The following is a 56,866-nucleotide window of genomic DNA, read 5'->3' as shown; positions in this document are numbered from 1 at the left end:
CCAGTCGGCACCGGCGTCGCGATAGCGGCGTGCGAGCGACAGCGGATCGACATCGAATTCGCGCTGGCGGTCGAAATCACCGCGATGCAGGCGTACCACCTTGCCGTCGCGCAGGTCTATGGCGGGAATCAGTTTCACAGGTCGAGGAAATTGGCGAGCAGGCGGCGACCGGCCGCCGCGGATTTTTCCGGATGGAACTGGCAGCCGAACACGTTGCCGCGACCGGCCACGGCGGTGAACGCGATGCCGGATTCGCACTGCGCGAGCGTGTCGTTGCCGACCGGCAGCGCATAGCCATGGACGAAGTAGAACCATTCGCCGTCATCGATGCCGGCGAGCAGGGGCGAGTCGACGCTGCGCCGCAGTGTGTTCCAGCCCATGTGCGGCCAGGTCGGCGCCGGCGGCAGGCGGCGTGCCCGCCCTTCCAGCAGGCCGAGCGCTTCGCCTTCGCCTTCCTCGCTGCCTTCGAACAGCAGCTGCATGCCCAGGCAGATTCCGAGCAGCGGTTGCTCCAGGCGTCGCAGCACATCGACCAGGCCGCGCGCGTGCAAGGCGGCGATGGCCGGCGCGGCGGCGCCTACGCCCGGCAGCACGACATGGGTCGCGGCGCGGACGACGGCAGGATCGCTGCTGAATTCGATTGCCTGGCCGAGGCGCTCGAACGCGCGCCGGACGGACCCGAAATTGGCGCCACCAACCGGCACCGCGACGACGCGGCGCGTGCTCACAGGCTGCCCTTGCTGCTGGGAACGGCGCGGTCGCTGCCTCGCCGCATGGCATCGCGCAGGCAGCGGCCGACCGCCTTGAAGCAGGCCTCGACCATGTGGTGCGTGTTCTCGCCGCGCACCGACAGGTGCAGCGTCGCGGCCAGGGCACCAGCGAGGCTGCGGAAGAAATGCGGCACCATCTCGGTGGACAATCCGCCGATGCTGTCGCGGCCGAAGCGGCCCTCGAACACGAAGCCGGCGCGACCGGACAGGTCCAGCGCCACCTGCGCCAGCGCTTCGTCCATGGGCAGCAGGAAGCCGTAGCGCTGGATGCCGCGGCGGTCGCCCAGTGCTTCCCGCAGGGCCTGGCCCAGGGCCAGCGCGCAGTCCTCGACGGTATGGTGCTCATCGATATGCAGGTCGCCGTCGCAGGCCAGGCGCAAGGCGAAGCCGCCATGGACGCCGAGCTGCTCCAGCATGTGGTCGAAGAAGCCCAGGCCGGTGGCCACGACCGGCGTCGCCGTGGCATCCAGATCCACCTCGACTTCGATGCGCGTCTCGCGCGTCACGCGCTGCACACGTGCGCGGCGGGGCGCATCCAGCAGGTCGTGGATCAGGGCGGGCCAGTCCCAGTCGCTGCCCAGGCGGTAGCCGCGCAGGCCCATGTTGGCCGCCAGCTGGAGGTCGCTCTCGCGGTCGCCGATCACCGCGCTTCGTGCAACATCGATTGCGCCGGCGCGCAGGTATCGACGCACCATGCCGATACCCGGCTTGCGTGTGTCGGCACCCTCTTCCGTCCGTGTCGGATCGATCAGGACCTCGTCGAAGCGGATGCCCTCGCTGGCGAGGATATCCAGCAGCAGCGCTTGCGGCCCCTCGAACGACTCGTAGGGAAATGAGTCGGTGCCCAGGCCATCCTGGTTGCTCACCATCACCAGCCGGTAGCCGGCATCGACGGCGCGCCGCAGGGCGGAGATCGCCCCCGGCACCATGCGGAACTTCGTGTAGCAGTCGATCTGGAAATCGTCGGGTTCGCGGATCAGCGTGCCGTCGCGATCGACGAACAGGACCTTGGCGCTCATGCCGGCACCGCTTCGGCCATCGCCACCAGCACGTCGAGCACGCGCGCGTTCTCGTCCGGGCTGCCGATGGTCACGCGCAGGCATCCGTCCAGGCCCGGCTGCGCCGAGACGTCGCGAACGATGATGCCGGCGTCGAGCAGGCTCCGGTACGCGGCCTTCGCATCCACCAGCCGCAGCAGCAGGAAATTGCCCTGGCTCGGCCAGACCTTCCGCACCGCCCGGCAACGCGCCAGCTGCGCCTGCCAGTGATCGCGCTGCTGGCGAATGGCGGCAATGCGCTGCACGGTGACGAGCAGGCTCTGGGCTTCGAGCACGCGCAACGCGGCTTCGACGCAGGGCGCCGGCAACGGATACGGCGGCGCAATCGCGGCGATCAGACCGACCAGCTCCGGCGACGCCATCAGGCTGCCGACACGCGCACCGGCCAGCGCATGCGCCTTTGAAAGCGTGCGCAGCACGACCAGGTGCGGATACCGGTCAAGCATCGCGGCCGCACTGGCGGTGTCCGAGAACTCGATATAGGCCTCGTCCACGACCAGCAGTGCGCGACCATCCAGGGCCTGCAGCAGCTGTTCGACCAGATCGTGGTAACTGGTACCGGTGGGATTGTTCGGCGAACACAGGAAGACCAGGCGCGTGCCGGTATCGACCTGCGCCAGGATACGCGCGACCGACAGCGCGAAGCCGTCTTCGCCTTGCAGCGTCACTTCGCGGCAGCCGGCGCCCTGGATGCGCGCGGCAATGCGGTACATGCCGAATCCCGGCGCCAGCGCGACGATGTTGTCGATGCCGGCGCGGCAGAAAGCGCGGACAAGCAGGTCGATCGCCTCGTCGCTGCCGCGACCGACGAACAGCTGGTCATCGCGCACGCCGTACAGCTGCGCCAGCGCGGCGAGCAGCGCCGGCGGCTGCGGTGCCGGATAACGGTTCAGGTCGAGGGTGTCGCCACAGGGCGCCCACGGTGCTTCATTGGCATCGAGACGAACCGGCGCCGGCGCGCCGCTGCGTCGCGCCGACGCATAGGGCACGAAGCCGGCGAGGTCGGGCCGGACCAGGTCGAGCGGATTCATGCCGCGGCTCCATCACCACGGGCGGCGGACAGCCGCGCCAGACGCAGGTCCACGGCACGCGCATGCGCCTCCAACTGCTCGGCTCGCGCCAGCAGCGCCGCTTCCGGACCGATGCCGCGCAGGCCGTCGGCACTGAGTTCCTGCACGCTGATGCGGCGCAGGAAGCTGTCGACGCCGACGCCACCGCAGGATCGCGCCCAGCCCAGTGTCGGCAGCACATGGTTGGGACCGGCGCAGTAATCGCCGACGGTCTCCGGCGACCAGGGGCCCAGGAAGATGCTGCCGGCGTGGACGATGCGCGGCAGCAGTCGACGCGGCTCGCGCGTCTGGATGATCAGGTGTTCGGGGGCGTAGCGGTTCGAGACCTCGGCCGCCTGCACCAGGTCGCGCACAAGCAGCAGGCGTGCGTGGGCGAGCGCCGCGCCGGCAATCGCCGCACGCGGCAAGCGCACCGACTGCTCGCGGGTGCGGCGTTCAACCGCATCCAGCAGCGCCGCATCCGGACTGACCAGCACCACCTGCGAATCGGTACCGTGTTCGGCTTGTGCCAGCAGGTCGGCGCCGACGATGTCCGGATCGGCGCTGTCGTCGGCAATGACCAGCACCTCGGAGGGTCCGGCCGGCAGGTCGATGGCGGCACCGGCCGGATCACCGGCCACCTCCAACTTCGCCTGCGTGACCCAGGCGTTGCCTGGGCCGAACAGCTTGTCGCAGCGCGGAACGCTGTCGCTGCCGTAGGCCATGGCGGCGATCGCCTGCGCGCCGCCGAGCTTGAGGACGCGCTGCACGCCGCACAGTCGGGCGGCCACCAGAATCAGTGGATCGACGGTGCCGTCGCCTCGCGGCGGCGTCGCCAGCACGACTTCCGGGCAGCCGGCGATGCGCGCCGGCACCGCCAGCATCCAGACCGTCGAAGGCAGCGGCGCGCTGCCACCCGGTGCATACAGGCCGACGCGCTGGATGGGACGCAGCAGCGATTCGCAGACCACGCCGGGTGCCGTCTGCACGCGCAGGCGCGAAGGCATCTGCGCCTGGTGGAAGGTCTCGACGCGCGCGGCGGCGGCCGCCATCGCCGCCTGCACCGCCGCCGGCACCCGCGCCTGCGCGGCGGCGAACTCGTCGTCGGTGACTTCGAAGGCGTCGAGGTCGCAGCCGTCCAGCCGCGAGGTCAGGCGCCGCAACGCCTCGTCGCCGTCACGCCGCACGTCGTCGATGATGCCGCGCACCGAGGCGATCAATGCGCCGTCGCGGATCGGCTGCGGACGCGCCAGCGCGCCGTCGCGACCCGCCGTGTCGAGGGTGTTCCAGTCGATCCGTTTCATGCCAGCACCTGATCCACCGCCATCACCATCAATCCGCGTGCACCGACCTGGCGCAGCGCCTCCAGATGCGACCAGTCCAGGCTGCGATGGCACAGCGCCTGCACGGAGATCTGGTCGGGTTGGCCGTCAAGGCTCATGACACTGGGCGCCTGCCGCGATGGCAGCAGGCGGGTGATGTCGGCGAGTGCCGAACGCGGCGCCTGCAACATCAGCAGGCGCACCTGCGCGCCCGACAGGGCGCCGTCGATGCGTGCCTGCAGGCGTTCGGCCAGTTCCGCCAGCAGCGGCGACAGTGCGCGCGGCGTGCGCGCCAGCACGGCTTCGCTGTCCAGCACCGTCGCGACTTCGCGCAGCTGGTTGGCCTGCAGCGTCGCGCCGGTGGACACCAGGTCGCAGATCACGTCGGCCTTGCCCAGGCGCGGCGCGATCTCGACCGAACCGTTCAACGTGACGACTTCGGCGGCCACGCCTTCGCGCGCGAGCCACGCCGCCAGCAGCGCCGGATAGGAAGTGGCAATGCGCAGGCCTTCGAGGTCGGCCGGCGATCCCCAGGGCATCTCCTGCGGCACCGCGATGGCCAGGTGGCAGCGTCCGAAACCCAGCGTGCTCACCACTTTGGGGAACACCACTCCGGGCGTCGCCAGCGATTGTTCGTCGAGCACGTTGCGGCCGACCATGCCCAGTTCGCAGCTGCCTTCGCGCAACAGGCCCGGGATGTCGTCGTCGCGCACCAGCAGCACGTCGATCGGCAGGTTGTCGCCGAACAGGAACAGGCGGTCGCGGCTGGCGCGGAAGGACAGCCCGGCGCGACGCAGCAGGTCCAGCGAGGTTTCCGCCAGGCGGCCGGATTTCTGTACGGCGATGCGCAGGCGGTCACGGGGCGCGCTCATGCCTGTGCTCCACCGGTCGGCGCGGCGCGGCGTGTCCGGCCCAGGACGCGGCGCGCGGCCAGGCGATAGCCGCCGGCGCCCTGCTCCAGGCATCGGGCGACGCGCCCGATGGTGGTGATGCTGACCGCCGTGCGCTCATGGATCGACCGGTACGGCTCGCCTTCGAGCAGGTGCGGTACGACGCACCAGCGATCACGCATCGCCTCGCGTTCGGCAGGCGTGCACAGGTCATCGAGCAGGGCGCGCATCTCGTCCACGGTGCGCATCGCCAGCAGGGCCTCGCAGAGCATGCGCTCGGCGCGGTCGGGGTCCTGCACGGCGGTCTGGCGTCGCTTCATGGCTTATCCAATGTGTTAATGCGTTAATACGTTCGCGCACACTACAGACTGAACGCAGGGGCGTCAAGGCTCGAAGCGCCCTTGCTGCACCGCGACAGCGGCCGGATAATTGCTGCCGTTCATCCCACACGCGCCCACGACATCGCCGGCGCCAGGACCCCACGACATGAGCCATCAGCCTGACATGTCGCCGGCACCGCTGGCGGCCGCTTCCGGACAGCCCGAGGGCAACCCCGCCCTGCGCGGCTTCGCTGTGGAGAACGTCCTCGAGGTGCGTCACTGGAACGATGGCCTCTTCAGCTTCAAGACCACGCGCGATCCCGGCTTCCGCTTCCGCGCCGGCCAGTTCGTGATGATCGGGCTGGAAGTCGAAGGCAAGCCGTTGATGCGCGCCTACTCGATCGCCAGTCCAAGCTGGGAAGAACACCTGGAGTTCTTCAGCATCAAGGTGCCGGACGGGCCGCTGACCTCGCGCCTGCAGCACATCCAGGTCGGCGACCGCATCCTCATGAGCCGCAAGCCCACCGGCACGCTGGTGCTCGACGACCTCAATCCGGGCAAGCGGCTGTTCCTGCTCGCCACCGGAACGGGCCTGGCGCCGTTCGTCTGTCTGGCGATGGAGCCGGAAACCTACGAGCGCTTCGAACAGGTGATCGTCGTCCATGGCGTCCGTGAAGTGAACGACCTCGCCTATCGCGACCTGTTCGAGCGCGGCCTGTTCGAGCACGAATACCTGGGCGAGCTGGTGCGCGGCAAGCTGCTCTACCACCCGACGGTCACGCGCGAAGCGTTCCACAACACCGGCCGGGTCACCGACCTGATCGAGAGCGGTGAACTCACCGCGCGCCTGGGCCTGCCGCCGCTGGACCCGTCCACCGACCGCCTGATGCTGTGTGGCAGCCCGCAGATGCTGGCCGACACGGCCCGCCTGCTCGACGAGCGCGGTTTCCAGGTCTCGCCGCGCACGCGCGAGCCGGGCGACTACGTCATCGAACGCGCCTTCGTCGACAAGTAGGCACGGACATCGCCGGCGGATCCTTCCATGGATGTTTGCCGGCGCTACGCCAGCACCCACTCCCACCCGGCCACGCCCGCGGGCTTCAGCGCTCGCGGTAGTACATGCGCATGGCCAGCGGCGCGAAGACGGCGGTGACCACGAGCGAGGCGAGCAGCACCCAGATCACGTCGCCGGCATCGACGTTGCCGTGCATGAGGCCGCGTGATGCGCTGGCCAGATGGCTCACCGGATTCACCGACACCACCGTCTGCATCCAGCCCGGCATGGTGTCGGGGTTGACGAAGATGTTGCTGACGAAGGTGAGCGGAAACAGGAACAGGAAGCTGGTGGTCATCACCGATTCCGGTGAACGCACCAGCATGCCGACGATGATCCACGGCCACGACATCGCCGAGGCGAAGACCAGCATCAGCGCCACGGCAAGTACCACACCGACGATGCCGCCCTCCGGCCGGAAGCCCAGAATGAAGCCGACGGTCAGCACCACCAGCGCCGCCAGCGCATAACGGGCCAGATCGCCGAGCAACGCGCCGACGATCGGTGCCGGCTGCCAGATCGGCAGCGAGCGGAAGCGGTCGAACAGCCCCTTGTCGATGTCGGTGTTGATGCCGACGCCGGTGTAGACGGTGAGGAACACCATGGTCTGCACGACGATACCCGGCAGCAGGTATTGCAGGTACGCCCCGGTCGATCCCGCCAGCGCACCACCGAACAGGTAGGTGAACATCAGCGTCATCATGATCGGGAACACGGTGACGTCGAAGAGCTGGAAAGGCACATGCTTGATTTTCAGCATCGCCCGCCAGGCCAGCGTGACCGCCGCCGACCAGCCGCCGGGTGCGGCGGGCGCAGGCCCGGATGACAGTGCGCGTTCGAAAGCCTGGTTCATGCCGCCTCTTCCTCGCCTTTCGCCTCGGCCGACCGCCCGGTCAGGGCGAAGAACACCTCGTCGAGACTGGGTTGTGCCAACGCGAACTCAGTGAACGCCAGTCCGCTTCCCGCCAGCGCCGACAGCGCCGCCGGCACGCGCTCGTCGTCGTTGACCTTGGCCAGCAGGAGCCCGGGCTCATGGCCCGCATGCACGCCACCCAGCGCCGCCTGCAGCAGCGAACGCGCCTCCTCGGCCCGGGACGGATCGGCCAGGCGGACATGCAGCGTGCGACCGCCCAGCGACTGCTTGAGTTCGCGGCTGGTGCCCTCGGCGATCAACCGGCCGTGGTCGATGACGCCAAGCCGGTCGGCGAGACGGTCCGCTTCCTCGAGGTACTGGGTCGTCAGCAATACCGTCGTGCCCTGGCCGGCAATGGCGCGCACGATGTCCCACACCTGGTTGCGGCTGCGCGGATCCAGACCCGTCGTCGGCTCGTCGAGGAACAGCAGGTCGGCGGCGCGGACGAGGCTGGCGGCAATATCCAGTCGACGCCGCATGCCGCCGGAGAAATGGCGCACCTGGCGGACCGCCGCCCCGGCCAGATCGAAGGCTTCCAGCAAGGTCGTGGCGCGCTGCCGCGCGTCGCGCCACGAAAACCCCAGCAGCCGGGCGATGAGCACCAGGTTCTCCATGCCGGTCAGGTCTTCATCGACCGAAGCGAACTGGCCGGTCAGGCTGATCCGGTTGCGCACCTGTGCCGCTTTGGCGACCACGTCCTGCCCGAACACCAGCGCCTTGCCGCCATCCGGCCGCAACAGCGTCGCCAGCATGCGGATGGTCGTGGTCTTGCCGGCACCGTTGGGGCCAAGCAGGCCGTATACCGCGCCGCGCGCCACCTGCAGACTGATGCCATCGACGGCGTGCGTTTTCGCGAAGGTCTTGCGCAGATCAATGGTTTCGATCGCCAACGTCATGCCTGCCCTCCACCGGGCCTGGTTCGTCAAGGGTGAGTCGATTGCGACCGCGCCATTTCGACAGCCGGGACGCAGCGCACCGCAGCGCCCCCGGTCCGGTCAGCGCGGGACCAGCCGCAGGATGGCACCGTCGAGCATCAGCAGCAGGCGGTTGTCGACGCGATGGAAGTCGAAGCTGGCGTTGTCGCAGTCGATGCGCAGTGTCCTGACTTCCGGTCCGTCCAGACCGAGCGTTGCCGCGCGTTGTGCAAGCCGTGGATCGTCGCTGAGCGCGCCCTGGAACACGCCCTGGACGGCCATGTCGAACTCCCGGTAGCGCGCGCCCTTGCAGGCGAATGGATCGGGGCCACGCAGGCGTGTGCGTTCGAACACGACGGTTTCGCCAATCAGCTCGCGGATGCGCGGGTCGATCCCGGCATCGGCCTGCCACGGCGGCGGCGCGGCCTGGACGATCACCCAGGCACCATGGCCGCCGCGCATGACCATGACCACGACGGCGACGACGAACGGCACCAGCGCCACCAGCATCAGCCGCAGGTCGCGCCAGATCCGGTGTTTGCCGCCGGCGGACGGCGCCAGGCTGCGCGACAGCATGCCGGGCAGCGTGCGCAGTGCATCGCGCGAGCGCGACATCGAGGCTGCGAGACGGCGCATGTGCGGCGTGGGTTCGCGCGGGTCGGACGGCTCGGACATGGCGGCACGCTGCGATTCCGGTAAGGCGCCGCAAGCTTACTCCGGTTGTCCTGTCGCGCACGTGCCGGAGGTTGGGGCGGGGAAAGCCTTCTACGGGCAAGCGGGATCCGTGCCGTGCCTGGGGCCTTGTCCGCGACTGCAACCGATCGCGGACAAGGCCCCGCTCACTTGCCCTGCCAGGACAGCAGCCACTCGTGCAGCAGCCAGCTCGGCTTGAGCGGCGCGCGCAGGCGGCCGCGCAGTTTCATGGCCTCGGCCTGGCAGCGGCTGAGATGGTCGAGATCGGCCGGCGCCGTGATGCCCTGGGCGACGTCGTGGCCGGCGCTGGCCCAGCCCCACAGACGCAACCAGGCGATCGCAGCCTCGACATTGTCGTCCGCTGCCGCCGCCCAGCGACCGGCCACGGCCAGTGGCGACTGTCGGCCCTTGCGCACGGCGACCAGGTCCTCGCCGACGGCAGCGAGGCGCTTCGAAGCCTCCGGTTCACTCCAGGCCATCGCCGTTCCGGGATGGCCGGCCGCCAGCGCGACGGTCAACGCCAGTACGCTGCGACCCTGAGCAGCCAGCCACGCCTGCACGACCTGCGGCGAAGGCACCGTGACCACATAGTGCTGGCAACGGCTGCGCACCGTAGGCAGCAGATGCTCGGGCTCGTCCGCCACGAGGATCAGGTGCACGCCCGGCGGCGGTTCTTCCAGCGTCTTGAGCAGCGAGTTCTGCGCCTGGTTGGTCATCGCGTTTGCCGGTTCGACGATGGCGACGCGCACGGCGCTGGCCTGGCCGGTCAGCTGCACGCGGGCGATCAGGTCGCGGATCTGCGCGATCTTGATGCTGTCGCTGTCTTCTTCCGGCTGCACCTGCCGGAAATCCGGATGCGTACCGGCGGCCAGCCAGACGCAACTGCGGCAGTGGCCGCAGGCGCTGCCGTCGGCGGCGGGCGATTGACACAACAGGCGCGTCGCCATCGCCTGTGCCAGCGTCCGCTTGCCGAGCCCCTGCTCACCGGCGAGCAACACGGCATGACCAAGCCGACCGTTGCGCAGCGCGCATTCAAACTGCGTCCACGCCGGCTGCAGCCAGGGCGCCAGCGTTGTACTCATGACAGGACCACCCTGTTTCTGTTGCCCGCGACCAGCGCATCCAGCGCGGCTCGGGCCTGCGCGGCGACGTCATCGATCGCGGCGGCGGCGTCGATGCGACGGAATCGCGCGGGCTCTGCCGCGGCGCGCGCCGCGAAGGCGGCACGGACGCGCTCGAAGAAGGCCAGCGACTCGGCCTCGATGCGGTCGGCGTCGCCGCGGCCTTTCATCCGCGCCAGTCCATCGGCTACCGGCAGGTCAAGCCACAGCGTGAGGTCCGGACGCGTGTCCTCGACGGCGAAGTCCTCGAGCATGGCGATGACATCGACCGGAAGGCCGCGTCCGCCACCCTGGTAGGCGTAACTGGAATCGGTGAAGCGGTCCGACAGCACCCAGGCACCGCGCGCCAGGGCCGGGCGGATGGTTTCGCGCACATGCTGGGCACGCGCCGCGAAGACCAGCAGCAACTCGGTGTGCGCCGTCATGCCGGTGTGCGCGGCGTCCAGCATCAGTGCGCGGATGCGTTCGGCCAGCGCGGTGCCGCCGGGTTCGCGCGTGGCAACGACATCAATGCCGTGCGCTCGCAGATGGTCGAGACAGGCGGCGATCACCGAGCTCTTGCCGGCACCCTCGCCCCCTTCGATGCTGATGAAACGGCCGTTCATGGCGTCGACGCGTCGTCGTCGCCAGCGCCGGCGTCGCCGGCCGGGCCCGTCGATTCCGCCTGCAGGACCTGCCGGCGCGCGCCGAGCTGGTAGCGGCGCACGGCGTTGACGTGGTCGCGATAGTTCTCGGAGAACTGGTGGCTGCCATCACCGCGCGAAACGAAATACAGCGTCCTGCCATCGGCCGGCGAGATCGCCGCGGCGATGGAATCCCTGCCCGGCAGCGCGATCGGTGTCGGCGGCAGGCCTTCGCGCGTGTAGGTGTTGTAAGGCGTGTCGGCCTGCAGGTCACGCCGACGCAGGTTGCCGTCGAAGGCGCTGCCCAGGCCGTAGATCACCGTCGGATCCGTCTGCAACCGCATGCCCAGGCGCAGGCGCCGCGAGAACACGCCGGCGATCTCCGGCCGCTCGCTGGCCTTGCCGGTTTCCTTCTCGATGATCGACGCGAGGATCAGCGCCTGGTAAGGCGTCTCCACGGCGGTGGCCTCGCTGCGCTTCGCCCACGCGGCCTGCAGTTCCGCCTTCATCGCCAGGTGCGCGCGCTTGAGCAGCGCCAGGTCGGTGACGCCGCGGGTGAAGGCGTAGGTCTCCGGCAGGAACCAGCCTTCCGGGTGCTGGCCCTCGGCATCCAGCGCCGCCATGATCATCTCGTCGCTCTGGTCGGCGAGCGTGTGCGTGATGCCTTCGACGTCGGCCAGCGCGCGTCGCAGCTGGCCGAAGGTCCAGCCTTCGATGATGGTGAACTGGTGCTGGACCACGCGTCCACGCGCGAACTTGTCGAGCAGGCTGCGCGGCGTGACGCCATGGCCCAGCGCGTACTCGCCAACCTGCAGGCGCCGGATGACATCGGTTTCCACCGCCAGCGCCTGCCACCAGGGCTGGCGCCAGTTCTCGGTCAGGCCCATGCGCGCCAGGCGGCGCACGACGGTGCGCAGCGAGTCGCCCTTCTTGACCTCGAAGATCACTTCGTCATTGCCGATCGGCAGCGGTGTCGAAGCGAAGTGCTGGTAATCGCGCCAGGCGAATGCGGCAGCGACCGCAGTGAGCAGCAGCAGGACCAGCAGCACCTTGCCGATCCAGCCGTGCGCACGATGCCAGGTTGCGGAGGGAGACTCGGTCATCGTTCCGAAAGCGTTCCGGGTGGCTGGCCAATGCCCAGGGCCGCCAGAGTGTAACCGAGCCTTCGGGTTACCGGTCCGACGGGAAATCGGCGATCGCCGATGCGCGTGACCGGAACGATGCCGCGCACGGCGTTGCTGATGAAGACCTCGTCGGCGGCGAGCGCGGCTGCGCGGTCCAGATCGTCCTCGCGCACGGCCATCGCCCGGCGCGCACGACGCAGGATCCAGGCGCGCGCGACGCCGGCAACGCCGCAGCGGTCCAGCTTCGGTGTCAGGAGCACACCGCCACGCACGATGAAAACGTTTGCAGCGGTTGCCGAGATCACGTGTCCGTCGGCATCGAGCAGCAGGCCTTCATGGATGCGCGGGTCGCGCCATTCGCCCCGCGCGAGCACGTTTTCAAGGCGGTTGAGGTGTTTTAGGCCGGCCAGTGCCGGCTGGCTGGACAGCTGCAGGCGGCACCAGCGCAGGCGCGCGCCCTGGCCGTAGACGCTGGCGGGCATCCCGGGCAGGTCGTGGCGGCCGAGGATCCGCCTTGTCGTAGCGGCGTGATCCGGCCCATAGCCGCGGCCGTCGCCGCGGGTAAGCACCAGCTTGACGATGCAGTCGCCGCCACGGGCAAGACAACCCGCTTCACGCGCGAGCAGTGCGAGGTCGGGTTGCGGCAGTTGCAACCGTCGGCAACCGGCGCGCAGGCGCGCCATATGCAGTGGCCACAAGGGCGCGGCCCCGGCCACGAAGCGGATGGTTTCGAACAGGCCGTCGCCATAGGCCAGCCCGCGATCGAGCGCCGGAATGCTCGCGGACGGCTTGCCATCGACCAGTGCCTGGACGCGAGTGATGCCGGGGCGCTTTGCCGGGCCGGCCACGGTGCGCGAACGTTTCATTGTCCGAGCAGCGCCAACATGCCGCGCGCCTTGGCGCGTGTTTCGGCGAGTTCCCGCCCGGCGATCGAATCGGCGACGATGCCGGCGCCGGTGCGGAAGCCCATGCGGTCGACATCCAGCCAGGCACTGCGGATCAGGATGTTGAGATCCATGTCGCCGTGACAGTCCAGATAGCCGATGGCGCCGGTATAGGGACCGCGGCCGACCGCTTCCAGCCCGGCAATGATCTCCATGCAGCGCACCTTCGGACAGCCGGTGATCGTGCCACCGGGGAACAGCGCGCGCAGCACCTGCCCGGGCGTCACGTCCGCGCGCAGCTCGCCGCCGACGTTGGAAACGATGTGGTGGACATGGGCGTACGACTCCAGCGTCATCAGCTCGTCGACGCGGATGCTGCCCGGTATGCAGATGCGCCCGAGGTCATTGCGCTCCAGGTCGATGAGCATGACATGTTCGGCGCGCTCCTTGGGATGCGCGATCAGCTCGGCGAGCAGCGCCGCGTCCTCCGCTTCGTCACGCCCCCGCGGCCGCGTTCCGGCGATGGGACGGGTGTCGATGCGGCGACCACGCACGCGCAGCAGGCGTTCGGGCGAGGCGCTCAGCACGCTGGCGTCCTGCCACCGCAGCAGCGCCGAGAACGGCGCCGGACTGAGGCGCCGCAGGCGCCTGTACAGCGCCACCGGGTCCGGCGACGCCGCGAAACGCGCCCGCCAGCCGCGCGAAAGGTTCACCTGGAAGGTGTCACCGGCACGCAGGTGGTCGAGCACGCGCTGCACGCCATCGACAAAGCGTTGCGGCGGATCCTCGACCAGCGCATCGACCGGCGGCAGATCGTCGCCGTGCCCAGGAGATGCGCACTCGGCGGCGTCTTCGCAAAGGCGATCCAGCAGGTGTTCCCAGCCGGGCTCGGCAAAGACGCGGCTGCGACCGTCGGCATGTTCCCGCCACAGGGTGGCCGGCGTGCGCAGCGCAAGCGCGACCGGCAACGCCGCCTCGTTGAAGGCCGGCAGGCGCAAGGTCGGTTCGAACTGCGCGACCGCTTCATAGCCCAGGTAGAGGAGCCAGCCACCGCCGGCGACATCGTCGTCAGCGCTGTCGCGTTCGAGTCGCTCGCGGTCGAACGCGGCGTCGAGGCAACTGGCGAAATCGCTGCCGACCACCTGCCCGTCCTGGTCGCGTACCTGGCCGTCGCCGCCGAGCACGAGATGGCGACCGTCGCCGACCGCGAGAAGGTCGCGACGACCGGTGAGCGGATTGCCGGCGGAACTGTCGAGGAACGCGGGGTAGCGCTGCGGCCAGCGGGCCAGCAGCGCCAGCGGATCAATGCCCGCAAGCGTGTCGACGGTCGAGGTCATCGGTGGCCTGCCGGCGACATGGTTGCGGGACGCGGACTCGCCGGAAGGCGACCGCCAGCGCGGTCAGGCGCGCCGGAAGACGACCGTGCCGTTGGTGCCGCCGAAACCGAAGGAGTTCGACAGCGCGATGTCCACCTGCGCCTCGCGCGCCGTGTTCGGCACGAGGTCCAGTCCGGCCACGGCCGGATCGGGATTTTCCAGGTTGATGGTCGGCGGAATGACGCCGCGATGCAGGGCCAGGATGGCGAAGATCGCTTCGATGCCGCCGGCCGCACCGAGCAGGTGTCCGGTCATCGACTTGGTCGAGCTGACCATAACCTTGCCTGCGTGCTCGCCGAACACGCTGCGCACCGCCTGCGCCTCGGCGACGTCGCCGGCCGGCGTCGAGGTGCCGTGCGCATTGATGTAGCCGACTTCGGCGGCGTCGATGCCGGCGTCGCGCAGCGCGTTGACCATGCAGCGCGCGGCGCCGTCGCCGTTCTCGCTCGGCGCGGTCATGTGGTAGGCGTCGCCGCTCATGCCGAAACCGATCAGCTCGCAGTAGATGCGGGCACCGCGGGCGCGTGCGTGCTCGTATTCCTCCAGCATCACGATGCCGGCGCCATCGGAGAGCACGAAGCCGTCGCGATCGACGTCCCACGGACGGCTGGCACGCTCGGGTTCGTCGTTGCGGCTGGACAGTGCGCGGGCGGAAATGAAGCCGCCGACGGCAGTCGGCGTCGTCGAATACTCGGCGCCACCCGCCAGCATCGCATCGGCGTCGCCGTAGGCGATCATGCGCGCGGCCAGGCCGATGCAGTGGGTGGCGGTGGTGCAGGCCGTGACGGCCGCGAAGTTGGGGCCCTTCAGGCCTTTCATGATCGACAGGTGGCCCGAGATCATGTTGATGATCGCGCTCGGCACGAAGAACGGCGAGATCTTGCGCGGCCCACCGGTCATGTAGGCCTCGTGCGTCTTCTCGATGGTGCCGATGCCACCGATGCCGGCGCCGATCGCCGCGCCGACGCGCTCGGCGTTGGCATCGGTGATCTCAAGCCCGGAATCGGCCAGCGCATCCAGTCCGGCGGCGATGCCGTAGTGGATGAACGGGTCCATCTTCTTCACGTCCTTGGCGGCGATCCAGTGGGCTGGATCGAAGTTGCGGACCTCGCCGGCAATGCGCGTTGCAAACGCGCTGGCGTCGAAGTGGGTGATCGGGCCGATGCCGCTGCGCCCTTCTGTCACGGCCTCCCAGGCCGAATCGATGGTATTTCCGACGGGCGACAGGATGCCCAGGCCGGTGACGACGACGCGACGCTTGCTCATGGCGATATCACACTTCAACGGATGGACATGAATGCGCCCGGGCAGGATTGCCGGGCGCCGGATTCAACTGCATGCGCGTCCGCTCCGTCTGGACGGACGCGCCGGTCAAGGCTCAGGCCTTGACGTGGGCCTTGACGTAGTCGACGGCCTGCTGGACGGTGGTGATCTTCTCGGCATCTTCGTCCGGGATCTCGCACTCGAACTCTTCTTCGAGCGCCATCACCAGCTCGACGGTATCCAGGGAGTCTGCGCCGAGATCATCGACAAACGATGCGCTGGGGGTAACTTCCTCTTCCTTGACCCCGAGCTGCTCGACCACGATTTTCTTGACGCGATCTTCGATGCTGCTCATGTGTGTGACGACCTCTGCTGCGTGAGTGAAGCGGGGATTGTAGAGCATGACCGCCCGGCGGAGGGAAGCCCCCGACCGGGGCGGAAAAATAACGTGGAGGTGCCGGACGTTACGCGGATTCCTGCCGGCCAGGACGAAGAACACGACACAGGAACGGACACGATTGGCGCCCGTCCGTGAAGCGGTTTCCCGACCCAGCCGGCTGCAAGTCCGAGTGTCGCGAAGGTGGCATGCGCCTTGCCAGCCGCTAGCCTCAACTCATGTACATGCCGCCGTTGACATGCAGCGTTTCGCCGGTGATGTAGGCGCCGCCCGGTCCGGCCAGGAACAGGACCGCCTGCGCGATATCGTCCGGCGTGCCCAGGCGCCCGAGCGCGATCGAATCGGCCAGCGCCTGGCGCTGTGCCTCCGGCAGGTCGCGCGTCATGTCGGTCTCGATGAAACCCGGCGCGACCACGTTCACGGTGATGCCGCGGCTGCCGACTTCGCGCGCCATCGACTTGCTGAAGCCGACAATGCCGGCCTTGGCGGCCGCGTAGTTGGCCTGGCCGGCGTTGCCGATGGAACCGATCACCGAGGCGATGGAGATGATGCGGCCCTTGCGTGCCTTCATCATGCCGCGCAGGACCGCCTTGCCGAGGCGGAAGACCGAAGTCAGGTTGGTGTCGATGACCCCCTGCCAGTCGTCGTCCTTCATGCGCATCAACAACTGGTCGCGGGTGATGCCGGCGTTGTTGACGAGGATCGACACCGCGCCGATGTCCTTGCCGACCGCTTCGACCAGCGCCTCGCAGGCGCCCGGCGCGGTCACGTCCAGCACGCGGCCCTCGCCCTTGCCGGGCAGCGCCGCCAGTCGCTCGCTGATGGCATCGGCGCCGGACGGGCTGGTGGCGGTGCCGATCACGCGTGCGCCGGCCCGGGCCAGCGTGTCGGCAATGGCGGCGCCGATGCCGCGGCTGGCGCCGGTGACGAGGGCGATTTCGCCTTCAAGCACTGCGTTCATAAGGGTCTCCTTGTCGGTGCTCAGGCGCGCCAGGCGTCAAGCGCCGCGTTGAATTCGTCCGCGCCGCCGAGGGCGCGCATGTCCAGCGACTTGTCGATGCGCTTCACCAGGCCGGCGAGCACCTTGCCCGGACCGCATTCGGCGATCCGCGTCGCGCCAGCCGCGACCAGCGCCTGCACGCAGTCGGTCCAGCGCACCGGCTGGAACAGCTGCGCCGCCAGCGCATCGCGGATCGCCTCGACCGAATCGCGACGTCGGGCGTCGACGTTGTGCAGCACCGGAAGCGACGGCATCTGCCAGTCCAGCTGCGCCATCACGCCTGCCAGGCGCTCCGCCGCGGGACGCATCAGCGGCGTGTGCGAAGGCACGCTGACCGGCAGTTTCACCGCCTTGCGCACGCCACGCTCGGCGAGCAGCGAAATGGCGCGATCCACGGCGACGGCGTGGCCGCCGATGACGATCTGGCCGGGGGAGTTGTAGTTCGCCGGAACCACGACCTCGTCGCCGGACGCCGCGACGCAGACGTCGGCAACCAGCGCGTCGTCGGTGCCGAGCACCGCGGCCATGGCGCCGACACCGGCGGGCACCGCTTCCTGCATCAGGCGGCCGCGCTCGCGCACCAGGCGGGCACCGTCAGCCAGCGAAAGGGCGCCCGCTGCGACCAGCGCGGTGTATTCACCCAGGCTGTGGCCGGCCAGCTGCGCCGGGATGGCCCCGCCCTGCGCGCGCCAGAGCCGCCACACCGCGATGCCGCCGGCGAGCAGCGCCGGTTGCGTGAACTCGGTCTGGTTGAGGCGTTCGTCGCCGGACTGGCTGATCTCCCACAGATCCACGCCTGCCCCTTCGGAGGCCTCGGCGAAGGTGTCGGTCACCAGCGGAAACGCGGCCGCCAGGTCCGCCAGCATGCCCGGCGCCTGCGACCCCTGCCCCGGGAACACGAAGGCCAGATCGGCCATCGATTGGTTTTGTGCAGTCATCCAGAAAACTCCCAGTTCACTTGTTCGATACACCGGCGAGCGGACACTCCGTGTCTCGCCGGAGCCGACCCGATCAGTAGCGCAGCAGTGCCGAACCCCAGGTGATGCCGCCGCCGAAGGCTTCCATCAGCAGCAGCTGGCCGCGCTGGATGCGGCCGTCGCGGACCGCTTCGTCGAGCGCCAGCGGCACCGAACCCGACGACGTGTTGCCGTGGCGGTCGACGGTGACGATGACCTTTTCCATCGGCAGGCCGAGATGGCGCGCAGTGGCGCTGATGATGCGCAGGTTGGCCTGGTGCGGGACCAGCCAGTCCAGTTCTTCCTGGGCAATGCCGTTGGCTTCGAGCGCTTCCTCGGCGACCTTGGCCAGGGCGCGCACGGCGACCTTGAACAGCTCGTTGCCGATCATCACCACCTTGACGCCGTGGTTGTGCTCGTCGCGGAAACCGGACGACACGCCGACGGGATTGAACAGCAGTTCCTTGTGGCCGCCATCGGCATGCAGGTGCGTCGAGAGGATGCCGGTCTCTTCGGACGGCTTCAGCACGACGGCGCCGGCGCCATCACCGAACAGCACGCAGGTGCCGCGGTCCGTCCAGTCGATCATCCGGGTCAACGTCTCGGCGCCGATCACCAGCGCGCACTTCGACTGGCCGGAACGGATGAACTTGTCGGCCATCGACAGCGCGTAGATGAATCCGGAGCAGGCGGCGTTGACATCGAACGCGGCGCAACCGCCCGCACCCAGGCGCGCCTGCACCAGGCAGGCCGTGCTCGGGAAGATCAGGTCGGGGGTCGTGGTGCCCAGGGCGATCAGGTCGATGTCGTCGGCGGTGACGCCGGCCGCTTCCATCGCGCGTCGCGCGGCCTGCTCGGCAAGATCCGCCGTGGTCTGGCCCTCGGCGGCGATCCGGCGCTCGGAAATGCCCGTGCGCTCGCGGATCCACTCGTCGGTGGTCTCGACCATTTTCTCGAGGTCGGCGTTGGTCAACACACGCTCAGGCAGGTAGCTGCCCGTTCCGGCAATTCGCGAATAGATCACCTAGATATCCTCCCGAAAACCACGCGGTTGCCGTCCTGGCGGGCGACACGCGGGTAAGACAAAGGCGCGAGCCCGGCTCATCGCCGGCTCACGCCCCTGCCTGTCTTGCATTGATGGCCTTGCGCCGGTGCCTCCCGGCGCGATGTTGACGCGACGGTCGGCACGGGAGGAACTTAATCCTCGTCGTCCTCGGCCACTTCCACCTTGGACGCGATCACCTGGCGGCCACGGTAGTAGCCATCCTTGGTGACGTGGTGGCGACGATGGGTCTCGCCGCTGGTCGGGTCGGTCGAAAGCTGCGCCGCGGTGAGGGCATCGTGGGAACGGCGCATGCCGCGCGTCGACGGGGTCTTGCGGCTCTTCTGAACAGCCATGGTGGAAAACTCCAGTGATCTCTTGCCGTGTCATCCTGACGTGATTGCCGCCGTTCGTCCTTGAACGGAGGACTTGTTGTCCGGGTTGCCGCCTACTGCAAGCGCAGCGATTTCAAAACAGCGAAGGGGTTGGGCTTCGCATCTTCCTGCGCCTCTTCCGCGGCGCTTTCTTCCTGTCCGACCAGCGCGCTGTCCGGTCGCGCCGGCACCAGCGGCAGCGCCAGGATCAGCTCGTCCTCGATCAGGTCCGCCAGCGCCACCATGCCGTCGGCCGGCACCAGCAGCGGCTCGTATCCGGGCGGCAATGCCGCTTCCTCGTCCTCGCGCCGCATGAGGCCGAGACGAAGCCCGATCGAGACCGGCTGCCTGTACACCTCGAGCGTGCGCTGGCAGACGAGCGGAAGCTCGCTCTGGGCGCGCACTTCGACATAGGCCTGGTCGAACTCGTCCGTATCGAACTCGATCTCGCAGGTGACGACGCCTTCGGTGCTGCCAAGACTGTCGCGCAGGCGCGTCAGGCTGGCCAGATCGAGCTCGCCCGCAAAGCAGCGACGCCCGGTCACCATTCGCCAGACATCGACCTGATCGGGCAGCCCGCGAGACATAAGACGGCTATGCTAGCGCCCGTATAAAGAACCTGTCAATTCAAGGCGTTCCATGACTACTGTCGTACTGGCCTCGACCTCCGCCTACCGTCGCTCGCTGCTGGAACGGATCCTGACCGGATTTTCCCAGGCGGCACCGGCCGTCGACGAATCGGCGCGGCCCGGCGAAGCGCCGGACGCCCTCGCCCGCCGGCTGGCCATCGCCAAGGCGCGCGCCGTTGCCGCAGACCATCCGGGCCGCGTGGTGGTCGGCTCGGACCAGGTTGCCGCGCTGGGCGACCGCCTGCTGGGCAAGCCCGGCGACCACGCGCGTGCGCGCGAACAGCTGGCCGCCTGTTCGGGTCGTACCGTCCGGTTCCTGACGGCGGTCTGCGTCATCGACGCCACCGGCTGTGAACAGGTTCACCTCGACACGACCGCGGTGCGGTTCCGCCCGCTGGAGGAGCGTCAAATCGAATCCTACCTGCAGCGCGAGCAGCCCTACGACTGTGCCGGCAGCTTCAAGTGCGAAGGCCTGGGCATCGTCCTGTTCGAACATATCGACAGCCGCGATCCGACGGCGCTGGTCGGCCTTCCGCTCATCGCGCTGGCGAGGATGTTGCGCGATGCCGGCGTCGATCCGCTCGCCGGTTGATCAGCGATCGATGCGCAGCGCGCCGCTGCCGATGGGCCAGACAAGCCCGTCCGGACGACGCGCCTCGACCTGGTAGGTGTAGGTCCCGGCTGCCCAGTCGCGGGTGTCGATCACGACGCCGAAACCGAGGCGATCACCGGCGGGATCACCCAGCTCGCCCCAATGCTGGCGCGCCCAGGCCGCCTCGCGCGTCCGCGATACGCTGACCGGCGCCTGGCCTTCGATGCGGATGTCGACCGCTTCGATGCCCTGCCCCGCCTGCGTCACCCAGCCGGAAACCAGCACGGGCTCGCCACGGTGGCGCACCTGGCGGTCCTGGTCCACCCAGCCCAGCGGCGGCAACGCTGCAGTGTCGCAGTGCGGCTGCGTCGAGTAACCGTCATGGCGCCAGCGCACGAAGCGCTTGCGTCCGTCGAACAGGTCGAGCACGCCGTCGAGGCGCAGTCCCGCGAAACGCGTGCACAGGTTCCGGTACCAGTCCCAGCGGTCGCTGAAACGACGCGCGGTTTCCTCGACCAGCAGCCAGCCTGGTGCCGGTGGCTGCGAAGCCAGCGCCGCTTCGTCCAGCGACCAGATCGCCAGCTGGGCGGCGCGGCCATGACGGCTGTTGAGCGGGTCGTCGAGGACGCGCACGGCATCGCGACGTTCCGGCGCCATGTAGTAGGTCAATGCCGCCCCGAGCATGAAGTTGTCCACGATCACCGGGGTCGCGCCGGCATCCGCCTCGCGCTGCCACGCCGCGACTTCACGCCAGCCGCTGAAGTTCGCGGGGAAGCGCTTGCCATCGAACCAGCCGCCCTGCGCAGACGGCCAGATCCCGGCGGCGAAGTACGCCAGCACCAGCGCGATGACGAGGGCCGACACCGCCAGCGCGGCGGTCCGGATGCGTTGCGACCACGTCGACCACGACCCGGCCACCAGCGGCAGGGCGACCAGATAGGCCGGCAACTGCCAGTGCCAGCGGAAGCGCTCGTTGTCGGCGACAAATCCCAGTGCGAAGAACAGCAGCCACATTCCCGACGCCAGCACCGCCAGCGTCATCTCGTTGCCGGCCAGTGGCCGGCGTCGCCACAGCCGCCACATCGTCGCGACCATGATCCAGGCCAGAACGGGACCGACCACCAGCGCCTGCTCGGCCAGTTGCAGCCAGCCGTCGGACTGCCAGGCCCAGGGGTGGCGGTCCAGCAACTGGAAACGCAGGCCGGCGTAGTCATGGCCGGCGTTGAACCACCACAGCGGAAGCAATGTCGACGCCGCGACCAGCGCAGCCAGCCACGGCCAGGGCGTGCGCAGGGTGGCGCGTCCGTGCGGATGCATCAGGACGACCAGCGCGATCACCAGCGGCAATGCTGCAAACCGGTAATGGCAGAGCATGCCCAACCCGAGCACGACGCCGAGCAACAACCATGGCCGGGCCCGTGCCGGAGGTGCCAATGCGACGAGCAACTGGTGTGCGGCGGCGACGGACAGGCAGGCCATCACCACGTCGGGCACCGCCATCACGCCGATGGCGAAAGCCAGCGGCAGCACAAGCGCCAGGATGCCGGCCGTCCATGCGGCCGCCTCGCCATGGCTGCTGCGCGCCAGCCACGCCACCTGCCAGGGCAGCAGCAGTCCCAGCAACAGGAACGGCCAGCGCACCGCGATCTCGGCGCCCGGCATGGCCGATCCCAGGCCGATCAGCCAGGCGGTCAGCGGCGGCAGGTCGCTGTACGACCACGCCGGCCAGCGGCTTTCCCACCAGTAGAAGGCTTCGTCGCCGAAAAGCGGCAGGTGAACGGCCAGCGCCAGTTTCAGCGCGGCCAGCAGCAGCCACAGCACCATGAACACCCGTTGTGTCATCACCTTCCACACGTCTGCGTACAGAAAACCCGCCGAAGCGGGCTGCTACAATGCCGGCCCTCACGCAGGGCGGCATCCGGAAGTTTTGCAGGTGCACAATTCTCCGTGCCACCGCTTTCCGGGCCGGCCAATCATCCCACGCCGATAGCGGAGTAGTCCGACATGCTGTTCGAAAAAATCGCCACCTCGGGCCATGAGGAAGTCGTGTTCTGCCACAACCAGGACGCCGGCCTGAAGGCGATCATCGCCATCCACAACACCGTGCTGGGCCCGGCCCTGGGCGGTCTGCGCATGTGGCCGTACAAGACCGAGGAAGATGCGCTCAATGACGTGCTGCGTCTGTCCAAGGGCATGACCTACAAGGCCGCCGTGGCCGGCCTGAACCTGGGTGGCGGCAAGGGCGTCATCATCGGCGATCCCAACACCGACAAGAGCGAGGCGCTGTTCCGCGCGCTCGGACGGTTCGTCAATTCGCTCGGCGGCCGCTACATCACCGCCGAGGACGTCGGCATCGACGTCAACGACATGGAATACGTGCTCAAGGAAACCGAGTACGTCACCGGCGTGCACCAGGTCCATGGCGGCTCCGGCGATCCCTCGCCGTTCACCGCCTACGGCACGCTGCAGGGCCTGATGGCGTCGCTGAACCACGTCTACGGCAACGAGGATGTCGGCAAGTACAGCTACGCCGTGCAGGGCGTCGGCCACGTCGGCATGGAGTTCGTGAAGCTGCTGCGCGAACAGGGCGCCAAGGTGTTCGTCACCGACATCAACAAGGCGGCCGTGCAGCGTGCGGTGGACGAGCTGGGCTGCGAAGCGGTCGAGCTGGACGAGATCTACGACGTCGACTGCGACGTGTACTCGCCGACCGCGCTGGGCGGCACCATCAACCTCGACACCATTCCGCGCCTGAAGTGCAAGGTCGTCTGTGGCGCCGCCAACAACCAGCTGGCCACCGACGAGTGCGGCATCGAGCTGGAAAAGCGCGGCATCCTGTACGCACCGGACTATGCCGTGAACGCCGGCGGCCTGATGAACGTCTCGATCGAGTTCGATGGCTACAACCGCGAGCGCGCCATGCGCATGATGCGCACGATCTACTACAACCTCGGCAAGATCTTCGAGATCGCCAAGCGCGACGGCATTCCGACCTTCAAGGCCGCCGACCGCATGGCCGAGGAGCGCATCGCCCAGATCGGCAAGATCAAGCTGCCGCACATGGGCAACAATGCGCCGCGCTTCCAGGGCCGCATGCGCGGCAACTGAGCCGGCACGGCACACGACGCGCGCGTCGGGAGGCGCGCGCATCCCTGCTTCACCCACAAGACGGCATCGGATCATGCGCATACCTTCCCTCGGCGAAGAACTCGACCTGCTGCGCGAAAGCGTGCACGCCTTTGCACAGGCGGAAATCGCCCCGCGGGCGGAGGAGATCGACCGCGAGAACGCATTCCCGCAGGACCTGTGGCCGAAGCTGGGTGAAATGGGCCTGCTCGGCGTCACCGTTCCGGAAGAGTACGGCGGCGCCGGCATGGGTTATCTCGCGCACATGGTGGCGATGGAAGAAATCTCCCGCGCCTCCGGCAGCGTGGGCCTGAGCTACGGCGCGCATTCCAACCTGTGCGTTTCCAACCTCTACGCCAACGCCACCGATGCACAGCGAAGCAGGTACCTGCCGAAGCTGTGCGCGGGCGAGTGGAAGGGCGCGCTGGCGATGAGCGAGCCGGGTGCCGGTTCCGACGTCGTCGGCTCCATGAGCTGCCGCGCCGAGCTGCGTGGCGAGGTCTGGGTCGCCAACGGCAACAAGATGTGGATCACCAACGGCCCCGAGGCCGACGTACTGGTGGTCTACATGCGCACTGCCGGAAAGGAAGCAGGCAGCCGCTGCATGACCGCCTTCATCGTCGAACGCGGCATGAAGGGCTTTTCAACCGCGCAGAAGCTGGACAAGCTCGGCATGCGCGGCTCCAACACCTGCGAACTGGTGTTCGACAACTGCGAGATCCCGCAGGAAAACGTGCTTGGCGAAGTGAACCAGGGCGTGCGCGTGCTGATGCGCGGCCTGAATACGGAACGCCTGGTCCTGACCGGTGGCCCGCTGGGCCTGATGCAGGCCGCCATGGACATCGCCCTGCCCTACGTGCGCGAGCGCAGGCAGTTCGGCGAGGCCATCGGCACCTTCGGCCTGATGCAGGGCAAGATCGCCGACATGTACACCGCACTGGCGTCTTCGCGCGCCTATGCCTACCAGGTCGCCCGCGACTACGACCAGGGACGCGATTCGCGCATTGATGCCGCATCGGTGCTGCTGCATGCCACCGAGGCGGCGGTCCAGGTCGCGCTGGAAGGCATCCAGTGCCTGGGCGGCAATGGCTACATCAACGAGTATCCGACCGGGCGGATCCTGCGCGACGCCAAGCTGTATGCGATTGGCGCGGGGACGAACGAGATCAGGCGCATGCTGATCGGCCGCGAACTCTTCGCCGGCAACAGCTGAGGTTGTCGGGCCGCGGACCCTGTCCGCGTCCGCGCTGGACCGATCCGCCTCGACCGTGCGCCGGTCGGTGACGGCCGCATTGTTCCAGCGAAGCAGCCATTGGTCTTGTGCACCGGCTGGTTGCTGGCACCAGAGCGCCAGAGCGCCAGAGCGCAGATGCTCCGATGTCCCGGCCGGGTGCGGCGGCTGACGTCCGTGGCTGTCTCGTGCGCCTTGCTTGGCGCCCGGGTGACTTCTCCTGCCTGTCCTGCTGAAAGCAACTTCAGGGGGGGACACCCCTGGCGACTGCCGCACGCGCCTCCTGCACGCGCGCTTCGCGTGCAGCGGTCGGGGCCCAACACGCACCATCCATGGGCGCCTGACTGTGGTCGGGCGCATCCCTGTGGAGATCGTCCGTCCATGAGGATGCCGGCAACGGACGGTGGCCCGACCCTCCGCCGGCCGGACGCATGGGACTCGATCGGAGGCGCGGGCTTCGTCCCCGCATTGGGCGGAGTTGCCGGAGCGCGAAATCGCAGCAGACGGTGCTGGCGGCTGCCCGGGGGAACGCCGGCGCGTGGTGAACAGCACCGCGAATGCCGGCAGCGCAGAGGGATCCCGTGTGAGAAGGCGCGTTGTCCGTGCGGCTGTGCCCGTGCGCTGACAAGCGCCCGGGCAATGTACGAGGCAGGCGGACGCTGCGGCTCGCTGGACGGTCAATGAGCGGAACATCCGGAACCGCGGCGATTGCCGTGGCGGCGAATGCCGGGTGCCCTTTGGTCCAGTGGCGGCCCGTATGTTGCGCCGCAATAATCGGATCCGAATTCGCTGGAAGCACAGCGTAGTGTGACCGGTCGCATTGTCGCCCCAGCGACCCGGGCGCATAATCCTGCAACGCATCATCGTCTCATCATTCGGGAAACTGTCATGACCGAGATCTACATCGCCGGCGCCAAGCGCACGGCCATCGGCTCCTTCCAGGGCCAGTTCGACGGCGTACCGGCCACGCATCTGGGCAGCACGGCGATCCGTGCCGCGCTGGATCATGCCGGCCTGCCCGCCGAGGCCGTCGAAGAAGTGTTCATGGGCTGCGTGTTGCCGGCCAACCTGGGCCAGGCACCCGCGCGCCAGGCTGCATTGGATGCCGGCATCCCGCGCTCGGCCGGCTGCACCACCGTCAACAAGGTGTGTGGTTCGGGCATGAAGTCCATCATGCTGGCGCACGATGCCATCAAGGCCGGCTCCATCGACACGGCGATCGCCGGCGGCATGGAATCGATGACCAATGCGCCCTACATGCTGCCGAAGGCACGTGGCGGTTACCGCATGGGCAATGGCGAGATCGTCGACCACATGATGTGGGACGGCCTGACCAATCCCTACGACAAGCAGGCGATGGGCGTGTTCGGCGAGATGTGCGTCAACCAGTTCGCGATGACGCGCGAAGACCAGGACGCCTTCGCCGCCGAATCCGTGCGTCGGGCGCTGGCCGCCACCGAAAGCGGTGCCTTCGATGACGAGATCGCCGCCGTCACCGTCACCACCCGCAAGGGCGAGGTCACGGTAACCCGCGACGAGGAACCGCCGCGCTGCGACATCGAAAAGATCCCGACGCTGCGCCCGGCCTTCAAGCGCGATGGCGGCACCATCACCGCCGCATCCAGCTCCAAGATCTCCGACGGCGCCGCGGCGGTGGTCGTGGTGTCGGCGGAAGCGGCGCAGCAGCATCGCTTGACGCCGCTTGCGCGCATCGTTGCCCACGCCACGCATGCGCAGGCGCCGGAATGGTTCACCACCGCGCCGGTGTTCGCCATCCAGAAGGTGCTGGAGAAAGCCGGCTGGGGCAAGCACGAGGTGGACCTCTACGAGATCAATGAAGCCTTCGCCTGCGTCGCCATGGCACCGATCCGGGAGCTGGGCATCGATCACGCCAAGGTCAACGTCCATGGTGGCGCCTGTGCACTGGGCCATCCGATCGGCGCCTCCGGCGCGCGCATCGTGGTGACGCTGATCCACGCGCTGCGCGCCCGCGGCGCCAAGCGTGGCATCGCCAGCCTTTGCATCGGCGGCGGTGAAGCGACCGCCATCGCAATCGAGCTGGTCTGACCCGGAACGCCAGCCCGGCATCGCGGCCGGCCCTGGCGGCCCCCGCATCCGGATCGCCCGGCCATGCCATCGCGTGGCCGGGCGTTTTCATTCGGGATCCGATGATCCCGGGCCTCGCAGGTGGGGTCGTGGGTATTCGACCGATGCCCTGGAACGGCCACCACACATCGGGTCCGTGGGCGATCGTTGTCGATGACGCAGACGCTGACGCAGAGGCCGCGTCCACCACGCCGGTCCCGGCGCGATACGATGATGCGTCCACCGTTTCCACCCCGCGACCAACGGACCGGCCTTGCATAGCCCGCTGGCGGGCCTGCCCCGGCGCAGGTCCGGATGGAGCCACCGGCAGGCACGATTCCGTGCCGCCGTGGAATGAAGACAGACGCCTGCCGTGATCAGTTGATCGGGTATGAGCCCATTCCGTGCGTGAAGATCACGTCGGCCTGTTCGTAGGCGCCGAGGTCGTACAGGCCATACGCGTTCGTCACACCCGGAATGTCGTAACCGTTGCGCCCCTCGGCGTCGGCCGCCGCCGCGGTCGCGCAGTAGTCCCAGGCGTCGGAGCGCCTGCGTGGCCGCCCACGTGAGTCAAGGCGTGGATCCCAGGTCAGCACCGATCCGGGGAGATTGGCCGTGGTATGGGAGATCAGGCAGTCGCCATGTGTCATTGCCGAGGGCGGCTGCATCCATATCGTCGTGCCCGGGTCCCAGAAGATGCTGCCGGTGACATTCAGCGTGGTACCGCCGAACACGAACAGGCGGTCGACGTGGTTGTCCAGGACGGTGCTGTAAAGCAGCCAGCTGTTCGCGCTTCCCGAACGGAACAGGGCCGCAAAGGTTGCGCCGCCGCCATCCGCGATATTGCCCTTGAACAGGCTGCGTTCGATCAGATACTCGTTCGCGCCTTCCGCCTCGATGATCGCTGCACGGCCGTCGATATCCTCGTTGGACTGGAACAGCGTGCGCCGGACGCGCGCGATGCTGCGCGACACGCCGGCATCACTTGCCAGGAAGAACACGCCGCCGCCCGGGAAGCCGGGCGCCCCCTCATTGCCGGCCGCATTGCCGAATACCAGCGAACACGGAACCAGGCCAAGGAGGAAAACAGCGCACGGCCCGGTGCTGTCGTGGGTGATCACCCAGTCGACGGCAAAGCGCGAATAGAACGCGCCACCCTTGCCCCGGGCGTAGTTGCCGGTGATGGCGCTGTCACGCAGCTCGATAAATGTGAAGGTGCCGTTGGTCGGCCCCTCGGCGTAGATGGCACCGCCGAAATTGGCCGTATTTCCCGACAGGGAGATCTTGTGCTCACCCGGGCTCCCCGTGGTATCGGCAAGGACGCGGGCACGCGCGCTGTAGATGGCGCCGCCATATCCATTGCCGGTGGAGAACGCCGCCAGTCCGGCCGTATTGCCATCGACCGTGACCCTGGATTGGCCGAACGTCTGTATCCGCAGGTCTGTTCCCGGACCGTCCAGATAGATGCCGCCGCCGCGGAGTGATGCGGTGTTGTCATTGACGCCGCCCTCGAGCAGCGTCGCATTCGCGCCCCCGAGCAGATGCAGGCCGCCGCCGAATCGCGACGCGCTGTTGTCCCGGACCATGGCCCCTTCGTCCAGTCGCAGCCGGGCCACGTCTTCGACGGCTTCGCCACCGGAATACAGGGCCACGCCACCGCCATCAAGCGCATGGTTGCCTGTCACGACGGCCCCTTGCGCCAGACGCAGCTCCAGCTTGCCACCGACGAAAATGCCGCCACCCGACGCCGCGGCGGCATTGCCGCCGGTAATCCGCACCCGCATAAGCGTGATCGTCCGCCGCGGCAACGCCACGTCGCCCCCGGTCATCGACCACACGCGCGCAGCACCGGTCTGTCTGATCGTGGTGCTGGCGCCAGCGGTTGGCATTTCCGACGTGCAGCCCGCATAACCGCCCTCGATCGTGATGTCGTGGGCGGGTGCATTGAGCGTCAGGCCCACGGTCGTCAGCTCAGCTGCCGCCAGCTTTATCCGATGTGGCCCACCTGCCGCCGTCGCCGCGGCATTCAACGCCGCCTGCAAGGTCGGATGGGTGCAGCCGGCGCCGCCCACCGAATAGCTGGCGGCATGCAGGGAGGACACGGCAAAGGTGAGTAGCAGGCAGGACATGACACGCCATGGCACGGTCTTCATGAGGCAACTCCGGTCGGGCGGCCATCGCCCTCAGCCACGCATTCGCGAATGCCGGCGAAAACATGCCAGGCCGGCTTCCTGCGCGACCGGACACGGCGCTGCCCGCCGTCGACGGCACCGGTTGGCATGGTCGCGGCCGATTTGCCGAATGTCCCGGCAACAGTCGTCCAACCGCCTCCGGATCCCCCCATGCCCATCAGCTTCCGTGCATCACTGACCTTGCTTGCCACGCTGGTTTTTCCGCTGCCGGCCGTTGCCGCCCTCTACACCGTCGGGCACACAACCGACTGCAGCCATAGCCAGTTGTCCACGGCATTGGCCGCGGCGGTAGCCGATGCCGGCAGCGGCCCTCACCAGATCCGCCTGGCCGTGCTCGAGCAGGCGGTCGACAACCTGCTGCTGGTCAATCCGGTGCGGGACATCGAAATCACCGGCGGCTTCACCGCATGCGGCAATGCCACCCCCACGGCGACCTTCCCGACGACGCTGCGCGCGACTCCTGGAAACACCCGGGTGATGCAGATCCAGAACGCCGTGGGCAATCCGCGCCGCGCAGTGACCCTGCGCAACGTGGCGATCCGTGATGGCAACCTGGCCACTGGCGAAGGTGGCGGGCTGCACATCACGGGCCCGATGACTGTAAACCTCGAGCGCGGCACCGTCGTCGAGGAGAACTCGGCGAGCAACGGGGGCGGCATCCACCTGTCATCCACCGGCCCGACCCTTGACCAGTATGCACAGCTCAACATGGCGTACGGTGCGATCGTCAGGAACAACCGTGCCGACACCCTGGTTGCCCAGGGTTACGGTGGTGGCATCCACTGCCTGCGCGGTTGCACCGTGCATGCCTGGCATGGCGAAATCTCCGGGAACTTCGCCTTCCGCTCCGGCGGCGGCGTGGCCTTGCGCAGCGGATCCGCTTCGATGCTCATCGACCCGTCACCCGGCGCCGGCCAGCAGGTCTTCATCGTCGGCAACGCCGCCGGCCATGCCAGCAATGGCCAGGCCAGTTACGGCGGCGGCATCTTCATCAACGAAGGCAGCCTGTCCGCGCGGATCTTCGGCGACGATCCCACCGCGGATTACAGCGTCCGCATCACCGGGAATATCGCCGACATGGGCGGCGCGATCGGCGCGATCGGCCCCACCGCCCTGCCCTACCGCAACATCTCGCTGGATGGCCCACTGGTGGCCGGAAACTCTGCGCGGGAGCGCGGTGGCGCGCTGTATGCCCTCAATGGCGTGGTCTGGCATATCGATCACAGCCGTATCGGTGATTGCATCGTGGCGGGCACGGTGCGCAAGCCCTGTTCGTATTTTTTCGGCAACAGTCGTACCGGCCCATCGTCCGGGGCGGGGGGAGCTGTCGGCTATTTCACCAATGACGCCGGCGCCCTGGCCGGCATCGCCAATATCTCGCGCACGCTGTTCGAGAACAATTCCGACGATCACGGGGTGTCGGCGGTGTTCGAAGTCTTGCAGGACCAGCGCCTGAACATCCGGCGAAGCGTGTTCACCGGCAACATCGCCGGTGGATCAGGCGGTGAACGCACATTGATCGGCGGCACCGGTTCAAACGTCGACTTTTTCTACAACTCCGTGCTCCACAACCAGGTGGGCGGCGTGTTCTACATGCATGGCGGCGTGCTTCGTCCGCAGGGCAGCGTTTTCTGGGCGCCCGGCCACGAGCTCATCTATGCGTATGCGGGTGCGGCGGTCGCCCTGCCCGCCGTCGCGCCCTGCATCGTCACGCATTCAACCGCTGGCCTGCCTGCGGCGACCTACTGGCAGGTCGATCCCGCACTGGATGCCCGGTTTGCGCCGCGTGGAAGATCGCCCGCACTGGACCACTGCACGGGCGCCAGCGACGCGGGGAACGACCTTTACGGGCGGGCGCCACAGCATGACGTCACCAGCGTTCCCGACCGCTTGGGCAGCATCGACCTGGGCGCAGTGGAACAGCGCGACATCGTCCTCTACAGCGGCTTCGGCAACCGTCCCGGCAACTGATCCGGCTGGCGCCTTCGCCCGCGCTGTGCTTACATGCGCGGGCCTTTTCCAGCGCGCGATGCCATGCCCGTCCTGACGTCCCAGATCGATCCCCGCAGTGCCGATTTCCAGCGCAACGCCGAACACCTGCGTGCCGCCGTCGACGACCTGAAGCAGCGGATGGCGGCTGCGGCCGAGGGTGGCGGTGCCAAGGCCCGCGAGAAGCACACCGCGCGCGGCAAGCTGCTGCCGCGCGAGCGCATCCGCGCCCTGCTCGATCCGGGTTCGCCGTTCCTGGAACTGTCGCCGCTGGCCGCGCACGGCATGTACGACGATGCCGCCCCGGGTGCCGGCATCGTCACCGGCATCGGCCGCGTCAACGGCACCGAAGTGGTGGTGGTCGCCAATGACGCTACCGTCAAGGGCGGCACCTACTTCCCGATGACGGTGAAGAAGCATCTGCGCGCGCAGGAGATCGCGCTGGAAAACCACCTGCCCTGCGTATACCTGGTCGATTCCGGCGGCGCCTTCCTGCCGCTGCAGGACGAGGTCTTCCCGGACCGCGACCATTTCGGCCGCATCTTCTACAACCAGGCACGACTGAGCGCGAGGAACATCCCGCAGATCGCGGTGGTGATGGGCTCGTGCACGGCCGGCGGCGCCTATGTGCCGGCGATGAGTGACGAGACGGTGATCGTGCGCGAACAGGGCACGATCTTCCTCGGCGGCCCACCGCTGGTGAAGGCGGCCACCGGCGAGATCGTCGACGCCGAAGCGCTGGGTGGCGCCGACGTGCACACCAGCGTGTCGGGCGTGGCCGACCATTTCGCGGAAAACGACCCGCACGCACTGGCCATCGCCCGTGACATCATCGGCCACCTCAATCGCCGCAAGCAGCTGCCGGTGTCGATCCGCGATCCACGCGAACCTCTGTACGCGGCCGAAGAGCTCTACGGCGTGGTGCCGCCGGATACGCGCCAGCCCTATGACGTGCGCGAGGTCATCGCCCGTATAGTCGATGGCAGCGAGCTGCACGAATTCAAGCCGCGCTACGGCAAGACACTGGTCTGCGGCTTCGCGCACATCTACGGCTATCCGGTCGGCATCGTCGCCAACAACGGCATCCTGTTCGCCGAGAGCGCGCTCAAGGGCGCGCACTTCATCGAGCTGTGCAACCAGCGCGACATCCCGCTGGTGTTCCTGCAGAACATCACCGGCTTCATGGTCGGCCGAAAGTACGAGAACGCCGGCATCGCCAAGGACGGCGCCAAGATGGTGACCGCGGTCGCCTGCTCGCACGTGCCAAAGTTCACCGTGCTGATCGGAGGCAGCTTCGGCGCCGGCAATTACGCCATGTGCGGCCGTGGCTACCAGCCGCGCTTCCTGTGGATGTGGCCGAACGCGCGCATTTCCGTGATGGGCGGCGAACAGGCCGCCGGCGTGCTCGCCACGGTCAAGCGCGACGGCATCGAAGCCGGCGGTGGCCAGTGGCCGGTCGAAGAAGAGGATGCCTTCAAGGCACCGATTCGCGAACAGTACGAACGCCAGGGCCATCCCTACTACGCCACCGCCCGGCTCTGGGACGATGGCGTCATCGATCCGGCGGATACGCGTCGTGTGCTGGGCCTGGCGCTCTCCGCCAGCTTCAACGCGCCGATCGAGAAGGATCGCTTCGGCGTCTTCCGCATGTAGGGTCGACCGCGAATGCCCGCTGGCCGACCGGCAGGCGGGCCGTCGCGGTCAGGCGGCTTCGATCAGCGACTGGCCGAGGTAATGGACGGGCCCCGGCACACCCGGCAGCACGAAGTAGAACCCGCCACCGAAAGGCTTGATGTATTCCTCCAGCGGCTCGCCGTCGAGTCGACGCTGGATGGCGATGAAGCCGTCGTCGAGATCGTTCTGGAAGCACACGAACAGCAGACCCTGGTCGAGCTGTCCGGCACGGGTCATGCCACGCGAATAGTTGAACCCGCGGCGCAGGATCTGCCGGCTGCCGGGCGTGCGCGGATTGGCCAGGCGGATGTGCGAGTCCAGTGGCGTGATGCGGCCATCGGGATCGTTGCTGAAATCGACCGGGTCGTGTTCGTGGCTGCGACCCAGCGGTGCGCCGGTCGCGCGGTGCCGGCCGAAGATGCGCTCCTGCTCGCGCAGCGGCGTGCGATCCCAGAACTCGACGAAATTCCGGATCAGGCGCACGACCTGGTAACTGCCGCCAATCGCCCAGTCCGGTTCGCCCTGGTCCGGCTGGACCCACACCAGGCGATCCATCAGCGCCGCGTCGCTGGCATCCGGATTGGCCGTACCGTCCTTGAAGCCCATCAGGTTGATGACCGAATCCTTGCCCAGCTTCTGCACCGTGTGCGGCGGCAGGAAGCCATCCATGCTCCAGCGCAGGTTCATCAGCCCGGCGCCGTGCTTGATGAGGTCGCGCAGCGCGTGCAGGTTGGTTTCCGCCGTGTTGCTGCAGATCTGCAGGACGATGTCGCCATCGCACCAGGTGGCATCCAGCGCATCGTTCGGCGATGCCGGCATTTCGATCAGCTGCCTGGGCTTCACGGCCTCCAGTCCGAAGCGGTCGTCGAACAGCGAGGCGCCGACGCCGACGGTCACCGTGAGATTGTCCGGAAACACATCCGGTCCAAGCACGCCGGAATCCAGCGGCGGCAGTCGCGGGTCACGCTCAGGCACCGGCCCGCCTTCCATCAGGAATGCGATGCGCCGGGTCAGCACCTGAAGCAGACGCGCAAGCCGGCCACGGTCGGCGCCGACCACGTCGAAGGCCGCGACAATGGCGGCCGCCTGGGTTGGCGTCGTGACGCCGGACTGGTGCGCACCGAACACCGGTTGCCGCTGGTGGATGCCGCTGTGCTCGGCACTAGACGTCTGGCCGACGCCGCGACTGCAGCCGGCGACCAGTGCGGCCCCGGCGCCCGCCAGCGCAAGACCCGATTTCAGCAGGCGCCGCCGCGACGGTTCCCCGGGACGCGCGGCGTCACCGTTGTCTGTTCCGTCCTTCACCACCATGGCGGCTCAATCCAGGTGCAACGTGCCGCGCAGCAGCGCGAGCTGTTCGGCCAGGTGGTTCACCACGCCGCGCAGGCTGTTGCGGTCGCGGTCATTCAGCGCGCTGTAGTGCGCCCATCCATCGCCGGAGCGGTATGCGGCAAGAATGCCATCGACTTCTTCGAAGCCTTCCTCGATGCCGGCCAGCAAGCCGGCATCGCGCTCGGCGATCCGCGCACGGAACAGTTCGACGATCCTGCGCGCACCTTCCATGTTCGCCTGGATGTCCCACAGGTCCGTCCCGGCGTATCGGTTTTCCTCGCCGCTGATCTTGCCGGCCGCCACTTCCTCGACGAGTTCGGCGGCGCCACCGACGACGGCACTGGGCGGCAGATCCATGTCGGGCAGACGCGCCTGCAACTCGGCGGCATCGGCCACCAGCTGCGCCGCGAACGGCGCCATGCCTTCCAGCGTCTGCAGCGTGAACATCGCGTGTTCGAGGCGATGCCAGCCGCTGAATTCCGGATCGGCCTCGGCGAGCTTGAAATCATCCGCGCGCGCGTCCATGCGACGGTCGAGATCAGGAAACAGTTCGGCCACCGGCTCGATGCGTTCCCAGCCCTGGCGGCTGCCTGCGTACAACCTGCGGGCATCGTCGATGCGCCCGGCCCGGATGGCCGCGGCGAAGGCCTGCACATCGATCTGCAGCTGCGCGACCTGTTCCTGCACCCAGGCGCGATAGGCCTCGACCTCTTCGGTATAGGAAGGCGACGGCGTGGCGGACCCGGCGTCGACGGGCGATGGTGATGGCGCCGGATCGGCCGCCGGTGTGGCGCCCTGCTGCGGCTGGCAGGCGGCCAGGATGCAGGCCAGCACCCCAAGCGCGACGGTTCGTGAGCCGATGTTGCCCATCTGATGTCCTCAGAAATTCCGGATAGCCAAGGCAAGCGGCCAATAGCCGATTGCGAACGCTTCTCATTATATGACAAGGCGCGGATCTTGCGGCACCGGCCGTGGCCAGCGTCAGCGCCTCGCCGCAGCCCCGCCCCGTTCCGGCACGGGTTCACCCGTCGCATCGGGCTATCATTCGGGGCAGAAAGCCTACGGGGAATCCATGAATCCATCGACATCCTGCCGGATCGAGCACGGCATCGCCTGGCTCAGCCTGTCGCGCCCTGCCATCCACAACGCCTTCGACGACGCGCTGATCGCCGAACTGACCGAGCGCCTGAAGGCGCTGGCCGAGAATCCGGCCGTGCGCGTGGTGGTCCTTACCGGTGAAGGCGCCTCGTTCTCCGCCGGTGCCGACCTGAACTGGATGCGCCGCATGGCTGGCGCCGACGAAAAGGAAAACCAGCGCGACGCCCGCAAGCTGGCGGAGCTGATGCGGACGTTGAACTACCTGCCGAAGCCGACCATCGCCCGCGTCAACGGTCCGGCGTTCGGCGGCGGCGTCGGCCTGGTCGCGTGCTGCGATATCGCCATCGCCGCCGACAGCGCGCGCTTCGGACTCACCGAGGTCCGCCTGGGCCTGGTGCCGGCGGCGATCTCTCCCTATGTCATCGACGCCATCGGTGCGCGCCAGGCGCGGCGCTGGTTCCTCACCGGCGAGCTCTTCGATGCCACCACGGCGCTTGCCATCGGTCTGGTGCACCAGGTCGTGGCCGCCGACCAGATCGACGCCGCCGTCGACGCGCAGGTGAAGCTGTTCCGCAACGCCGGCCCGGTCGCGGTGACGGAAGCCAAGGCGCTGGTCCAGCGCGTCACCCATCCGGATGCCAAGGCGCAACGCATGCTCGACGAGGACAATGCCGAGCTGATCGCGCGCCTGCGCGTGTCCTCGGAAGGCCAGGAAGGCCTCACCGCCTTCCTCGACAAGCGCAAGCCTTCCTGGGCCTGAGGCCCATCGCCCGAATCTGCCAAGAGCGCCCGCACGCCATGTTCGATCGCATCCTGATTGCCAACCGCGGCGAGATCGCCTGCCGCATCATCCGAACCTGCCGCCGGCTCGGCATCCGCACGGTGGCGGTGTACTCCGACGCCGATGCGACGGCTTTGCATGTACGCATGGCCGACGAAGCCGTGCACATCGGTGGTTCGCGGCCGGCGGAGTCGTACCTGCGCGGCGACGCGATCATCGAGGCGGCACGGCGCACCGGGGCACAGGCCGTGCATCCGGGCTATGGCTTCCTGTCCGAGAACGCGGCGTTCGCGCGTGCGCTCGCCGAAGCGGGCATCGTCTTCATCGGCCCGGACCTTCCCGCCATCCAGGCAATGGGCTCGAAGGCGGAAGCCAAGTCGCTGATGGACAGGGCCGGGGTGCCGCTGGTGCCGGGCTACCACGGCGACGAACAGGCCAATGAATACCTCGCCTCGCAGGCATGGCGGATCGGCTACCCGCTGATGATCAAGGCGGCCGCTGGCGGCGGCGGCAAGGGCATGCGCATCGTGCGCGGCGAAGCGGAGTTCCCGGCGGCGCTGGAAAGCGCGCAACGTGAAGCGGCGTCCGCCTTCGGCGATACGCGCGTGATCCTGGAACGCTACGTCGAGACGCCGCGGCACATCGAGTTCCAGGTCTTTGGCGACCGCCACGGCAACATCGTCCATGTCGGCGAACGCGAATGTTCGGCGCAGCGCCGCTACCAGAAGGTCCTCGAGGAAACGCCGTCGCCGTTCCTGACGCCGGAACGCCGCGCAGCGATGGCCGAGGCCGCCGTCGCGGCGGCACGCGCCGTGGACTATGTCGGCGCCGGCACCATCGAATTCATCGTCGCACCGGACGGTGCGTTCTTCTTCATGGAAATGAACACGCGACTGCAGGTCGAGCATCCGGTTACCGAACAGGTCACCGGCCTGGACCTCGTGGAATGGCAACTGCGTGTCGCCGCCGGCGAACCGTTGCCGCTGCGCCAGGAGGAGATCAACCATCGCGGACACAGCATCGAACTGCGCCTGTACGCCGAAGACCCGGCGCAGAGCTTCCTGCCCGGTTCCGGGCGTCTGCAGCGCCTGCACCTGCCGCAGGCCGATGGCCGCCGCCTGCGCATCGATGCCGGCGTGACCGAGGGTGACACCGTCAGCGTGTTCTATGACCCGATGATCGCCAAGCTGATCGTCTGGGCCGAGGGCCGCGACACCGCCCTGCGCCAGCTGCGTGAAGCCCTGGCGGACATCGATGTCGTCGGCCCGAAGTCGAATGTCGCCTTCCTGGAAGCACTGGTCAGCCATCCCTCGGTGACCGGTGCCAGCATCGACACCGGCTATCTCGACCGCCATCTCGACGAATTCATTCCTGCGGACGACGCGCTGCCGGACCGGGCGATCCTGGCCGCGGCACTGGCGGAACTGCTGCGCGGCGAGGATGCCGCCAGCCAGGGCACGGCCGCTTCGGGCGATCCCCATTCGCCCTGGTCGATCGCCGACGCCTGGCGCCTGGGTCATCCCGGCCGACGCGCACTGGCCATGGACTTCAATGAAACCCGCATCGACGTGTCGGCCTGGGGCAGCCGCGGCGAGTACCGTGTGCAGCAGGGCGAATCGGAATGGGTCGTCGAGGGCGTCAAGCACGATGGCGAGTGGCTGACCTGGCGCGACGCGACCGTCGCCCACCGCCTGCGGGTGCGCGCCAGTGGCGATGACTGGCTGGTGTTCATTGATGGACGCCGCTACCGCATCCATGAAGCGGCGCCCTACGCATGGACGGCCGGCGAAAGCGGCGGCAGCGATCGCGTGCTGGCGCCGATGCCCGGTCGCATCGTCGCGCTCAAGGTCGCCGCCGGCGACATCGTGGTCGCCGACCAGGAGCTGCTGGTCATGGAAGCGATGAAAATGGAACTGATGCTGCGCGCGCCGCGTGCCGGAACCATCGCCGAGCTGCGCGCCACGCCGGGCGACTTCGTCGAGGCCGATACGATCCTGGCACTGTTCGCGGCGGAAACCGGGCAGGACTGACCCGGCCCGCTCCGCGGACCCCGAGGGCATTGCAGCCGGGTTTTTCCGGCACCGTAGCGTCGGCGGCCTGCGCAGGCGCCACGAGGTAGAGCGGAGGCTGGCCCGATACAGCGCCCGGGTGCACGCTCGCACGCGCGCCCCGCACGCATTCTTTCGGCTCGCCGTGAACGTACGGTGGATCGGGCAATGCGGGCGTGATTCCCGGCCTGCCGGCCGCAGCCGACGGCGATGAAGTGCTGTGCTTCGACAGCGCCGGCGCGCTTGGCCCCTGCGCACCGGGCACCGCGGTCGGTCCTGCCGGCCCCGCCGGTCCGCAAGGACCCGCGGGGGTAGCCGGACCCGTCGGCCCTATAGGCCCACAGGGTCCTGCAGGTCCGCAGGGCCCAGCGGGGGCCGACGGTCCGCCGGGCCCACAAGGCCCCGCGGGTCCTGTCGGTCCCGCCGGTGCGGACGGCCCGCAAGGTCCCGCCGGTCCCGCTGGCGCCGCGGGTGCCGACGGCCAGCCAGGACCGATGGGACCTCCAGGACCGCAGGGCCCAAGCGGCGTGGTGCAGGTCCTTCATGCCAGGGGTACCGCCAGACGTGAGAATGTCACCAGCAACGTGGCGACGATACAGCCAGGCATGTCCGTCACCTTCACCCTGCAGTCGCCGTCGACGGTGCAGATTCTTGCCAGCATCGGCGCCCTGACCACCAACCCGACCGCCGGTTACTACGCCGACGTGGACGCCGTGATCTACGTCAACGATGCGTACCTGCCGCAAGGTGGCTGGAACCGGATCCAGATTGGAAATTTCGCCAGCAACCCGTCGCTCCACGCCGTTTCGATCAATACCGTCACCGCGCTCCCCGCCGGCACGCATACGATCGACCTGCGCACCCGCCGCGTCCTCGGGAACGTTGGCGTCGACATCGGCGGGAACGCGGCACTCGACGTCAACCCGGGCGAGCTGACCGTGGTGATCTTCGAAGGCACCGGTACGCGCGCGTTGCTGAGCGACAAGGATCCACGCCAACCACGCAATTGACGAGCCATGGACGCTGGCGGGCGTCGTCGCGCAAGGCGCCCGCTGCTTCCCGACACCCGGCTTTGCCGGAGCCTTCGGCCGCAGCATGTCGCGTATGCCGGGCCGTCCTGGCCATCCCGACCCCGCGTTCCCCGCCGACGCGCGTGCCAGTAAAGTCAAGCATCCACCCTGTGGCGGGATCGACATGAAATCGCATCGGATGTTGCTGGCTTTGGCGCTTGTCGCAACGACAGGTGCAGCGGCCGAAAGCCATGGCCTTGACACCTTCGAGACCCTGAAATCCCTGCAGGGTCACTGGCGTCCCGATGTCCAGGGCAGTTCGACGACAGTCGAGTTCCGGCTGACCGCCGGGGGATCGGCCCTGGTGGAAACATGGACGATGGGACAGGGTCGCGAATCAATGACGATCTATACAATGGACGGGGACCATCTGGTCGCCACGCATTACTGCCCGCAGGGCAATGCGCCCAGCCTGCGACATATCGGCAGCGATGAGGAAAGCGGCCACCACTTCCAGTTTGTCGACGGCTTGAATGTGCAGATCCCGGGGCGATCCCATGTCCACGCGTTCTCACTGAAGCTCGTCGACCGCGACACCATCGAACGCAGCGAGACCTATATCGCCAACGGTACGTCGTACCAGCCGGGAACACATGGCATCGACCGCTACCGCTTTGTCCGGATCGTGCCGTAGCGGCCGCTGCCGGACCTGACGCCGAGACACAACCAGACAGCTCGCCGGTAAACGCCTTCGGCATGCGGACGCGGGATCGCTGCCCGGGCACCGGAAGCTGCGGATTCCGCTCCACCCGGCCGGCACCCAACCTATTGCACTGTGCCGCCGCCACTGCACTGCGCCACGATGCGCCGGTCCTGAGGCGATGGGACCTGTCCCGGCGCCTTGCCCCCACATCCGGCAGTCGCGCCATCGTCTTGGGACGTTGCCGCCCAACGCCACCCGACCTGGCGTCCACGGTTCTCGCGGCTACCGGCAGCGAACACCACGCCGACCCTGGACACCGCTTCACCTGGACGAGCACCACAACAAGGAGAATGACCGTGAAACACCCTTTTGCCTCGACCTGCCTGGGTTTCTGCCTGTCGACGTTCGCCGCGCTTTCGTCAGCAGGCGTGCCTGACCCGGCGTTGGCCGATGAGATCGCCGATCCGGAAGCCACCGGCGGCACCATCCTCTTGCAGGCCGATTTCAACGCGCTTCCGCTGGATACCCCGATCGGCCAGGGCGGTGCGGCTGCCGGCCAGCCGTTCGAAGTGCCCTCGCTCCTGAGCGCGATCGTCCGCAACAGCGCATTTCCGACGCCGTCACTGGACATCGGTTGGGCTGGCGACCCGATCACTGCCGCGACCGTCCGCTTCTCGTTCCTTGGCGAGCAGGAAGTCACCGACGGCCTCGTGGACATCCGCATCGACCTCGTGCCCGGCAGCTGGAGCCAGTACAACGTCTACCTGCGCGAGCATGGCGGCGCGGCGCGGTCGTACTCGACGATCACGCTGGGCGGATCAGGCGGCATGACCATTTCCGATGCCGCCGGCCAGGCCACCAGCGTCGGCGGCATCTGGAGTCCGGGTTCGCTGGTGAAGCTGCACTGGCGTTACGACATGGACCAGCGCATCTACACCCTGTGGGTCAATGACGTGCCGCGCGTCACCGATCGCGCCTTCGGCGTCGCGCCTGACGGCCGCGGCATCGGTGGCCTGCTCGTCGGGATGGCGTGGAATACCCCCACGAACAGCCTGATCAGCGTCGACAACATCGACGTCCGCCGGATCGATGACGTCATTTTCGCCGATTCTTTCGAGCCGGCATCGCCAACGGCCTCCGGATCGCAGCACTGATGGCGCCGGCGCCGGGAAGCACGGGTGGTCGGATACCCGGCCGCGTGTATCGGGCGACCCGGAGCGGCCATCCCTTGCGGGCAGCCGTCGTGCGGAACGGGGCGATGTTCCCGCCCGCGCCTTCCCGGACACTCCCGTGTACGGACGCTTTCCGTACAGCACGCCGCCGGCCCGCGGACGGACCGGTCCCCGCGCCGGGTCATCCCGTCGTTAACAACGATACCGACGAGCGGCGCGCGGCACCCGCCTGCCCGCGCGTGGTCGATGGACAAGCGGAACGATTCCACGCTGATCGCAGCCACGAGCGTGCCGCCATGCCTCGTCCTGGCTTCCGCTTGCCGCAGGCCATGCTGAACACGGCAGCCCTGATCCTGTAGACGGCGAGCGCCCCTGCGGTCTCCGGCGGCGTTGCCGGGACCGAACCGACGTCCCCGGCCAATCCAGCCAGCCCTGCGAGGCGGCTCCAAAGAAGTCCCGCTCTGGCGCGAAGATTCGAAGGTGCTTCAACACGGCATCCGCGCCATCGGTCACGAGCCGGACGCACTCACGCAGCCGTCGTTCCTGCTCGACCGGCCTGGCGCGCGCTCAGTGCGCGCGACGGTTCTGGTTTTTCCGGATGGCGGCTGCACGAGGCTGGGCATCGGCGCGCACAGCACGATCGGACAGGACGGCGCTGACGGCTGCGCCCGACTTACGGACGCCGGCATCACCTTCGTGCTGATCAGGTACCGGGTGCCGAACATCGGCTGCAACGGGAATCGCCAGGCGCGTCGACGCGACACACCACCGGTCCCGATGGCCTTGCAGGATGCGCAGCGGGCGATGGCACCGGTCCGCCACAACGCAGGCGGATAGGGCGTGGATCCCGACCGCATCGGCGCGATGGGTTTTTCGGCCGGCGGCAGTCTTGCGGTGCTGTCGAGCACGGCTTTCGCGACACGCACCTACGCAGCCATCGATGAAGCCGACCAGGCCAGCCTGAGGCTGGACTTCGCGATCCCGGTCTATCCCCGCCCCATGACGCAGTGGCTGGTGGAGGCGCCGGCGGCGCGCCGAGCCGGTCGTAATCCGGATATTCGGGCTCGGGCGGGTCTACCGATGGGTGCGGCGCAGGCGGATGGAACACCGGAACATGACGCCGCGCGCGGACGCGGTGAAGCTGCTGAACACGGACATCGAGGTGCCCGGCGATTCCGCCCACCCTGCTCGTCCATGCCAGGGACGAACCCATCGACCCGGTGCACTACGCCGAGGTGTACGGGCGCGCCATGAAAGCCGCCGGTGTCGACGTCACGCTGCGGCTCTAAGAGACCGGCGTCCATCGCCATGGCAAGGATTCCCATCGCTGGACGGACGACGCCATGGCATGGCTGCAACACATCGGCATCCTCTGATCGCGAGGTGAAAACAGTCCGGACACGTCGCGCCTGCGCGCAGGGCACGCACGTACTGCGGGCTGGAACGGCGGGTTAGAATTGCCGGCCATGACTCTGCACGGGGCACCCGCATGACCCAGATCCGGATCGGCATGGGCGACCTGCCCGTCGAATTCCTGCCGAAGTACGGCAACCGCCATGGCCTGATCGCCGGCGCCACCGGCACCGGAAAATCGGTGTCGCTGATGGTGCTCGCCGAGGCCTACTCGCGCCTGGGCGTGCCGGTGTTCCTCGCCGACGTGAAGGGTGACCTCGCCGGCCTGTCCCAGGCCGGCACCATGAATGACAAGATCGCCGGACGCGTCGAGATGATCGGCCTGGAGGACTACCGCAGCGAAGGCAGTCCGGTGATCTTCTGGGACCTGTTCGGCGAGCTGGGACATCCCGTGCGTACCACGGTCACGCAGATGGGCCCGACCCTGCTGGCCCGCGTGCTGGAACTCAACGACGTCCAGGCCGGCGCCCTCGCCGTCGCCTTCGAGGTGGCCGATCGCGAAGGCCTGCTGCTGCTCGACCTCAAGGACCTGCGCGCGCTGCTCAACCACGTCAACGACCACCGCAAGACGATCTCCGCGGCGATCGGCCTGGTCAATCCGGCGTCGATCGGCGCCATCCAGCGGGCGCTGCTGCGGCTGGAACAGGACGGCGGCGAAGCCTTCTTCGGCGAGCCGGCGCTGGAACTGATCGACCTGATGCGCCAGGACATGAGTGGCCGCGGCATCATCAACGTGCTCAGCGCGGAACGCCTGCTGCTGAAACCGCGGCTGTACTCGACCTTCCTGCTCTGGCTGCTGTCCGAGCTGTTCGAGACGCTGCCGGAAGTGGGCGACCTGGCGCAACCCAAGCTGGTGTATTTCTTCGACGAGGCGCACCTGCTGTTCAAGGATGCGCCGCCGGCACTGGTGCAACGCATCGAGCAGGTCGTCCGGCTGATCCGCTCCAAGGGCGTCGGCGTCTATTTCTGCACGCAGCTGCCGGACGACGTGCCCGACGCCATCCTCGGCCAGCTCGGCAACCGCATCCAGCACGGCCTGCGCGCCTTCACGCCGCGCGACCAGAAGGCGATCCGCAGCGCCGCCGAAACCTTCGTCGCCAATCCGAACGTCGACGTCGCGAAAACGCTGCTGGAGCTGGGCGTGGGCGAAGCGCTGGTCTCGACGCTGGACGACAAAGGCATCCCGACGCCGGTACAGAAGGCGGTGATCGCCCCGCCACGTTGCCGCATGGGTGCGATCACGCCGGAGGAGCGACACACGATCAAGCTGCGTTCGCCGGTGGGTGCCAAGTACGACACCGCCATCGACCGCGAGTCCGCCTACGAAAAGCTGCTGGCGCAGGCCGAAGCGGCGACGGCCAATGCGCCGAACACGCCGACCGCACCGCCGCCGACCGGCGAGGAAGGCGGCCTCATGTCGAAAATGAAGGAATGGATGTTCGGCACCAAGCGTCGCCAGGGCGCGCTGGAAGCGATGACCAAATCCACCATGCGCACCGTTGGCACCAAGCTCGGCAACCAGATCCTGCGCGGCGTGCTCGGTGGCATCGCCGGCGGACGCAGGCGCTGAGTCCGCCGGGAAAGCCGGGACGGGTGGCGGTCAGCGACCGCCACCGCCGCCGCCACCACCGCCACCCCCGGAAAAACCACCGCCGCCACTGCCGGACGAACTGCCCGGCGGCGACGACGACGAGGCGATCGCCGAACTCAGGCCGCTGCCGACGGCCTTGCTGAGGCTGCCCAGGTCCTTCGGGCCACCCCCGCTGTACCAGGCGATCGCGCCGGTTGCCGCCGCCGCTGCGGCGGCACCGGCGGCCAGCGTGAATTTCTTCGTCCAGGCATCTTCGACATCGAGCGCGACCGCATAGGGCAGCAGCCGCTCGTAGTGGCTGGCATCCAGGGTCGGGGGCGCGTCAGGTCCCTTCAGGCCGGCCAGTTCGTCGCGCTCGGCGACACTGAGGTACATCTTCAGTCCTTCGATCTCGTCGAGCAGCTTGCGCCCCTGCGTCGTGGGCGCCTCGATCAGCCAGACGAATATCGCGACCACAGCAATCATGAGCCCGGTCACCAGGAAGATCGCCGGCAGGCCATGACCACCGGAAAAAAGGAACGCCGCCACGTCCGCCACGCCGGCGATCAGCACGGCCTTGCCGACATGGCCAAGGTTTCGATGGTAGTAGCGCTTGGCGAAGGCGTTTTCAAAGTTCAGCCGCTGCTGGGTCTGTGCCGTCTGCAGGACCGGCGCGCTGGTGGACTTCAGCTGCAGCGTGGAACTCAGGGACGGGAACAGGCTGTCAAGCAGCTGTTGTTCCGAGGACGCCAGCTCTGGCGCCTGCGCGCCCGGGGACGGCGTCACCCGATGGATCATCCAGCCGTCCTTGCCGGCCGCTGGATCGCACTCGATGCGCAGATGCCCTTTCACCGCCAGCGACAGCACCTCGGCGGTGAAACAGCGGGCATCCAGTCCCCGCTTGACCAGGTAGCGCATTGCCGCCGGGCTCCAGCCCTGCATCGGCTGGTAGCGGGCGATGATGACGCCCTTCTTCGGGTCGCGGCCGACCTTGATCCAGCTCCGGACACAATACCCGAGCAGCACCAGCAATCCAGCGAGCGCGATCAGCAGGCCGCGGTTGTCCTTGAGCAGCCACGCGAAGCGTTCCGCGCGCGTCGGTTCGGGCACCAGGCCTTTCGGAAACGTCAGCACGATGGTCATGCCGTGGTTGGGCATCAGCGGCGCCGTCAGCGACCACTCCGCCACGCCGGGTTCAGGCTTGTCCACGGTGTAGCTGCGGCCGCGGTCACCCAGGGCGCCGACATACGCTTCCGCCTGCATCTGCCCGACCGGGACCGGCGCGGGCAGCTCGACGCGCACGCGCCCGGCACGGATCGGAAAAAGCCAGCCGTGGCCGATGGCATTGAAGTACAGCTCATCGTGGTCCCCGAAGAATCCCAGCTGGCGCGTGGTGCGGTAGCGGATGGTGAACCGGTAGGTCGCCGGCACCGGCAGCAGATCGTCGTTGCCGGTGTTGATGCGCACGCCGTTGGACATGCGCTCGGTGAACCAGGGCTCGGCCCGGCCATCGCGTTCGACCCCGAGCACGTCGAGATCGACGACGACGGCATTGTTGAAGCGGTCCTCGTAGCGCGTGGGGAAATCGCGATAGATGCCGCGGCGGATGTCGCGGCCTTCTGCGGTGACGGTGATGTTCTCGGTGACCTCCAGGCTCGCGTCGGCGAGGATCCGGATGTGCACGTCATAGTCCTGGATCCACTCTGCCGCCCTCGCCGGGCCTGCCAGCAGGAGGCAGGCCGGCAACAGGCAGTCCAGCAGGCGCATCACCCAGCGATTGCAGTGCATCACGGCAGCTCCACGGCGACGGCCGCGCGCGCGGCGCCCTCGGCCTGGAAGAATTCGGCCTGGCCGAAACCGAAGGCACGGGCGATGAACAGGTCAGGGAAACGCTGGCCGGCGTCGTTGTAGTCGCGCACGGCGCCGTTGTAGTAGCGGCGCGCGTACTGCAGGTGTTCCTCGACATCGACAAGGTCGCGCTGCAGCTGCTGGAAATTGCCGCTGGCCTTGAGGTCCGGATAGGCCTCCTGCAGCGCGAACACCTTGCCGAGCGCAAGCGCGAGCGAGGCCTCGACATCGCCGAGCGGGCCCGGTCGATGCAGCGCCATGGCCTGGTTGCGCAGCGCCGTGACGCTTTCCAGCGTCGCCGCCTCGAAGTCGGCATAGCCCTTCACGGCCGCGACCAGCTGCGGCACCAGATCATGGCGACGCGTCAGTTGCACATCGATATCGGCCCAGGCCGTGCGGACCTGGTTGCGCAGGCGGACCAGCCTGTTGAACATCCAGATCACCCACACGACGACTGCAATTGCGATTCCCGCTCCGATCATGCCCATTCCGGCCGTTTCCTCCTTGTCTGAACGCGATTATCGCCCTGGTCGGGCCATCCGGCATCCGGTTCCGTAAACTGCCGGCCCCGCTCCCGGGTCCATCCCTGCATAGACGCAATGAGCCGCTGGCGACCGCCACCCGAACGTTCCACCGCGCTGATCACGCGCGCAGGCCACGACCGGCTCAAGGCCGAGCTGGATGAATTGTGGCGCCTGCGCCGTCCGGAAGTCGTGCGCGCGCTCGCGGCTGCGGCGGCGGAGGGCGACCGTTCCGAGAATGCGGAGTACGCCTACCGCAAGAAGCAGCTGGCCGAGATCGACCGCCGCGTGCGCTACCTGAGCAAGCGGCTGCCGCAGCTGAAGGTCGTCGATGCGGCGCCGAAGGACCGCGACACCGTGTATTTCGGTGCGCGGGTTACGCTGGAGAACCTGGCCTCGGGCGAGTCGCACAGCTATCGCATCGTCGGCCCCGACGAGACCGATGCACGCGGCGGGCTGATCAGCGTCGATTCGCCGCTGGCGCGCGCGCTGCTGCGCAAGCGCGAGGATGACGAGATCGAAGCGGAACTGCCGGGCGGATGTGCGCGCTTCCTGATCGTCGCCGTGGACTATCCGGCCTGACCGTCGCGTTTGCCGGACGCCGCGGACGACGCCGCAGCGCCTGGTCGGCATTCAACCCGGCCGGACGATCAGGCCGCCGCCATCGGCCACAAAGCCACGCCGACGGCAGCGGCCAGCGCCGCGACGAGGCCCGCGGACACCGCCAGCCCGTAGCGCGGACCGCCCGCCATCCAGGCGATCACCGATTTCGCCAGCGTGCTGGTCACCAGCATGCCGATGACGCCCCAGCGCGCCAGTCCCAGCTCGACGCCTTCGACGGCGACCAGCTGTGCGAGGCCGGCGGCGGCGGCCCGCAGCTCGCCGATGGCGGCCGCCATGGCCGCGGCGATGGCGCCGGCATCACCGAACAGATGGCGTAGCGCCGTCGATGCCAGCAGCACCACGGTGATGATGACCGCGAACAGCAGCGCATGGCTGAGCCTGAAGGCGCGCGCGTCCGGCTCGCGCATGGGCTCGTCCCCAGGTGGATTGCGCCGCCAGGCAATGGCGCTGGCGAGCAGCAGGACGGTCCCCGATGCCAGCAGCGGCCACATCGTCGCCCGCAGCAGCGCCGCCGAACCGGCGCCAATCACCGCGGCGAAAAGCGACAGTGATGCAAGGTTGGCGAGCAACGCCGCCGCGATCGAGGCGATGCGCTGCTCCGGATGCTCGCGTACGCGCTGGCCGAACGTCACCACGGTCGCCGTCGAGGAGGCGAAGCCGGCGAAGAATCCGGCCAGCATCAAGCCCCAGCGCCCGCCGACCAGGCGGATGGCGATGTGGCCCAGCATGCCGACCGCCATCACCAGCACCACCATGCGCCAGATCGTCGAAGGCACCAGCACGCCCCAGGGATCGACGGGTTCGTCGGGCAGGAACGGCAACACGACCAGTGCCGCGGCAGCCAACAGCAGTGCATCGTTGATCTCGCGCGGACTGATGACTTCGCGCGCCAGCCGCTGCAGCGGACGCTTCGCGTACACCAGGCCCGCGGTGACCACGGCGAGCGCGGTGGCCAGGTCGGGACGCAGGCTGGCCAGCGCCGCCAGCATCGCCGTCACCAGCACGCCGATCTCGCTGGTGATGCCAGGACTGCCGTCGCCGGCATGCAGGTAGGACGCGACGACCAGCGCGCCGATGACCAGCAGCGCGGCGATCAGCACCCACTGGCCCAGTCCGACCGCGACAGCGGCAAGGATCGCCACCAGCGCGTGCGTGCGTACGCCCGCCAGCAACGGCCGCTTGTCGTCCTCGCGGTTCTCCTGGATCAGGCCGATGAGCAGGCCAATGCCAAGCGCCACCAGCAGTCCGTGCAATGTGTTGTCCCACTGCATGCCTTCACTCCGTCGAGCCACGGGGGAAACCGGGTACAGCGCGCGGGCGTCACCGGATCGCCTGCGGCAAGGACGCGCGCCGGAACGGCATCGTCACTTTCGCTGTGGCCATGACCCTGCCGCTTCCTTGCGCGGAAGTCGAGAGTGGCGCCGCTCCTTGATCCGATGCGGTTAAGCTGCGCAACGATGACCCGCCGCAACGCACTCTCAGCCCTCGCCACCGCGACCGGCCTCAGCCTCGTGGTGCTGGTGCTGCCGCTGGTGTTTCCCTCATTGTCGTGGATCGCCTGGCCGCTGCAGGTGCTGGCGACGCTGTTCCACGAACTCGGCCACGGACTGGCGGCGATCCTGTGTGGCGGGGAATTCGTGCGCCTGGACGTCTATGCCGACGGGTCGGGCGTGGCCAGCACGATGAGCAGCGGCTCGCGCCTGAGCCGGGCGATCATCGCCGCTGGTGGACCGCTGGCCCCGCCGTTCGCGGCGCTGGCGCTGTTCCTGTCGGCGCGCCAGCCGGCTTCGGCGCGCCGGGCGCTGCTGATCCTCGCCGGACTCCTGCTGCTTTGCCTTGCGCTCTGGCTGCGCACTCCGGTCGGCATCCTGCTCGCGCTGGCGGTCGTGGCAGCGCTTGCCCTGCTGCTGGCCAGGGGTTCACCGCTGGCGATCCAGAGCGGCACCTGCTTCCTGGCGATCGAACTGAGCCTGGCCGCGTTCGCCAGTGTCGATTACCTGTTCACCGCCGAGGCCAGCACGGCGGCCGGGCGGATGCCCTCGGACACCGGCCAGATCGCGCACGCACTGTTCCTGCCGCACTGGTTCTGGGGCGGCCTGATCGCCGCCCTTTCGCTGGCGGTGCTGTGGTTCGGCCTCAGCCGTTTCGCGCGGGCGCTGCGCGCGGCCTGATCAGAACGGCTTGGCAAGGACCAGCCAGATCACCGGCAACAGCAGCAGCACCGGCAGCTCGTTGACCAGGCGCAACCGCTTCGAAGACGGCAGCGCACCGCCGGCGGCGGCACGCTTGAGCATCACGCCGGTCCAGATGAAATAGGCCAGCAGCACGACCACCAGCGCCAGCTTGGCGTGCAGCCAGCCGCCGCCGATGCCGTAGTGGAGCCAGAGCCCGAGCCCCAGCAGCACCGCGAGTCCGAACACCGTGTGCCCGAAGCGGTACAGACGCCGACCCATCAGCACCAGGCGGTCGCGGACGGCAGGCTGGCCACCGTCCTCGGCGAGGTTCACCAGGATGCGCGGCAGGTAGAACACCGCCGACATCCATGCCACGACGAACAGCAGGTGCAGCGACTTGATCAGGAAGTACATCGACGGGCTATCCCTCGAACATGGAGCAGCGACAATGGCGCCAAGCCTACTGGAAACCGTCAGCGAAAATCCCGTCACTGAAGAAGCATCCCGGTGCTGCGAGATCCCGCTGCTGCACATACGCGCCAATGCGCGCCGGCACCCGCTCCGGCTGGTCGCCCCATGGGTGGCCTGCACCGAGGGTAAAGGTGACGTTGCCGAAACCGCCGGGCTGCAGATGGCAATAGCTCATCAGCGTGCCACTGCCCTGGCCCTGGGGCCCCGGCAGCGAGGTTGGACCCGACTCGTAACACTGGCTCGAGCTGGACGAGGCCTCGGTGGCGCACTGGTCGACCACGGGCGCACCGTTGCCGGGATAGTTGGCGTAGCAATGCGTATGCGGCGACCCGAGGTTGTGCCCGATCTCGTGAGCGGTAGCCATGCTGTCCCACATGACCTGCGGCTGCGCGGGATTGAAGGAGCCGTACATCCCGCCGACGTAGGCATACGCGCCGCCCACATTGAGTGAGCCGGTCATCCCGGGACAATTGGCATAGGTGATGTCCGAGTTGAACGACGAGCTGCACAGCGACGGGAACCAGGCGAGACCGCCCCGTGGTGTCTGCGCCGAGAACATGACGGCGGTGGAGCGCTGCAGATCCTCCATGTGGACGTTCCAGTACTGGCCGAACTCGAAAAGGCGGCAGTGGGTGGAACTGGTCTGCACCCAGGGTTCGGAGCCCTCCCAGAAGCGGAGGTACGTCACCGCCAGGCCATAACCGGTTTCGTTGATATAGGTCGCCGAGGCGAAACCGATCATGTCGACCGCATAGCGTGTGGCTTTGTCCACGTCGCCATCGAACAGCGCCAGGTAGGAGAGGTCCGTTTCCACGGCGATGCGCGCCATCCTGGGCGCCGAGCCACTCGGCTCCGCTGTACCGGACGCCCGAACGGCGGCAGCGAGGGCTTCCGGCTCCGGCGCCAACCCGAGGTCGTCCGCAGCACAGCTGAAACCGTCGCCGTCCCCACGGCCCATCTCCAGTCGCTGCAGCGAGAGCACGCTGGCGCCGCCGGACCCGGCCGGCCGTGCGAATGCCTCGACCTGCGACCCCCTCGTCACCCAGCCACGGATGCTGCCATCGCCGCCAAGGGACATGAACACGCGCGCGCCCGCCTGTCCCCGTTCGGTGCCCGCGAAATGCCGTAGCTCCGGCACAGTCCTCTCACGTTCGGCGCCATCCGGACCAACCACGACCAGCCGCGCATCAGGCGTGAAGGCGGGAATTTGCCGCAGGCGCAACCAGGTCGGCTCGCCATTACGGCTCAGACCGTCAAGCCGGAATTCCTCCGCCGGCAACTGGGCACGGTCAATTTCCGTCACCGCGATGCGCGGCTGCGCCTGCGCCGACGCCGCGCCCGCAACAAACAGCGCCAAAGCCACCCTTGCACGGATCATCACCACCCCCCTGTTCCCCGTCGTTTGCCGCCTAGCCTAGCGCGATTCAGGACGAAGTTCGCATTACGCGTCCACGCCTTGACCGTCCCATCCCTGATCGCTAGGCTGACCCATCCTTATATCGCGATCAAACGATGGAACTGGAAGACGGATCGGGCCTGCTGCGCGTCCTCGCCGACGCGACGCGCCTGCGCCTGTTGGCGCTGCTGCGCGTGGAAGAGCTCAGCGTGGCCGAGCTGTCGGCGATCACCGCACTGGCGCAGCCGCGCGTCTCCACCCACCTGGCCAAGCTGCGCGAGGCCGACCTGGTGCTGGACCGGCGCCAGGGTGTCTCGGCCTTCTATCGTGCCAATGACCGCATCGACCCCGGTGCAGCGAGCCTGCTCGACGCGCTGGCAGCGCAGCTCGACGATGCCCTGCTCGACCAGGACGCCAGCCGCCTGAAGCTGGTGCTGGCGGAACGGCGCGGCGGCGACTGGGCCGACAGCGTCGCCGGCAGCATGGAACGGCACTATTCACCCGGCCGCACCTGGGAAACCCTGACGCGCGCCTTCACCCGGTTGCTTGAACCCGGCGACGTGCTGGATGTCGGCTCCGGCGATGGCGTGATCGCCGAACTGCTGGCACCGCGCGCCCGCAGCATCACCTGCCTCGACATCTCCGAACGCGTCGTCGCCGCAGCGCGTGAACGCCTCAGCAGCCTGGCGAACGTGCGCGTCGATATCGGCGACATGCACGCGCTGCCGGTCGCCGACGGCAGCGTGGACCTGGTCCTGCTGCTCAATGCGCTCACCTACAGCGCGACACCGGCGCGCGCCATCGCCGAAGCCGCGCGCGTGCTGCGCCCGGGCGGACGGATGCTGGCGACGACGCTCAGCCGGCACGCGCACACGGCCGCCGTGAAGCCCTACGGCCACGTCAATATGGGTTTCCGTCGCGACGACCTGCGCAAGTACTGCCAGGCCGCGGGCCTGGAAATCATCGCGCTGGAGCTTGGCTCGCGCGAACGCAGGCCGCCGCATTTCGAAATCCTCACGTTGCTGGCGGTGCGACGCTAGCGCGAGTCCGCCTGCCAGGTGCCGGCTTCCAAAGGCGCCGACGCATCCCGTCCGGACCACGATCCTCTCCTTTTGTATCGCGAACCCTCGCTGCACACGACTTCCAAGGATTCCATCGATGAGCGCCCTGCCCTGGCTTGATCCCGCCCGCGTCGACCTGCTGCACCGGGCGCTGGCGCGTCGCGTGCTCGTCCTCGATGGCGCCATGGGCACGATGATCCAGGGGCACGGCCTGTCCGAAGACGACTTCCGTGGCGAACGCCTGCGCCAGCACCACCACGAGCTGCGCGGCAACAACGACCTGCTGGTCCTCACGCGCCCGGACATCATCCGTGGCATCCACGAGCAGTATTTCGAGGCCGGCGCCGACTTCGTGGAAACCAACACCTTCAATGCCACCCGCCTGAGCCAGTCGGACTACCGCCTGGAAGAGCTGGCCTACGAGATCAACCTGGAGGCGGCGCGCCTGGCGCGCGCCGCGGCCGACCACTGGTCGGACCGCACGCCGGACCAGCCGCGTTTCGCCATCGGCGTCCTCGGCCCGACCAGCCGCACCGCCTCGCTGTCGCCCGACGTCAACAATCCCGGCTTCCGCAACGTCAGCTTCGACGAACTGGCGGAGAACTACCGCGAATCCGCGCGCGGCCTGCTCGACGGCGGCGCCGACACGCTGATGGTCGAGACCATCTTCGATACCCTGAACGCCAAGGCGGCGCTGTTCGCGCTCGACCAAGTGTTCGCCGAACGAGGCGTACGCGTGCCGGTAATGATCTCCGGCACCATCACCGACCGCTCCGGCCGCACGCTGTCCGGCCAGACCGCCGAAGCTTTCCTCTATTCGGTCGAACACGCGCGACCGCTCAGCGTGGGCCTGAACTGCGCGCTCGGCGCCGATGACATGCGTCCGCACGTCGAGGCCATTGCCGCCGCCTGTTCGGCGCACGTCAGCGCGCACCCGAACGCCGGCCTGCCGAACGCCTTCGGCGGGTACGACGAGACGCCCGACGACATGGCGCAGACGCTGGGCGGCTTCATGCGCGACGGCCTGCTCAACATCGTCGGCGGCTGTTGCGGCACGACGCCGGCGCACATCCGCGCCATCGCCGAAGTCGCCCGTCGCATCGAACCGCGCAGGCCGGTGGAGCCGGACGACCGCACGCACCTGTCCGGACTGGAACCGCTGCGCCTGATCCCGGAACTGAACTTCATCAACGTCGGCGAACGTACCAACGTGACCGGCAGCGCACGCTTCCGCAAGCTGATCCAGGCCGACCAGTACGACAAGGCCGTCGAGGTCGCGCGCCAGCAGGTCGAAAGCGGCGCGCAGGTCATCGACGTCAACATGGACGAGGGCCTGCTCGACGCCGTCAAGGCAATGACCACGTTTCTCAACCTGATCGCTGCCGAGCCGGACATCGCCCGCGTGCCGGTGATGATCGACAGCTCGAAATGGAGCGCCATCGAAGCCGGCCTTAAGTGCACGCAGGGTCGTGCCATCGTCAATTCCATCTCCCTGAAGGAAGGCGAAGCAGCGTTCCTGGAACAGGCACGACTGGTGCGCCGCTATGGCGCCGCCGTGGTCGTCATGGCCTTCGACGAACAGGGCCAGGCCGACACCTGTGAACGCAAGGTCGAAATCCTTTCCCGCGCGTATCACCTCCTCACCGGCGAAGTCGGCTTCCCGCCACAGGACATCATCTTCGACCCCAACGTGTTCGCCGTCGCCACCGGCATCGAGGAACACAACAACTACGCGGTGGATTTCATCGAGGCGACGCGTGAACTGCGCCGGCGGTTCCCGCTCGCGCATATTTCCGGCGGCATCTCCAACGTGTCGTTCTCGTTCCGCGGCAACGAACCGGTGCGCGAGGCGATCCACAGCGTGTTCCTCTACCACGCGATCCGCGCCGGCCTGGACATGGGCATCGTCAACGCCGGCGCGCTGGCGATCTACGACGACCTCGACCCTGAACTGCGCGAGCGCGTCGAGGACGTGATCCTCAATCGCCGCCCGGACGGCACCGAACGGCTGCTGGAAATCGCCGGGCAGTACCGCGGCGGCAAGGGCAGCAGCAGCAGCGACGACGGCGCGCGCCTGGCCTGGCGCGAGCTGCCGGTGGCGGCGCGGTTGTCGCATGCGCTTGTCCACGGCATCGACGAGTTCGTCGTCGAGGACACCGAGGAGGCGCGCCAGCAGTCAGCCCGTCCGCTGGACGTCATCGAAGGGCCGCTGATGGACGGCATGAACGTGGTCGGCGATCTCTTCGGCGCCGGCAAGATGTTCCTGCCGCAGGTCGTCAAGTCCGCGCGCGTGATGAAGAAGGCGGTCGCCCACCTGCTGCCCTTCATCGAAGCTGAAAAGCAGAAGTCCGGCCAGGCGCAGAAGCCGAACGGCCGCATCGTCATGGCGACCGTGAAGGGCGACGTCCATGACATCGGCAAGAACATCGTCGGCGTGGTCCTCGCCTGCAACAACTTTCAAGTCATCGACCTGGGCGTGATGGTACCGGCGCAGGCCATCCTGGACAGTGCACGCCAGCACGATGCCGACATGATCGGCCTGTCCGGCCTGATCACGCCGTCGCTGGACGAGATGGCGCACGTCGCGCGCGAAATGCAGCGCCAGGGCTTCGACATCCCGCTGCTGATCGGTGGCGCCACCACGTCGCGCGCACACACGGCGCTGCGCATCGAGCCGGCGTATTCGAACGCGGCGACGGTGTGGATCAAGGATGCCTCGCGCGCCGTGGGCGTGGCGCAATCGCTGGTATCCGACAACCAGCGCGCCGAGTTCGAACGCGCGCTGCGCGAGGACTACGCGGAAGTGCGCCGCCGCCATGGCGAGCGCGGTCCGGGCAAGCAGATCGTCGCCCTCGACGTCGCGCGCGAACGTCGACCGATTATCGACTGGTCCGCATACGAGCCACCGACACCGCGGCAGCCGGGCCTGACCGTGTTCGATGACTATCCGCTCGAAGACCTGCTGGCGTACATCGACTGGACGCCGTTCTTCCAGAGCTGGGAACTCTCCGGCCGCTTCCCGGCCATCCTTGACGACGCCGTCGTCGGCGAACACGCGCGCTCGCTGTATGCCGACGCGCAGGCGATGCTGCGCCGGATCATCGACGACAAGTGGTTGCAGGCGCGTGCGGTCGTCGGCATCTGGCCAGCCAATGCGGTCGGCGACGACGTCGTCATCGACGATGGGCAGGGTGGGACGGCGGCGACATTGAACTTCCTGCGCCAGCAGGCCGACAAGCCGGCGGAGCGCGGAAACTTCTGCCTGGCCGACTGGATCGCGCCGCGGGACAGTGGACGACAGGACTGGATCGGCGCCTTCGCCGTCACCGCCGGCATCGGCATCGACGGACATGTGGAACGCTTCCGTGCCAGCCACGACGACTACAGCGTCATCCTGCTCAAGGCGCTGGCCGACCGCCTGGCCGAGGCGCTTGCCGAGCGCATGCACCAGCGGGTCCGCACGACGATCTGGGGCTACGCTGCCGGCGAACGCCTCGACAACCCGTCACTGATCGACGAGCAATACCGCGGCGTGCGTCCGGCACCGGGTTATCCGGCCTGCCCCGACCATACCGAGAAGCGGAAGCTCTTCGACCTGCTGCAGGCGGAAACCAACGCCGGCATGGAACTCACCGAATCCATGGCGATGCTGCCGACCGCGGCGGTCTCAGGCTATTACTTCAGCCATCCGGAGAGCCGCTACTTCGTGGTCGGCCGGATCGGTCGTGACCAGGTCGAGGATTATGCCGCGCGCAAGGGCAGGCCCGTCGCCGACGTTGAACGCTGGCTGGCACCCATCCTCGACTACGATCCCTGAACCGACTTACCTAAGAGTGGGACGAATCATCTTGCGACATCAGAATTCGCGCGTTGAGGCCGACGTCCTGAAGGAGGTAGAGGAGCGCTGCGCCGTCGATCAACTTGAACCGCCCCGGGAATCGTGGAGGCTCCAACTCTTGAGAGAATGGAGCCATGAGCAAGTCGAAGCAGTTTTCCCCAGAGGTGCGTGAGCGGGCGGTCCGGCTGGTGCAAGAGCACCGGGCCGAGTACCCGTCTTTGTGGGCGGCCATCGAGTCGATTGCGCCGAAGATCGGCTGTGTCCCGCAGACGCTGTTGACCTGGGTGCAGCGGCACGAGATCGACAGCGGCGTGCGTTCCGGCGTTACGACGGCTGAGACCAAGCGCGTCAAGGAGCTCGAACGTGAGAACAGGGAGCTACTGACCTGCCCCCACTGAGCCGTACCACTCGAAGCCAGGTAGAGTCCGTCATCCAAAGAGGACGGACATGCGCAAGAGTCGCTTTGCCACGGAACAGATCATCGGCTTCATCAAGCAGGCCGAGGCCGGCATGGCGGTAGCGGAGATGGGCCGGCAACACGGCTTCAGCCCGGCCAGCTTTTACGCCTGGCGGGCCAAGTACGGCGGCATGGAGGCCGAAGGCGCCAAGCGCCTGAAGGAGCTGGAGTCGGAGAGCAACCGCTTGAAGCGGTTGCTGGCTGAAGCGCACTGGACATCGAAGCGCTGAGGGTCGGCTTCGGGGTAAAACGCTAGCACCGCAACGCAAGCGCGAGGCGGTCCGGCGCATGCTCGAACTCACGATGTTGCGCGAGCGCCGGGCCTGTCGCCTTGCGGGGCTGTCCCGCGACGCCTTCCGCCATCCGCCCGAACAGACGCCTGCGACCCATGCGCTGTCGGCGCGCATCATCGAACTGGCGCAGGTGCGCCGCAGGTTCGGCTATCGCCGCCTGCACGACCTGCTGCGTCCGGAGTACCCGGCCGTGAACCACAAGAAGGTCTACCGCCTGTATCGCGAGGCGAACCTGGCCGTGCGTCGTCGCAGGAAGGTCCGCAGGCCGCCCAGCGAGCGCCAGCCGCTGTCGTCTGCGACGGCGCCCAACGCGGTATGGAGCATGGATTTCGTCAGCGACGCGCTGGCCAACGGGCGCCGCCTGAAATGCCTGACGGTCGCTGACGACTTTACCC

49 protein-coding genes and 2 pseudogenes (1 of these 51 cut by a window edge) are annotated in these 56,866 nt (G+C 68.1%); 20 read left to right on the top strand and 31 right to left on the bottom strand.

Annotated elements, in window-relative coordinates:
- The 7 genes in view from EDC25_RS09275 to EDC25_RS09245 are tightly spaced (each overlapping or abutting the next) and all read right to left on the bottom strand, a layout consistent with a single transcriptional unit that may run on beyond the window.
- On the bottom strand, positions 1–138 hold the start of the coding sequence (locus EDC25_RS09275; RefSeq protein WP_123523040.1) for a HisA/HisF-related TIM barrel protein. Its footprint begins 603 nt before the window's first position; 138 of the gene's 741 nt are visible here — the first part of the coding sequence; the start codon lies at positions 136–138; its stop codon lies off the left edge, out of view.
- Positions 135–728, bottom strand: a complete 594-nt coding sequence (gene hisH / locus EDC25_RS09270) for an imidazole glycerol phosphate synthase subunit HisH (protein WP_123523039.1) — start codon at positions 726–728, stop codon at positions 135–137. The genes EDC25_RS09275 and hisH overlap by 4 nt, the downstream gene beginning before the upstream one ends.
- Positions 725–1,789, bottom strand: coding sequence for a bifunctional histidinol-phosphatase/imidazoleglycerol-phosphate dehydratase HisB (gene hisB, locus EDC25_RS09265; protein ID WP_123523038.1), 1,065 nt, complete (start codon positions 1,787–1,789; stop codon positions 725–727). The genes hisH and hisB overlap by 4 nt, the downstream gene beginning before the upstream one ends.
- Positions 1,786–2,859: a histidinol-phosphate transaminase gene (gene hisC, locus EDC25_RS09260; RefSeq protein ID WP_123523037.1), complete on the bottom strand. Its 1,074-nt coding sequence runs from the start codon at positions 2,857–2,859 to the stop codon at positions 1,786–1,788. The genes hisB and hisC overlap by 4 nt, the downstream gene beginning before the upstream one ends.
- Complete coding sequence (gene hisD / locus EDC25_RS09255) at positions 2,856–4,181, bottom strand: histidinol dehydrogenase (RefSeq protein ID WP_123523036.1); 1,326 nt, start codon at positions 4,179–4,181, stop codon at positions 2,856–2,858. Before hisD ends, hisC begins: the two co-directional genes overlap by 4 nt.
- Positions 4,178–5,071 carry an ATP phosphoribosyltransferase gene (gene hisG, locus EDC25_RS09250; protein ID WP_123523035.1) on the bottom strand — a complete coding sequence of 298 codons (894 nt, stop codon included), beginning with the start codon at positions 5,069–5,071 and terminating at the stop codon, positions 4,178–4,180. Before hisG ends, hisD begins: the two co-directional genes overlap by 4 nt.
- The gene (locus tag EDC25_RS09245; protein ID WP_123523034.1) at positions 5,068–5,409 is read right to left on the bottom strand and encodes a YerC/YecD family TrpR-related protein; all 342 of its coding nucleotides are present in this window, start codon (positions 5,407–5,409) and stop codon (positions 5,068–5,070) included. The genes hisG and EDC25_RS09245 overlap by 4 nt, the downstream gene beginning before the upstream one ends.
- A 166-nt stretch (positions 5,410–5,575) precedes the next feature.
- Between EDC25_RS09245 and EDC25_RS09240 the strand changes: the two genes are divergently transcribed.
- A complete protein-coding gene (locus tag EDC25_RS09240) occupies positions 5,576–6,424 on the top strand; it encodes a ferredoxin--NADP reductase (protein WP_240639730.1) in 849 nt (282 codons plus the stop codon).
- A gap of 85 nt (positions 6,425–6,509) precedes the next feature.
- Here EDC25_RS09240 and EDC25_RS09235 read toward each other — a convergent pair whose 3' ends face one another.
- The 15 genes from EDC25_RS09235 to EDC25_RS09165 form a co-directional block, all read right to left on the bottom strand.
- Positions 6,510–7,316 (bottom strand): ABC transporter permease, encoded by an 807-nt coding sequence (locus EDC25_RS09235; protein ID WP_123523033.1) that lies wholly within the window; start codon positions 7,314–7,316, stop codon positions 6,510–6,512.
- Complete coding sequence (locus EDC25_RS09230) at positions 7,313–8,272, bottom strand: ATP-binding cassette domain-containing protein (protein WP_123523032.1); 960 nt, start codon at positions 8,270–8,272, stop codon at positions 7,313–7,315. The genes EDC25_RS09235 and EDC25_RS09230 overlap by 4 nt, the downstream gene beginning before the upstream one ends.
- A gap of 99 nt (positions 8,273–8,371) precedes the next feature.
- Positions 8,372–8,965: a hypothetical protein gene (locus EDC25_RS09225; protein ID WP_123523031.1), complete on the bottom strand. Its 594-nt coding sequence runs from the start codon at positions 8,963–8,965 to the stop codon at positions 8,372–8,374.
- A 164-nt stretch (positions 8,966–9,129) separates the two neighbouring features.
- A complete protein-coding gene (gene holB / locus EDC25_RS09220; protein ID WP_123523030.1) occupies positions 9,130–10,065 on the bottom strand; it encodes a DNA polymerase III subunit delta' in 936 nt (311 codons plus the stop codon).
- On the bottom strand, positions 10,062–10,709 hold the full coding sequence (gene tmk / locus EDC25_RS09215) for a dTMP kinase (protein ID WP_123523029.1): 648 nt from the start codon (positions 10,707–10,709) through the stop codon (positions 10,062–10,064). Before tmk ends, holB begins: the two co-directional genes overlap by 4 nt.
- The gene (mltG, locus tag EDC25_RS09210) at positions 10,706–11,830 is read right to left on the bottom strand and encodes an endolytic transglycosylase MltG (RefSeq protein ID WP_123523028.1); all 1,125 of its coding nucleotides are present in this window, start codon (positions 11,828–11,830) and stop codon (positions 10,706–10,708) included. The genes tmk and mltG overlap by 4 nt, the downstream gene beginning before the upstream one ends.
- Positions 11,827–12,717 (bottom strand): aminodeoxychorismate lyase, encoded by an 891-nt coding sequence (pabC, locus tag EDC25_RS09205; RefSeq protein ID WP_123523027.1) that lies wholly within the window; start codon positions 12,715–12,717, stop codon positions 11,827–11,829. Before pabC ends, mltG begins: the two co-directional genes overlap by 4 nt.
- Positions 12,714–14,072, bottom strand: coding sequence for an aminodeoxychorismate synthase component I (locus EDC25_RS09200; protein ID WP_123523026.1), 1,359 nt, complete (start codon positions 14,070–14,072; stop codon positions 12,714–12,716). Before EDC25_RS09200 ends, pabC begins: the two co-directional genes overlap by 4 nt.
- A 63-nt stretch (positions 14,073–14,135) precedes the next feature.
- Positions 14,136–15,377, bottom strand: coding sequence for a beta-ketoacyl-ACP synthase II (gene fabF / locus EDC25_RS09195; RefSeq protein WP_123523025.1), 1,242 nt, complete (start codon positions 15,375–15,377; stop codon positions 14,136–14,138).
- A gap of 112 nt (positions 15,378–15,489) precedes the next feature.
- The gene (gene acpP, locus EDC25_RS09190; RefSeq protein ID WP_123523024.1) at positions 15,490–15,729 is read right to left on the bottom strand and encodes an acyl carrier protein; all 240 of its coding nucleotides are present in this window, start codon (positions 15,727–15,729) and stop codon (positions 15,490–15,492) included.
- A gap of 253 nt (positions 15,730–15,982) precedes the next feature.
- Positions 15,983–16,732, bottom strand: coding sequence for a 3-oxoacyl-ACP reductase FabG (fabG, locus tag EDC25_RS09185; RefSeq protein ID WP_123523023.1), 750 nt, complete (start codon positions 16,730–16,732; stop codon positions 15,983–15,985).
- 20 nt (positions 16,733–16,752) lie between these two features.
- Positions 16,753–17,709, bottom strand: coding sequence for an ACP S-malonyltransferase (fabD, locus tag EDC25_RS09180; RefSeq protein WP_276312342.1), 957 nt, complete (start codon positions 17,707–17,709; stop codon positions 16,753–16,755).
- A gap of 73 nt (positions 17,710–17,782) precedes the next feature.
- Complete coding sequence (locus EDC25_RS09175) at positions 17,783–18,751, bottom strand: beta-ketoacyl-ACP synthase III (RefSeq protein WP_123523021.1); 969 nt, start codon at positions 18,749–18,751, stop codon at positions 17,783–17,785.
- Between the two features lie 173 nt (positions 18,752–18,924).
- Complete coding sequence (gene rpmF, locus EDC25_RS09170) at positions 18,925–19,125, bottom strand: 50S ribosomal protein L32 (protein WP_123523020.1); 201 nt, start codon at positions 19,123–19,125, stop codon at positions 18,925–18,927.
- A gap of 92 nt (positions 19,126–19,217) precedes the next feature.
- Positions 19,218–19,730: a YceD family protein gene (locus EDC25_RS09165; RefSeq protein WP_123523019.1), complete on the bottom strand. Its 513-nt coding sequence runs from the start codon at positions 19,728–19,730 to the stop codon at positions 19,218–19,220.
- 52 nt (positions 19,731–19,782) lie between these two features.
- Here EDC25_RS09165 and EDC25_RS09160 point away from each other — a divergent pair, with 52 nt between their 5' ends.
- Complete coding sequence (locus tag EDC25_RS09160) at positions 19,783–20,364, top strand: Maf family protein (protein ID WP_123523018.1); 582 nt, start codon at positions 19,783–19,785, stop codon at positions 20,362–20,364.
- Here the strand turns inward: EDC25_RS09160 and EDC25_RS09155 are convergent, their stop codons facing one another.
- Positions 20,365–22,206: a glycosyltransferase family 39 protein gene (locus EDC25_RS09155; RefSeq protein WP_123523017.1), complete on the bottom strand. Its 1,842-nt coding sequence runs from the start codon at positions 22,204–22,206 to the stop codon at positions 20,365–20,367.
- Between the two features lie 162 nt (positions 22,207–22,368).
- On the opposite strand from EDC25_RS09155, the gene EDC25_RS09150 reads away from it, so the two are divergent.
- The 3 genes from EDC25_RS09150 to EDC25_RS09140 all read left to right on the top strand — a co-directional run bounded on the left by EDC25_RS09150 (position 22,369) and on the right by EDC25_RS09140 (position 26,788).
- Positions 22,369–23,472: a Glu/Leu/Phe/Val dehydrogenase dimerization domain-containing protein gene (locus EDC25_RS09150; protein WP_123523016.1), complete on the top strand. Its 1,104-nt coding sequence runs from the start codon at positions 22,369–22,371 to the stop codon at positions 23,470–23,472.
- Between the two features lie 73 nt (positions 23,473–23,545).
- The gene (locus tag EDC25_RS09145) at positions 23,546–24,703 is read left to right on the top strand and encodes an isovaleryl-CoA dehydrogenase (RefSeq protein WP_123523015.1); all 1,158 of its coding nucleotides are present in this window, start codon (positions 23,546–23,548) and stop codon (positions 24,701–24,703) included.
- A gap of 906 nt (positions 24,704–25,609) precedes the next feature.
- Positions 25,610–26,788 carry a thiolase family protein gene (locus EDC25_RS09140; RefSeq protein ID WP_123523014.1) on the top strand — a complete coding sequence of 393 codons (1,179 nt, stop codon included), beginning with the start codon at positions 25,610–25,612 and terminating at the stop codon, positions 26,786–26,788.
- 395 nt (positions 26,789–27,183) lie between these two features.
- On the opposite strand, the gene EDC25_RS09135 is transcribed toward EDC25_RS09140, so the two are convergent.
- The gene (locus EDC25_RS09135) at positions 27,184–28,959 is read right to left on the bottom strand and encodes a hypothetical protein (protein ID WP_123523013.1); all 1,776 of its coding nucleotides are present in this window, start codon (positions 28,957–28,959) and stop codon (positions 27,184–27,186) included.
- A 189-nt stretch (positions 28,960–29,148) separates the two neighbouring features.
- Between EDC25_RS09135 and EDC25_RS09130 the strand changes: the two genes are divergently transcribed.
- Both EDC25_RS09130 and EDC25_RS09125 read left to right on the top strand, forming a co-directional pair.
- On the top strand, positions 29,149–30,969 hold the full coding sequence (locus EDC25_RS09130; protein ID WP_123523012.1) for a hypothetical protein: 1,821 nt from the start codon (positions 29,149–29,151) through the stop codon (positions 30,967–30,969).
- Between the two features lie 63 nt (positions 30,970–31,032).
- The gene (locus tag EDC25_RS09125) at positions 31,033–32,640 is read left to right on the top strand and encodes a carboxyl transferase domain-containing protein (RefSeq protein ID WP_123523011.1); all 1,608 of its coding nucleotides are present in this window, start codon (positions 31,033–31,035) and stop codon (positions 32,638–32,640) included.
- Positions 32,641–32,688: 48 nt separating this feature from the next.
- Here EDC25_RS09125 and efeB read toward each other — a convergent pair whose 3' ends face one another.
- Both efeB and efeO read right to left on the bottom strand, forming a co-directional pair.
- The gene (gene efeB / locus EDC25_RS09120; protein WP_123523010.1) at positions 32,689–33,972 is read right to left on the bottom strand and encodes an iron uptake transporter deferrochelatase/peroxidase subunit; all 1,284 of its coding nucleotides are present in this window, start codon (positions 33,970–33,972) and stop codon (positions 32,689–32,691) included.
- Positions 33,973–33,978: 6 nt separating this feature from the next.
- Positions 33,979–34,863 carry an iron uptake system protein EfeO gene (gene efeO, locus EDC25_RS09115; protein WP_123523009.1) on the bottom strand — a complete coding sequence of 295 codons (885 nt, stop codon included), beginning with the start codon at positions 34,861–34,863 and terminating at the stop codon, positions 33,979–33,981.
- Positions 34,864–35,065: 202 nt separating this feature from the next.
- Here efeO and EDC25_RS09110 point away from each other — a divergent pair, with 202 nt between their 5' ends.
- The 7 genes from EDC25_RS09110 to EDC25_RS09080 all read left to right on the top strand — a co-directional run bounded on the left by EDC25_RS09110 (position 35,066) and on the right by EDC25_RS09080 (position 43,788).
- Positions 35,066–35,851, top strand: coding sequence for an enoyl-CoA hydratase/isomerase family protein (locus EDC25_RS09110; RefSeq protein ID WP_123523008.1), 786 nt, complete (start codon positions 35,066–35,068; stop codon positions 35,849–35,851).
- 38 nt (positions 35,852–35,889) lie between these two features.
- Positions 35,890–37,902, top strand: coding sequence for an acetyl/propionyl/methylcrotonyl-CoA carboxylase subunit alpha (locus EDC25_RS09105; RefSeq protein WP_123523007.1), 2,013 nt, complete (start codon positions 35,890–35,892; stop codon positions 37,900–37,902).
- 623 nt (positions 37,903–38,525) lie between these two features.
- On the top strand, positions 38,526–38,930 hold the full coding sequence (locus EDC25_RS15030) for a hypothetical protein (protein WP_240639729.1): 405 nt from the start codon (positions 38,526–38,528) through the stop codon (positions 38,928–38,930).
- 184 nt (positions 38,931–39,114) lie between these two features.
- A complete protein-coding gene (locus EDC25_RS09095; RefSeq protein ID WP_132577438.1) occupies positions 39,115–39,624 on the top strand; it encodes a hypothetical protein in 510 nt (169 codons plus the stop codon).
- 365 nt (positions 39,625–39,989) lie between these two features.
- Entirely contained in the window at positions 39,990–40,787 is a 798-nt protein-coding gene (locus EDC25_RS09090) for a hypothetical protein (RefSeq protein ID WP_132577437.1), read from the top strand.
- Positions 40,788–41,285: 498 nt separating this feature from the next.
- Positions 41,286–41,642 (top strand): hypothetical protein, encoded by a 357-nt coding sequence (locus EDC25_RS09085; protein WP_123523003.1) that lies wholly within the window; start codon positions 41,286–41,288, stop codon positions 41,640–41,642.
- A gap of 652 nt (positions 41,643–42,294) precedes the next feature.
- Entirely contained in the window at positions 42,295–43,788 is a 1,494-nt protein-coding gene (locus EDC25_RS09080; protein ID WP_123523002.1) for a helicase HerA-like domain-containing protein, read from the top strand.
- Between the two features lie 30 nt (positions 43,789–43,818).
- Here EDC25_RS09080 and EDC25_RS09075 read toward each other — a convergent pair whose 3' ends face one another.
- Positions 43,819–45,576 carry a DUF2207 domain-containing protein gene (locus EDC25_RS09075; RefSeq protein ID WP_123523001.1) on the bottom strand — a complete coding sequence of 586 codons (1,758 nt, stop codon included), beginning with the start codon at positions 45,574–45,576 and terminating at the stop codon, positions 43,819–43,821.
- The gene (locus tag EDC25_RS09070; protein WP_123523062.1) at positions 45,576–46,118 is read right to left on the bottom strand and encodes a LemA family protein; all 543 of its coding nucleotides are present in this window, start codon (positions 46,116–46,118) and stop codon (positions 45,576–45,578) included. The genes EDC25_RS09075 and EDC25_RS09070 overlap by 1 nt, the downstream gene beginning before the upstream one ends.
- 117 nt (positions 46,119–46,235) lie before the next feature.
- On the opposite strand from EDC25_RS09070, the gene greB reads away from it, so the two are divergent.
- Positions 46,236–46,739 carry a transcription elongation factor GreB gene (gene greB / locus EDC25_RS09065; protein ID WP_123523000.1) on the top strand — a complete coding sequence of 168 codons (504 nt, stop codon included), beginning with the start codon at positions 46,236–46,238 and terminating at the stop codon, positions 46,737–46,739.
- A 68-nt stretch (positions 46,740–46,807) separates the two neighbouring features.
- Here greB and EDC25_RS09060 read toward each other — a convergent pair whose 3' ends face one another.
- Entirely contained in the window at positions 46,808–48,052 is a 1,245-nt protein-coding gene (locus EDC25_RS09060) for an MgtC/SapB family protein (RefSeq protein ID WP_123522999.1), read from the bottom strand.
- Positions 48,053–48,238: 186 nt separating this feature from the next.
- Between EDC25_RS09060 and EDC25_RS09055 the strand changes: the two genes are divergently transcribed.
- Positions 48,239–48,952, top strand: coding sequence for a M50 family metallopeptidase (locus tag EDC25_RS09055; RefSeq protein ID WP_164484183.1), 714 nt, complete (start codon positions 48,239–48,241; stop codon positions 48,950–48,952).
- On the opposite strand, the gene EDC25_RS09050 is transcribed toward EDC25_RS09055, so the two are convergent.
- Positions 48,953–49,369 (bottom strand): CopD family protein, encoded by a 417-nt coding sequence (locus EDC25_RS09050; RefSeq protein WP_123522997.1) that lies wholly within the window; start codon positions 49,367–49,369, stop codon positions 48,953–48,955.
- Between the two features lie 46 nt (positions 49,370–49,415).
- Entirely contained in the window at positions 49,416–50,804 is a 1,389-nt protein-coding gene (locus EDC25_RS09045) for a M12 family metallo-peptidase (RefSeq protein WP_240639731.1), read from the bottom strand.
- A 134-nt stretch (positions 50,805–50,938) separates the two neighbouring features.
- Between EDC25_RS09045 and EDC25_RS09040 the strand changes: the two genes are divergently transcribed.
- From EDC25_RS09040 to EDC25_RS09025, 4 genes and pseudogenes are all read left to right on the top strand, one after another.
- Entirely contained in the window at positions 50,939–51,862 is a 924-nt protein-coding gene (locus tag EDC25_RS09040) for an ArsR/SmtB family transcription factor (RefSeq protein ID WP_123522995.1), read from the top strand.
- Between the two features lie 118 nt (positions 51,863–51,980).
- The gene (gene metH / locus EDC25_RS09035) at positions 51,981–55,700 is read left to right on the top strand and encodes a methionine synthase (protein ID WP_123522994.1); all 3,720 of its coding nucleotides are present in this window, start codon (positions 51,981–51,983) and stop codon (positions 55,698–55,700) included.
- Positions 55,701–55,855: 155 nt separating this feature from the next.
- Positions 55,856–56,101: pseudogene (locus EDC25_RS09030) on the top strand (transposase); the annotation flags it as partial.
- Positions 56,102–56,168: 67 nt separating this feature from the next.
- A pseudogene (locus EDC25_RS09025) lies at positions 56,169–56,866 on the top strand (transposase); the annotation flags it as partial.

The organism is Pseudofulvimonas gallinarii (assembly GCF_004343305.1).
Classification (GTDB): domain Bacteria; phylum Pseudomonadota; class Gammaproteobacteria; order Xanthomonadales; family UBA2363; genus Pseudofulvimonas; species Pseudofulvimonas gallinarii.
The sequence above is the reverse complement of the archived record's forward strand: the minus strand, read 5'-3'. Positions and strand labels throughout refer to the sequence as shown.

What these genes read in the sequence shown, in the direction of transcription:
- EDC25_RS09235 (WP_123523033.1), bottom strand. Translation starts at nt 7,316, where the DNA reads ATGAACCAGGCTTTCGAACGCGCACTGTCATCCGGGCCTGCGCCCGCC.
- EDC25_RS15030 (WP_240639729.1), top strand. Translation starts at nt 38,526, where the DNA reads ATGTCCGTCACCTTCACCCTGCAGTCGCCGTCGACGGTGCAGATTCTT.
- EDC25_RS09230 (WP_123523032.1), bottom strand. Translation starts at nt 8,272, where the DNA reads ATGACGTTGGCGATCGAAACCATTGATCTGCGCAAGACCTTCGCGAAA.
- EDC25_RS09245 (WP_123523034.1), bottom strand. Translation starts at nt 5,409, where the DNA reads ATGAAGCGACGCCAGACCGCCGTGCAGGACCCCGACCGCGCCGAGCGC.
- EDC25_RS09110 (WP_123523008.1), top strand. Translation starts at nt 35,066, where the DNA reads ATGAATCCATCGACATCCTGCCGGATCGAGCACGGCATCGCCTGGCTC.
- holB (WP_123523030.1), bottom strand. Translation starts at nt 10,065, where the DNA reads ATGAGTACAACGCTGGCGCCCTGGCTGCAGCCGGCGTGGACGCAGTTT.
- EDC25_RS09075 (WP_123523001.1), bottom strand. Translation starts at nt 45,576, where the DNA reads ATGCACTGCAATCGCTGGGTGATGCGCCTGCTGGACTGCCTGTTGCCG.
- EDC25_RS09140 (WP_123523014.1), top strand. Translation starts at nt 25,610, where the DNA reads ATGACCGAGATCTACATCGCCGGCGCCAAGCGCACGGCCATCGGCTCC.
- hisC (WP_123523037.1), bottom strand. Translation starts at nt 2,859, where the DNA reads ATGAATCCGCTCGACCTGGTCCGGCCCGACCTCGCCGGCTTCGTGCCC.
- EDC25_RS09145 (WP_123523015.1), top strand. Translation starts at nt 23,546, where the DNA reads ATGCGCATACCTTCCCTCGGCGAAGAACTCGACCTGCTGCGCGAAAGC.
- hisD (WP_123523036.1), bottom strand. Translation starts at nt 4,181, where the DNA reads ATGAAACGGATCGACTGGAACACCCTCGACACGGCGGGTCGCGACGGC.
- EDC25_RS09070 (WP_123523062.1), bottom strand. Translation starts at nt 46,118, where the DNA reads ATGATCGGAGCGGGAATCGCAATTGCAGTCGTCGTGTGGGTGATCTGG.
- EDC25_RS09040 (WP_123522995.1), top strand. Translation starts at nt 50,939, where the DNA reads ATGGAACTGGAAGACGGATCGGGCCTGCTGCGCGTCCTCGCCGACGCG.
- EDC25_RS09060 (WP_123522999.1), bottom strand. Translation starts at nt 48,052, where the DNA reads ATGCAGTGGGACAACACATTGCACGGACTGCTGGTGGCGCTTGGCATT.
- EDC25_RS09165 (WP_123523019.1), bottom strand. Translation starts at nt 19,730, where the DNA reads ATGTCTCGCGGGCTGCCCGATCAGGTCGATGTCTGGCGAATGGTGACC.
- EDC25_RS09200 (WP_123523026.1), bottom strand. Translation starts at nt 14,072, where the DNA reads ATGACCTCGACCGTCGACACGCTTGCGGGCATTGATCCGCTGGCGCTG.
- fabD (WP_276312342.1), bottom strand. Translation starts at nt 17,709, where the DNA reads ATGACTGCACAAAACCAATCGATGGCCGATCTGGCCTTCGTGTTCCCG.
- acpP (WP_123523024.1), bottom strand. Translation starts at nt 15,729, where the DNA reads ATGAGCAGCATCGAAGATCGCGTCAAGAAAATCGTGGTCGAGCAGCTC.
- hisG (WP_123523035.1), bottom strand. Translation starts at nt 5,071, where the DNA reads ATGAGCGCGCCCCGTGACCGCCTGCGCATCGCCGTACAGAAATCCGGC.
- EDC25_RS09045 (WP_240639731.1), bottom strand. Translation starts at nt 50,804, where the DNA reads ATGATCCGTGCAAGGGTGGCTTTGGCGCTGTTTGTTGCGGGCGCGGCG.
- EDC25_RS09160 (WP_123523018.1), top strand. Translation starts at nt 19,783, where the DNA reads ATGACTACTGTCGTACTGGCCTCGACCTCCGCCTACCGTCGCTCGCTG.
- EDC25_RS09130 (WP_123523012.1), top strand. Translation starts at nt 29,149, where the DNA reads ATGCCCATCAGCTTCCGTGCATCACTGACCTTGCTTGCCACGCTGGTT.
- EDC25_RS09225 (WP_123523031.1), bottom strand. Translation starts at nt 8,965, where the DNA reads ATGTCCGAGCCGTCCGACCCGCGCGAACCCACGCCGCACATGCGCCGT.
- EDC25_RS09125 (WP_123523011.1), top strand. Translation starts at nt 31,033, where the DNA reads ATGCCCGTCCTGACGTCCCAGATCGATCCCCGCAGTGCCGATTTCCAG.
- EDC25_RS09080 (WP_123523002.1), top strand. Translation starts at nt 42,295, where the DNA reads ATGACCCAGATCCGGATCGGCATGGGCGACCTGCCCGTCGAATTCCTG.
- greB (WP_123523000.1), top strand. Translation starts at nt 46,236, where the DNA reads ATGAGCCGCTGGCGACCGCCACCCGAACGTTCCACCGCGCTGATCACG.
- EDC25_RS09155 (WP_123523017.1), bottom strand. Translation starts at nt 22,206, where the DNA reads ATGACACAACGGGTGTTCATGGTGCTGTGGCTGCTGCTGGCCGCGCTG.
- metH (WP_123522994.1), top strand. Translation starts at nt 51,981, where the DNA reads ATGAGCGCCCTGCCCTGGCTTGATCCCGCCCGCGTCGACCTGCTGCAC.
- efeB (WP_123523010.1), bottom strand. Translation starts at nt 33,972, where the DNA reads ATGGTGGTGAAGGACGGAACAGACAACGGTGACGCCGCGCGTCCCGGG.
- EDC25_RS09095 (WP_132577438.1), top strand. Translation starts at nt 39,115, where the DNA reads ATGAAATCGCATCGGATGTTGCTGGCTTTGGCGCTTGTCGCAACGACA.
- rpmF (WP_123523020.1), bottom strand. Translation starts at nt 19,125, where the DNA reads ATGGCTGTTCAGAAGAGCCGCAAGACCCCGTCGACGCGCGGCATGCGC.
- EDC25_RS09055 (WP_164484183.1), top strand. Translation starts at nt 48,239, where the DNA reads ATGACCCGCCGCAACGCACTCTCAGCCCTCGCCACCGCGACCGGCCTC.
- fabF (WP_123523025.1), bottom strand. Translation starts at nt 15,377, where the DNA reads ATGAGCAAGCGTCGCGTCGTCGTCACCGGCCTGGGCATCCTGTCGCCC.
- pabC (WP_123523027.1), bottom strand. Translation starts at nt 12,717, where the DNA reads ATGAAACGTTCGCGCACCGTGGCCGGCCCGGCAAAGCGCCCCGGCATC.
- mltG (WP_123523028.1), bottom strand. Translation starts at nt 11,830, where the DNA reads ATGACCGAGTCTCCCTCCGCAACCTGGCATCGTGCGCACGGCTGGATC.
- tmk (WP_123523029.1), bottom strand. Translation starts at nt 10,709, where the DNA reads ATGAACGGCCGTTTCATCAGCATCGAAGGGGGCGAGGGTGCCGGCAAG.
- EDC25_RS09135 (WP_123523013.1), bottom strand. Translation starts at nt 28,959, where the DNA reads ATGAAGACCGTGCCATGGCGTGTCATGTCCTGCCTGCTACTCACCTTT.
- fabG (WP_123523023.1), bottom strand. Translation starts at nt 16,732, where the DNA reads ATGAACGCAGTGCTTGAAGGCGAAATCGCCCTCGTCACCGGCGCCAGC.
- EDC25_RS09150 (WP_123523016.1), top strand. Translation starts at nt 22,369, where the DNA reads ATGCTGTTCGAAAAAATCGCCACCTCGGGCCATGAGGAAGTCGTGTTC.
- EDC25_RS09050 (WP_123522997.1), bottom strand. Translation starts at nt 49,369, where the DNA reads ATGTACTTCCTGATCAAGTCGCTGCACCTGCTGTTCGTCGTGGCATGG.
- EDC25_RS09240 (WP_240639730.1), top strand. Translation starts at nt 5,576, where the DNA reads ATGAGCCATCAGCCTGACATGTCGCCGGCACCGCTGGCGGCCGCTTCC.
- EDC25_RS09105 (WP_123523007.1), top strand. Translation starts at nt 35,890, where the DNA reads ATGTTCGATCGCATCCTGATTGCCAACCGCGGCGAGATCGCCTGCCGC.
- efeO (WP_123523009.1), bottom strand. Translation starts at nt 34,863, where the DNA reads ATGGGCAACATCGGCTCACGAACCGTCGCGCTTGGGGTGCTGGCCTGC.
- hisB (WP_123523038.1), bottom strand. Translation starts at nt 1,789, where the DNA reads ATGAGCGCCAAGGTCCTGTTCGTCGATCGCGACGGCACGCTGATCCGC.